This is a genomic window from Agrococcus sp. Marseille-Q4369, from assembly GCF_018308945.1.
Taxonomy (GTDB): Bacteria; Actinomycetota; Actinomycetes; order Actinomycetales; family Microbacteriaceae; genus Agrococcus.
Genome location: NZ_CP070501.1, coordinates 1,615,617 through 1,672,101 on the forward strand (window position 1 = coordinate 1,615,617; position 56,485 = coordinate 1,672,101).

Sequence of the window (56,485 nt, forward strand, 5' to 3'; positions counted from 1 at the left end):
GCCGGCATCACGAGCGATGCGAGCGTGAGATCGCCGATCGTGACGGAGAGTGCTGGCTCGTATTGGGGATCGACGCTGTCGGTGGCGTGCACTGCGGTCGGGGTCATTGATACCGCCGGGTCAATCGCCGCTCAATGGCCTCGACGAGGAGGTAGAAGCACAACCCGATCAGCGCCAGGAGCCCGAGCGTGATGAACACGACGCTGATGTCTGCGTTGTCTTGCCCTTGTCGCTCCAGATAGCCGAGGCCTGCAGACGATCCTATGAACTCGCCGACAACCGCAGCGGTCACGCCGCCCAGGAGCCCGAGTTTGAGTCCGAGCGCGAGGCCGGGAAGCGTGAACGGGATCTCGACCTGCAGTGCCGTGCGGATCGGCCCGAAGCCGAGTATGCGCGAAAGGTCGCGCACGGTCGTCGGGATCGAGTCGAGCCGGTTGAGCATGTTGATCATGACTGGGAAGAACACCGCGATCGTGACCAGCGTGATCTTCGACGTGATGCCCAGGCCCATCCACAGCACGAGCAGCGGGGCGATGGATATCTTCGGAGTCACCTGGATCACGAGCAGCACCGGGATGAATGCCTTTCGCAACCAGCTGACCTTGTAAAAGGTGATCGCGACCACGACGCCGATGACGAATCCGATCGCGGCGCCCTGGATAATCTCAGCGAGCGTCTGCGCCGTGTGCAACTGGATCGCACCGGACGACCATAGGCCTGCGAAGCGACGCGTCACCTCATCCGGCGCCGGGAGGATGTAGCTCGGCAGCCCAGCGAAGTTGGCGATGAGCAGCCACGCAAGGAACCCCAGGGCGAGTGAGGCGGCGCCGATGAGCACCGGCCTCACTCGCTCGGAAGCATGCAGCGTCATACTCAACCGATCGTTCCCGGCTCTTCAATCACGAGGTCAGCTGCATCGAACGACTCGGCGATGAGTCCACCTTCGACAAGGACGTCGATCGACTCCTGCCAGCGCGGCAGATTGCCGTAGCCGAAGCCGTGCACCTCGGTGTCCTCGGAGTTCCACAACTGCGCGATGTAGACCTCGTTGATCACCTCGGTGATCGCCTCGTTCTGCCCTTCGAACGTAGGCGCGTACTGCTCGATCGACATGTCGACCGACTCAGCCGGGTTTTCGATCACATACTGGAGACCCTGATCGAGTGCGGCGATGAAGCTCGCGACAACTTCAGGCTGCTGCTCGAGCAGTTCGTTGCCCGCGATGAGCACGTTGCCGTGGCTCGGCAGCGCGGGGTCGGTCAGGAACTGCCCGACGGGGAAGCCCTGCGACTTGAGCGCGTAGTACCGCACCGAGTTGAACGACACCGCGTCAACCTCACCGTTCTGCAGCGCCTGGATGATCGCGCCGACGCCGATCACCTTGATCTCGACTTCCGAGATGTCGACGCCGTTGTCCTGCAGCAGCAGTTGCAGTGCGAGGTACTGCGGACTGCCGAGGTCGGTCACCGCGATGGTGCGACCACGGAGGTCTGCGACGGTCTCGATGCCGGAGGTCTCCTCGTTGAACAGGATGGAACCGATGCCGGTCTGGTAGGTCGTGTGCACGACCCTCGTCTCGACACCGTTCGCGTAGGCAGCGACGACACCCGGGCCGTTCGGGAAACCGAAGTCGACGTTGCCGGCTGCGACGTTCTGCACGACGGTCGCACCCTCCGCGTAGAGCACCTCGACGTTCAAGCCCTCGTCGGCGAAGTAGCCCTGCTCGATGGCCTCGTAGATGGGTGCGTAGTACGGCACCGCCGAGCCCTCGATCTGCAGCGTGACATCGGTCATCTCCGTCGATGACGCCTCGGCGCTGGCGTCCGGCGTGTTCTGCTCTGCCGGCACGTTGCCTGCCGGGTTGCAAGCGGTCAGCGCAGCCATGGCGATGATGCCAATCGCCGCGCCAGCTACACGCAAGCGTGTCCTTGTCGTCTTCATGATCGTTCCTATCGGTGTGGTGTGGTGGATGGGGTGTACCGCGACGCGGTGACGTCTCGGCTTTTGTGAAAGCTCAGGTGGCGCGTCGCCACCGCAGGAAGTAGCGCTCGGCCGCGTAGATCAGGCCAAAGCCGGTGAGGCCGACGATCACCGTCAGAATGACGGCGCCGAAGAGCATCGGTGCGTCGTACGTCGCGGTGCCCAGCACCATGAGGTAGCCGAGACCGAACTGCGCGGTGATGAACTCAGCGAGGAACGCACCTTCGATGGCATCCAGGATTCCGAGCTTCGCGCCCGCGAACAGATCGGGCGTCGCTCCGGGGAGCTGGATCTTCCAGAAGGCCTGGGCACGGCTCAGGCCGAGGATCTGGCCGAGATCGCGGGCTTCTTTGCTCATCGAGGCGAAGCCGAGCTGCGCCGCGATCATGATGGGGAAAAAGGTCAGCAGCAGGGTGAGGGCGAGCTGCGTTCCCAGTCCAAGTCCGAACCACAGCACGAACAGCGGCACCACGGCGATCTTCGGTGCTGCCTGGAAGAGCAGCAAGTACGGCGCCATCGCTTCTCGCAGGATGCGGAAACGCCAGATGCAGTAGCCGACGGCGATGCCCACAACGGTTCCGACGACGAAGCCCAGGGCCACGCTGCGGAACGTGGCCGCGAAGTTCGACCACAGGATGCCTTCGCCCGACATCGCGACGAGCGACTGCCAAACTGCGTCGGGTGTAGGGAGCAGGAACGCGGGCACGTCTGCGCCGACCGCGTAGCCCCACCACAGCCCAATGAAGAGCACCAGATAGATGGCAATTCTGATGAACGAGCGAGAGACGCTGCGCGCTTTCGAATCCGGCCGAGGCAGCGTCGCTGCCGCTGTCACTCGAGCTCACCTCGCAGCATGCCCGTGAACGCCGCGAACTCCGGAGTGTTGCGCACCGAGGCATCGCGATCACGAGGCAGCGGCACGTCGTGCACCGCTTTGATACGACCCGGGCGCGGACTGAGCACGACCACGCGGTCCGCAAGGTACGCGGCCTCTTCGACGCTGTGCGTGACGAGCAGGATGGTCTTCCGCGTCTGCCCCCAAATGCGGAGGAGGTCGTCCTGGAGGCGGTCACGGGTGATGGCGTCGAGCGCACCGAAGGGCTCGTCCATCAGCAACACGCGAGGGTCGTACGCCAACGCCCTCATGATGCCGACACGTTGCTTCATGCCACCGGACAGCTCGGCGGGGTACGACTTCTTGAAGTCGGAGAGCCCGACCATGGCCAGCAGCGTGTCGACTCGCTCAGCGATCTCGGCCTTCGCGCGACCCTTACCCTCCAGGCCGAACGATACGTTGCGGTCGACCGTGCGCCACGGCAACAGTGCCGGCTCCTGGAAGACAAAACCGATATCACGGCCGATCTTCGGCGGCACGACCCACTCGAGCTCGCCTGTGAAGTCTCGATCGAGGCCCGCGACCGCTCGCAACAAAGTCGACTTGCCACATCCGCTCGGCCCGATCAGCGCAACGATCTCGCCGTCGCGGATGCTCAGGTTGACGTCTTGCAGCGCCGTGACGGGCTTGCCACCAGCACCCTGGTACACCTTGCCAAGCCCACGCATGGCCAGTAGCTCGGTCACGAGCTCGCCTGATTCGCTCGAGCTTGATTCCGCTGCATGGAAGTCCTCCGGATCGTCCTTGATCATCGCCCAAGTGTTGCACCGAGAGCGCGTCTTGTAAAGAGAAACCCACTCTATACGTCGAAACATGCGTATCGTTACCTCTAGCGGCTCGTTGGTGCGCAGCAACACGACCACTGACCGACCAGCGCTACACACCAAAACGAGTGGAGATAACTTCCACTACACGGAAAGAGGTAGACACACATGAGTGGTTCCGCTGAAGACCCGTGGTTCAACGGCCAGGCTCCGCACATCCCCGCGAAGATCGGGGACCTGCCACGCATCTGCTTGCTTCCGGGCGACCCCGATCGCGTCTCGATGGCAGCGCACTTCCTCGATGACTTCACCGAACTGGGCTTCAAACGTGAGTTCCGGCTTGCGGTCGGCAAGCATCGTGGCGTACCCGTAGCCATCTGCTCGACCGGCATCGGTGGACCTTCGACCGAGATCGCCGTCGTCGAGTTGAGCCGGCTCGGCGTGGACACCTTCATCCGAGTTGGAGGGATGGGCGCGATGACGGACGCGGTCGCCCCAGGCGACCTGACCGTGGTCACCAGCGCGCTGCGCGATGGAGGTGCCGCGCGCTTCTATGCTGCGGATGATGCTCAGATTGCGGCGCATCCTGACGTCATTGCGGCACTCCACGGCGCCGCGGCGCGCGGTGGCGCCCGTCTCCAGCCAATCCGGGTGTTGTCGTGCGACTCGTATTATGTCGGGGAAGGTCGGTCGCTCCCCGGACTCGAGGACGCGGCAGCTGCCCGACTGAACGAGATCAAGCTACGCCGGCCCGACGCGATGGACATGGAGTGCGAGACGGTCTTTGCAGTGGCGCGCGCGCTCGGGCGAAGGTTCGGTGCAGTGCTAGCTACGCATGGCCACCGTGCCACAAACGCCTGGCTCCAAGACTACGAGCCCGTGCAGAGACAGATGCTCGCCCTCGCAATCGATGCTGCGGCCCAGCTTGCCGTCGACGGCTTTGAGTTGCGCGACCATCGCGACGGTTAGGCGCGAGAGTGGCCACCTGCAGGCCACCCATTGTGCAAGCTCCCGCCTGACAATCGCTCGACCCGGCAAATAAATGCTCGGCCGACAGAAGCATCGACTTCCAGCCGCCAACGAGGCCCCCCTGAAGTGGCGGTCGGGAGCAAGTGACAATATTGCCACTCATCGAGCCGCCCGTGATCGGCAAGTCCAACACCACCTCCGGCGTCCCAGGTGGCGCAGGCGAGACCGAGACGGCGTCTAATCGGCACTACCCCGAACTCGACGTCGCCGTCACCATAAATCTCGTGAGCGCCGGCCTCTACGGCTGGCCGAAGGATGACGCGATCGACGTCGCGGCAACCACGATCACGGCGTCCGCCTCCGGCGTCGCGCACGTGCGCCTCGTCGCCTTCGACGAGGCGACGGCACAACAGATGCGCAGCCGCCTCGAGCGCTGAGAGCCCGACAGCCGCACGCTCAGCTAGGCCAACGGACTCAACGCAGCCGCCCTGCGACGCCGTCAACGCCGCAAGCAACCGGTCAAGCCGCGACGGCGCTACGGCCTCTTCCGCGGATCCCGGAGACGGCCACCGCGACGACCGTGAGTGCTGCACCCAGGAGCGACCACACCGTCACAGGCTGGCCGGCGGGGAACAGCAGGTCGAGGACCACAGAGGCCAGCACCTGACCACAGATGGCCGCGAGGCCGACGGTAAGCACGCCGAGGTGGTGGACAGCGACTGAGGTGAGCGCGACGAAGAGTACGCCGAGCGCTCCCCCGAGGTAGAGCCAAGACTCGGCCGGCAGCGGCTGTGCCGTCACGCCGACGAGCGCCTGCACCAGAACCACGGCGCCGAGTGCGAGCGTGCCGACCGCGAAGGTCTGGGCGGCCTGCGCGATCGCCGAACCCGACTGTCGCTGCACGCGGCCGCCGAGCGCCTGCTGCAGCGACTGCAGCAGGCCCGCGATGAACGGGAGCACGATCAACCACACGCCGTTCAGCTGACCGGTGCCGACCAACGCGAGACCGACTGCGACCATCGCCAGGAAGGCACCGATCATGCGCGGCGCAGTCACCTGCTTGCGTGCCAGGCCACCGAAGCCGATCCGGTCGACGACGAGCCCGCTCAGCGTCTGCCCTGCGACCACACCCACGGTGAACAGCGCCACACCGATCGTGCCGATCACCAGGCCCTGCGTCGCCACGAGGAAGGCACCGATCAGACCCGTCGAGAGGTACCACCACGGCATGCTGCCGTCGCGGATGCTCGCGACCAGTTTCACGACAGCGAGTCGGTCGCGCTTGGAGAAAGCGAGCACGACCGCGAGCAGCACGAAGCCGAGGGCGAAGCTGAGGAACGCCGCGAGCATGCCGTGCTCAAGACGGACACCGAGCTCGCCATTGATCCGGCCCTGCGTCGCGAGTCCCGCGCCGGCGGCGATCGCGATCACCGACCACAACGCGGGTCGGTGATGCCCGAAAGCTTGAACGTGCGGCTGGGGCTCGACGCGCTGCTCGGCAGCGACGACAGGGAGCGCTTCGGTCTGTGTACTCACGCGGCAAGGCTAACCTTGACAGGGCCGAAAAAGCGAATACTATTTGAAGCAAACCTCTTCCCATCCACGCAAAGGAGCACACTGATGAGCAACCCCTACCGCGCCCGATATGACGGAGTCTTCGGCGGCAAGGCCCCCGTCCTCGGCATGGTGCACATGCTCGCCCTCCCCGGCGCCCCCGGCTTCTCGGGCAACCTGAACGACGTCATCGATCGCGCCGTGCAGGACGCGACGACGCTCGTCGAAGGTGGCGTCGACGCGGTGCTCGTGGAGAACTTCCACGACTACCCCTTCTACCCGATGACGACCGAGCCCGAGACGGTCGCCGCTGCCGCCGTCGTCGCTCGCGAGGTCGCCCGCGCGACGGATGTGCCGATGGGCATCAACATCCTGCGCAACTCCTGGAAGGCCTCGCTGGGCATCGCCGCAGCCGTCGACGCCCAGTTCATCCGGCTCAACATCCTCACCGACGCAGCAGTCACGGATCAGGGCATCATCAACAGCGAGGCCTACGCGGTCGCGCGCTACAAGAAGGCCATCGACGGCGAGCACATCCTCACCCTCGCCGACCTGCTGACCAAGCACGCGATGCCGCTCGTCGACCGGCCGGTCACCGTCATCGCCGGCGACATGCTCAAGCGCGGCGGCGCAGACGCCATCGTCCTCGCGGGTCACGACTCGAGCGAGCCCGCAAGCCTCGAGCGCATCAACGAGATCAAGGGCGCCATCCCCGACGCCCCCATCGTGCTCGGCTCGGGTATGACCGCGGAGCACGCAGCCAACTACGGCGCAGTCGCAGACGGCGCCGTGTTCGGCTGGGGCTCGAAGGAGAACCACGACATGGATCTGCCCGTCAGCGGCAAGCTCACCAGTGAGTTCGTCGGCCTCTGGCGCTCCGGCAAGCAGCACCAGCAGGCAGCCTGAGTCAAGGATCGAAGGGCCCGCGCCGATTCTCGGTGCGGGCCCTTCGGCGACTGCAGGAGATCGACGATAGATTCGATGCATCCCGAGGAGTCACGGTGCCCGAGAGCAAAGTTCCCCCATCCCGACGCCGGTCGACGCGCGTCACGCTCGCTGACCGCGCCTACGACGGCCTGCTCCTGAAGATCATCGGCGGTGAGCTCGCGCCTGGCGAGCGCCTGAACATCGGCGGGCTGTCTCGCGAGATGGGCTTGTCGCCCACTCCGATTCGCGAAGCACTCGCCCGGCTCGAGCCGACGGGATTCGTGCGTCGCCACGACGTGCGCGGCTACGCCGTCTCGCCGCTGCTGTCACCCGAGGAGATCTCCAGCCAGATCGACGCGCGCCAGATCTTCGAACCCGCATTCGCGGCGGCCGCTGCCACCCACTGCACTCCCGCGTTCCTCACACGTCTCGACGACACGATCAGCACGATGGAGAGAGCCGGCGAGCTCTCGGACCCGGAGTCGCTCAAAGCCAGCTGGACGGCAGACGAGGCGTTCCACACGCTCGTCAGTGAGCAGGGCGGCAACCCCTTTATGCAGCAGGCATTCCGCGCGCTGGGCAGCCAGCTGCAGCGCTTCCGCCTCAGTGGTCGCGCAGGCCGCACCCACGCGCTCGAGGCCGCGCACGAGCACCGGCTGATCGCGGAAGCGATCCGCGCGGGCGATGCACATGCTGCCGCTGAACTCATGCACGACCACATCGAGCTCGCACGGGAGCGCACCCTGGTCGATGCGCACGCGCTCGAGGAGAGCGTCGTCGACGAAATCGCCGCTCGCTGACCCCGCGGACGAATGAGGAGAGCGCCGACCCTTTCGGGCCGGCGCTCTCCTCATTCGTCATCACATGTCTGCGCGGAAGACACCGTTCTGACGCTTCGCGAGCAGGTAGAAGATCACACTGAGCGCGCACAGCGTTGCGACGTAGATCGGGAACGCCCAGGGCAGGTTGTTGCTCTGCAGGAACACGAACAGGTACGACGCGGTGCCGCCGAACACGGCGACGCCGATGCCGTAGCCGAGGCCGACCGCGGTCCCTCTGCAGAACTTCGGCACCATCAGGTTGGCGACCGTGCTGAAGATGGTCATGTTCAGCACCAGGATGAGCGAGCCACCCAGCATCACCGTCGCGAGCGCGGGGACACCGTTGCCCGAATAGAGGAGCACGAGGAAGATCGACGGGATCGTGAGCAGGCGTCCGATCACGAACCAGCGCGAGAGGTCCCACTTGTCGAGCACGCGGCTGAGGATCCACGCGCTGACGGTGAGCACAACACCGACCGCAGTCGCAACGGCGAATACGCCGGTCGGGTCCTCGTTGTACGTGCCGGTAGCCAGCGACGGCAGGCCCGAGAGCCACGTGTAGTTATATGCCTGAATCGCACCGACGATGAACACGACGGCGAGGATGCTCAGCCAGTACTTCCGCACTCCCCGCCAGACTTCCCGCGAGTCATTGCCAGCAGCAGCGGCTTCTCCCTGCTTCCGCGGCAGCGACTCGGGCAGCGCCCGTCGCAGCCACAGGACGATCACGCCGAGCAGACCACCGGCGATGAAGGGGATGCGCCAGCCGTACTCGCCCATCCCGTCCGCTCCGATCGCTGCCGTGGCGAGGAACGCGGTCAACGGCGCGAGCATGTTGCCGAAGTTGTTGAAGATCGCCATGAAGCCCGCGACATAGCCCGGCCGATCCGGCACGAGCTCAACGCCGTAGGCGGCGCCGAGCGAGCCCTCGATGCCGGCGGAGAAGCCCTGGAGGATGCGCATGAGCAGCACGATCACACCAGCCCAGACGCCGAGCGTCTCATGCGTCGGAAGCACACCGATGACCAGGCTCGCGCCGGCCATGACGCCGACAGCGCCGATCATCACGGGCTTCCGGCCCACACGGTCGGCGACGAAGCCGAGCAGCACACCGCCGATGGGTCGCACGACGAAGCCGACCGCGAACACCGCGAGCGAGTTCAGCGTGGATGCGACCGGATCACCGCCCGGGAAGAAGGCCTGACCGATGTAGACGGACAGGAGTCCGAACATCGCCCAGTCGTACCACTCGAGTGCGTGCCCCGCGCTCAGCGCGAAGAGCTGCTTCGCGTGACCCTGGGGCCGCGGGCGCGCAGCAGCGCCTGGGGCGGCCTGGTCGAGTTTCGTCATGGGAGCTCCTTTGCTCAGCACAGTCTCCGAGGAGGAGAAGGATCCGATTGTAAATAGTATAGCGCGGACTATAGGCGCTTGGAAGCCTGCGGGAGGCTAGGCCGTGGGCTCCGCCGGCCAAGGCAAGGGCCTCCGCAACGTGTCCTCGATGAGCTCGAGCACGCGGGAGAAGTCCATGTCCATGATCACTCGATGGAGGGGACGGGTCTCACCGGGCGAGGGGTGTACGCCAGCGAGATACCGGGTATCGGTCGCTTCGTCCGTGAACGTCTGCAGCGGGCGCTGCACTGAGGCCGCGACCAGGTCGGGCCGCAGGAGGGTGGCGACAGCAAGGCTGTCGTTGATGCCCATGACGCGCGCGTCCTCTCGTCCGTACGAGCGCGAGTAGAAGCCGGCGTAGTCGTGACTGATCTTGGTGATCAGCTCCGCCGGTGCATAGCCGGTCGACCCTGCGATGTCGAGGAAGAATTGCTCAGGTACCAGTGCCTGCCGAGTGACATATGGACCGCACCATGTCACATCGCCTTCGTGACTCGCGACGATCTCCGCCGCGTCGATGTCGAAGGAGACGTTCGGGTCTCGCGAGACTCGGAAACGGCGGTCAGCCCACGGCTCGGTGTCGTTCCAGAGCGCGGGACCGAGCGTCCCGACGATCGTCGTCGAACGCAGTCGTCGCAGCAGATCAGGTTCGAGCTCCAGCGCACGAGCCAGGTTGGTCTGCGGCCCGAGCGCGAGGTAGTCGACCTCGCCCGGATGCTGCCGCACGAGGTCGAGGATGATCGGAATGCCACTGGGCTCCGCGGGCACCGAGGTCTCTGGCCGCAGGCCGGTGTTGCCGAAGCCGTCGTCACCGTGCACCCCGGAGGAGAGCTCGATCGCCTGACGGAGCGGCTCATCCGAGCCGCGGTAGACGGGCACGTCCTGGCGGCCGCAGGTGTCCAGCACGTACCGTGCGTTGTCGGCCGCCCTGTCGCCGTGGCAGTTTCCGAAGACGCTCACGACCGCGAGGATCTCGACGTCAGGGTCGGCGGCCAGGATCATCAACGCCAGCGCGTCATCGACTCCGGTATCGGTATCCACGATCACTTTGCGCATCTGTCAATCCTTTCGTTCCAGTGAGGGTTAGGGGCGGCTGAGGCCGACGGCCTCGAACGCCGCGGTCGCGGCGTCGCTCTGCAGCAGTCGGCGGAAGCGGTCAGCATCGGCCGGTGCATCCGGCCGGCTGCCGATCGCGAAGCGGCCGTACGACTGCAGATCATGAGGAAGGGGCTCGACGATGTGCGGTCCTGTCACGGACCGCAGTTCGCTCATCTGCTGGATCGCCACATCGGCGCGGCCATCGACGACAGCCTCGGCAGTCAACCCCGCGGGGAAGCGGACTGCCCTCTCGTCGATCTTCTCGAGCACACCCCGATCCCCCAGCACCTTCTGGAGATGCAGGCCGCTCGCACCCGAGAGCGAGTAGGCGACAGCAACGTCCCGCAGGTATTCGATGAACGCGTCGGCAGAGGCGTCGGCCGGGCTGGCGGACTCGGGCAGCCGCGCATACCCGACCGCCGACACAGCGAGCTCCTCCACCGACGCGTGGGTCAGGACGCCCTGGTCGGCCAGGTCACGGATGGACTCGGCGACGCCGAGCACGAGATCGGGCCGTTCCCCTGCGGCGACTCGCTCGAGAATGACCGTGGTCGGTTCGAAGACCGTCTCCACCGTTCCTCCGTATGCCTCGAACGCAGGGATGAGGGTCTCGAGCAATGGCTGCTTGACGACGAGGCCGCTGTAGAGGGTGATCATGAGGCTCCTGCTTCCTGGCTAGGCCGAGAGCGCCGCGAGCTGCGCCGCAGTGAGCGGCGCGGTCCGGAGGCCCTGCGTGACGAAGAAGATCTGCGCTGCATGCTCGAGCTCTTCGAGCGCGTCGAGCGCGGCATCGAGGTCGGCACCTGCGACGACGGGACCGTGGTTGCGCAGCAGCAGGGCTTGATGAGTGCGAGCAGCATCGGCGATGGAGTCCGCCGCACTCACATCGCCAGGAGCGATGTAGGGCAGCAGTCGCAACCGGCCTACGCGCATGCCGAAGTAGGCGGTCAGCGGCGGCAGAGGCTCCTCGGGATCGAGACCGTCGAGGCAGGAGACGGCGGCAGAGAATGGGGAATGCGTGTGCACCACGGCGCGCAGCTCCGGACGCGCGCGCAGCATCGCCGCGTGCAGGAACGCCTCCTTCGTCGGTCGCGGACCGTCCACGTGCCGACCATCTGCATCGAGCACGGAGAGCTGCGAAGGATCCACCTCGCGCAGCCGCACGCCGGTCGGCGTCACGAGAGTGCGATCGCCGTCGCGCACAGCGAGGTTCCCCGTGCGGCCGTGCGTCAGCCGCTTCTCATCGATGGTTCGAGCGACTCGGGCCATCGCCGCGCGGGGTGTCTCGGTCATCGCGTCGCCCCCGCCCCTGCCACGTCGACGAATAAGTCCGGGTCGCCGAAGTTGCCCGACTTGAGCACCAGGTGCAGATCCCGCTCACTGTCACGGATCCAGGGCGCACCCGTCGCAGCCTCAGGGCCGACGATCGCGCTCTCCATGCCGAGTGCCTCGACGACGGCGCCCGACGTCTCGCCGCCCGCGATGAGCATCCGCTCGACGCCACGGTCGGCCAGCTCGGCGGCGATGATGCCGGCCGTCTCTTCGTAGAGCGCGCCGGCGTTCGGGATGCGGACGTCACGCTCTGTCGAAGCGCTCGACGAGTAGAGCAGTGCGGATGCGTCCTCAGACTGCCGATCCCACCATGCGATCGCATCCGACGCGAGCGATGCGGCGGTGTCGCCGGGCGCTGCGACGATGCGATGCGCGGGGTGACCCGCGTCGCGGAATCGTGCGATCTGCTCGAGCGTGCGCTCGGAACAGCTACCGGCGATGAGCGCGGTGCGTCCGGCCGGAGGGCCAGCCGGCGTCTCAGAGTCGGCGCCGATGCGACGGGCAAGGGCGCCGACGAGTCCAGCTGACCCGGCCACCAGCGGCGCGCCACCGAGCGCGGCGGCCACGACGTCGAGGTCCCCCTCGCTCGTGGCGTCGACGATCAAGTGACGAGTGCCCGCTGCGGCAGCCTCATCGATCGCCGTGCGCACGGCCGCGTCGCCGTCACGGATCGTCTCGAGCGGCACGACGGCGGTACGGTCCGAGACCTGCGCCCCGAGCAGACGCAGCAGCGACGCGTCCCTCATCGGCGTGATCGGATGGTCACGCATGTGCGTCTCGTGCAGCAGCACGTCGCCGACGAACAGGTATCCGCGATAGACCGTCCGGCCGTGCACGGGAGCCGCGGGAGTCGTCACGACGATGTCTGCGCCCAGCGCCTCGGCCAGCGCCTCCGTGACCTGGCCGATGTTGCCCTCGGCGGTCGAGTCGAAGGTCGAGCAGTACTTGAAGTAGATCCGCGAGGCGCCGAGGCGCTGGAGGGTGCCGAGCGCGACGAGGCTCTGGTCGATCGCCTCTGGTGCGGGGATTGAGCGAGTCTTCAGGCCGATCACCACGGCGTCGGCGTCGACGGATGCTCTGTCGATCTCAGATCGCAGCGCCAGCACCGTGCGGAGCCCAGCCCGACGCAGTGCCGCCGCAACATCGGTCGCGCCGGTGACATCGTCGGCGATGACGCCGATCATGCTTCAGCCTCCAGCGTCGCGCGCAGTCGTCGGGCTGCCGCCGCGGGGCCATCGAGGACGACCCCGAAGCGTTCGGCGAGCGCGGGCGCTGCCGGTGCGAGCGAGTACTGCGCCAGCACGATCGCGTCGTGGTGACCGCCTGCCTCGGCGATGGCGCCCTCGAGGGCCGCGACCAACGCATCCGTCGTCAACGGGTTCGCCGCCGCGGGTACGACGAGCGTCTCGATCTCGGTCGAACCGGCTGCGGCGGCGATCGCTGCGCGCAGACGCTCGCCGCTGTCAGTGGCCGCCGACTCGAGGGAGGCGACGAGCAGCAGGCGGTGGGGAGCGAGGGCGACGACCTCGTCGAAGAGTGGACCGTCAGCGGAGAGCACGGCAACGCCATCGGCGCTCGCATCTCGCACGAGCGCGCGCTGGCCGTACTGCGAGCAGGTCAGGATCACGCCGTCGGCTCCGCCTCCGAGGGCGGATTCGATGAGCTGATCCATACGGGCTGCGAGCGGCTCGGTGATGCTGCCCTCGGCCTGTGCGTCGGCGAGCAGACGGTCGTCGAGCAGGTTCCACACCGTGGCATCCGGAAACGTCTCGGCGATTGCAGCCGCCGCTGGCGCGATGGCGAGCGGTGTGGCGCTGATGAGCGCGAACTTGCGGTCAGTCATGGGTGCAGCCTCTCTGTCCAGCTGAGTCCCGGGACGGTTCCGTCGACCGGGCCGTACTCGCAGCCGACCCAGCCCTCGTAAGAGCTCTCGGCGATGCGCGTCAGGACGCGCTCGTACGCAATCTCGCCGGTGCCGGGCTCGCCGCGGCCCGGGTTGTCCGCGATCTGGACGTGGCCGATCTGCGGCACCAGCCGCTCGAACCGCTCGATGAGGTTCCCGCGGTCGACCTGCGCGTGGTAGCAGTCGAAGAGCACGCCGACGGTGGTCGGGTCGACCGCGCTGGCGACTGCAGCGGCGGCCTCCATCGACTCAAGCCCGTAGTCGGGCTGGTCGCGCTTGTTGATGGCTTCGAGCACGATTCGGACGCCCGACGACCTCGCGCGCTCAGCTGCCCACGCGATGTTGTCGACATAGGTCGCGAAGGAGAGCGCCGCGTCGGTGCCCGCCGGCCGAACGCCCGCCATGACATGGACGCTCGGCGCTTCGAGCACCGTCGCGTACTCGAGGGCTCGCAGCACGCCCTCGCGGAACTCCTCGCGCGCGCCGGGCACAGCCGCCGCGCCGGTCGCGGTCGGCGAGCCGGGTTCACCCGGCGGGGTGTTGATGAGCACCTGCTGCACGCCGGCGGCATCGAGCAGCTCGCGCACGCGCGCGGCGGGGAGCTCGTAGGGCGAAGGCAGCTCCACCCCGATGAACCCGGCCTTCGCCGCCGCGTCGAACCGCTGCTCGAGCGACACCTCGGTGAACAGCCACTTCAGGTTGGCGGCGAGCTTGATCTCGCCTCCGCCCGTCGAGATGATCACGCCGGCACCTTCCGGAAATCGCCGTTGACGACGAACTGCGGCTCGTCGCCGCCGAGCACGGCGATGACGTTCCGGGCTGCCATCCGGCCGGACTCCCCACGTGCCTCGCGAGTCGCTCCCGCGACGTGCGTGGTCGCGAGGATTCCCGGGGTGTGCAGGAGAGCACTGTCGGCGGGGAGGGGCTCGTCGGCGAAGACGTCGAGCGCCGCCCCTCCGATGACGCCGCTACGAACGGCTTCGACCAGCGCTTCCTCGTCGACGATGCCGCCGCGCGCGGTGTTGACGAGCACGGCATCGGACTTCATCAGACGCAGACGCTCCGCATCGATGAGGTTGCGCGTCGACTCATCGAGGAACAGGTGGAGCGTGACGAAATCCGACTGGCGCAGCACCTCATCCAGCTCGGCGCGACGCACGTCGTGGGCTGCGGCGAACTCGCCGTCGAAGTATGGATCGTACGCGACGACGTGCATCCCGAACCCCTTGGCGATGCCCGTCACGGCCTTGCCGATCGAGCCGAGGCCGAGAATCCCGAGCGTCGCGCCGCGGAGCTCCCTGCCTGTGAGCTGCTGCCAGGAGCCGACCGCAAGGTTGGCGATGTTCTCGGGTACGCGGCGGGCGACGGCGAGCATGAGCGCGAAGACGTGCTCGGCGACTGCCTGGCGGTTGGCGCCTGCCGTGACGCAGACAGGGATGCCGCGCGCGCCAGCGGTTTCGACGTCGACGCTGTCGTAGCCGACGCCGGTGCGCACGATGAGCTCGAGCCGCGGCGCGAGCGCGAGTTCCTCCGCCCCGAGCGGCTTGGTCCCCGCGATGATCGCGCGGACTCCACCGAGCAGCTCCGCGCGAGCTTCGGGGGAGAGCTCGGCAATGTTCGGCTCGTGGCGCGTGGTGTAGCCGGCATCGCGCAGCATCTGGTCGACCTCGTCGCCGGGCTGCAGGAACGCGGTGGTGATCAGGACGTCAGCGGTGCTCACCAAATGCCTCCTCGGTAGTCTGCGGCTGCGAATCCGCCGCCGTGCAGCGTCGGTGCCGGTACCGACAGATCCACGTTGTCGGCGTAATCGGCGGCGTCGTCCTTCGGCTCGTAGCCGATGGCTGCCCAGCCGGCCGCGGCGTTCCACCACTGCTCGCTGTTGGCAGAGGTGCCATAGACGACCTGGCAGCCGACAGGACCGCTCTCGATCGAGCAGCGCACGAGCTCGATGCCGTCGGCCCAGCTGAGCCAGAGGGCGAGCTGACGCTGATCCTCCGGCTTCGGACGGAAAGTGCCGATGCGGAGCAGCACCGATTCGACGCCCCACTTGTCGTGGTACAGGCTCGCGAGCGCCTCGCCGAACGCCTTCGAGACTCCGTAGTAGGTGTCCGGGCGCAGCGGCGCCGTCTCGTCGAGCACCTCCGACGAGGGATGGAAGCCGATGATGTGGTTGGAGCTCGCGTAGACGACGCGTCGCACGCCCGCACGCCGAGCAGCCTCGTACACCGAGTACGTGCCGTCGATGTTCGCAGTGCGGATGTCCTCGTAGGAGGCCTCGTCGGCGACCCCGCCGAAGTGCACGATCACATCGACGCCCTGCGCCGCCTCGGTAAGCCGGTCGAGATCAGCGAGATCGCCGAGCACGACCTCTTCGGCAGGGAACAGCTGCTCGGGTGCTCGGCGCGCGAACAGCACGACGCGGTCGTAGCGCCCCTGGAGCCCCTCGCGGATCACGCTTCCCATGCGACCGGTCCCGCCGGTGTACAGCACTGTCGTCATCGTCATTCCTTCCTGGCAGTCGGCTCAGCCGATGCTGCGATCTCGTTCGCCGTGCACGCCGTCGGCGAAGAACCCGATCTCGGCGTGCTGCTCGTGCAGACGTCGCGCCTCACCGTCGGTCAGCGCGAGGCTCACGTCGTGACCGGGCACCAGCGCTGCGGCGGTGTCGGAGAGCAGTGATCGCAACCGGTCGATGGTTCGTTCGCTCTGCTCGGCATCCATCGTGAAGTCAACGCGCTTGGTCGCGAGCTCATAGATGTTCTTCACCGAGTCGCCTGCGAAGACCAAGCCGTCTGCAGCCGCCTCCACGTAGAACGCCAAGTGGTGCGGGGTATGACCGGGGCTGGCGATCGCGTGGATGCCAGGCAGGATCTCCCGTTCGCCCGAGATCTGCTCGACGCCGGCCGTCCGGCGCAGCAGTTCCTGCACGTGCAGATCGGGGATGAACTTCGTGCCTGCCGGCTGATCGGCTGCCCAGGTCAGCTCCTGCTCCCCTACCCACGTCGTCGCCTCAGTGAACATCGTGAAATTCGCGACATGGTCCCAATGCATGTGCGTGAGGACCACGTCGGTGACATCCGACGGCGTGAGCCCGAGTCGCCCCAGCCCCTCGTGAATGAGTGGGATGTACGCGGGTTGACCGGCGTCGACGAGCACCCGACGCTGACCGTCGTCAAGCAGCCAGAGGCTGCTCCAGCCGAACGCGCCGTGCGAGGCCGACTTGCCGGGGAAACCTTGAACCAGCGGATGCGCGGTGTATCGCGGCAGGGAAGGCTGCGGTGCGGTCGGGGTGCGACTCGGCATCTTCGCCTCCTCGTCCTCGCTGTCCAGCAACAATAGTACTGACTATAGTATTTGATTCTCGTCGGCCTGGCAAGGCGCGATCCGCTCAACCGAGCAGGCGCTGGGTCGCTCCCGTGACGTGGGCGCTCATCGCCTCAGCCGCACCGGGGCCGTCGCCAGCTGCGATGGCGGCATAGATGGCCTTGTGCTCAGGGGCTGCGTGCTTCGCACCCGTGCGCCCGAACTTCGAGAACAGTCGGAACCGTTGGATCTGGCCCCCCAGCGCCGCGTACGCCATGGCGAGGAAGCTGTTCCCCGCCTGGTTGGCGATGAGCATGTGGAAGCGGTCGTCCGAGCGCCAGTAGAGGTCGAAGCCTTCGGTCTCGAAATCAGCCTGTTCGGCGGACTCCTCGAAGGCGTCGACCGTCTCCTGCAGCTGCGCGAGGAATTCGGGCGTCGCACGAGCCGCAGCCTGCTCGGCAAGATGAGGCTCGAGCAGCAGCCGGGCTTCCAGCAGTTGCTGGATCTCCAGGCGGGTCATCATCGGTGCCACGCGATAGCCGCGCAATGCTTCGCGCTCCACGAGGCCCGTGTGCTCGAGTCGCGCCAGCGCCTCCCGCAAGGGGGTCTGGCTGACGTCGAGCTCTCGCGAGAGCGCACCGATGTTGAGGCTCTGGCCCGCGCTGCGCTGTCCAGACATGAACTGGTGCAGCAGCACGTCGTACATCTGATCAGCGATCGGCCGCTTCGTAGCAGTCTGGTCGATCATTGCCTCAGTTTATGCACGAGGACTCCCTCGAGAGCCGAACCGAGCCGTGCTGAGCGTGCCGAGCGGCTGAGGAAGTGCGATCGGTCGCTCCCCACGCCTTTCAGCCGCATGATTCGCTTCAGGAAGTCGGCTGCGAACTCTTGCGCCTCTTGTAGCGCGAGAGCGCTGCCACACGCGCCGCCGCTTGGTCGTCGTTGGGACCGGAGCGAACCTGAGACGCGTCTGCCGGCTCTACGTCCGCTGCATTCTGCCACCAGTCAGATCGAACTCATTTGCGAGCGCCAGCGACTCCGGCTCGCGCAGCGACGACTCGCGTTGCAGGAGCGGTCGAGGATCGCGAAGCAGCCCTGCTGCTGCGCCTTGCCGACGAACTCGGGCAGCGGCGACCGACCAGCGCTCACCCTGTCTCAGCCGCGCGCCGTCGAACTGCAGAACTGGCGCGGGCGTCAGCCGATGCTGGGAGAACTCGCTCTCCACTGAACCCGAGTCGTGGCGTTCTTCAGAGCCTTCCCTGGAATCATGCATCGATTACACGATCCGGAAGCTCGAGTTGTCACACCCATTGACCGACGCGATCGGTTACATCAATCGTGATGGTTGTGCGCTTGTTGTGGACGGCACAAACGCCCTAACCGGCATCGTCACCGTCGCCGACTTGGGTGAGAGGCTCGCCGACATCGCCACACCCTTCCTCGAACTCGAACGATGTGAGCAGCTGCTGCGCAAGGCAGTTCACGACGCCGAGGAGCGACTCGGACTGAACCTGGCAGTCACAGCCCAATCGGCCCATCACTCTGAAGGGCGCGAGGTGGCAGTTGCAGATGACCTGACGATGGGCGCGCTTGTTGGCATTCTGGGCGCCGACAACGTTTGGCCAGCAGAGGTGGCCGGCCATCACACCAAGACGCTGCGAACTCGATTGGGTTCGGTCGTCGAGGCGCGGAACGAGGTCATGCACTTTCGCAAACTGGCTCATCGCAATTGAGGGTGTAGCAGTGGCCTGAACCCTCCCGCTTCGAGTAGCGATCGGGCGATGTAGTTCGTCAGGTTCCTGAAGCCGAGGGCGGAGCCGCGGAGGTGCTCGAGGCGGCCGTTGATCGCCTCGGTGGGGCCGTTCGACGTGCCGGGCCGGTCGAAGTAGGCGAGCACGTCGGCGGCCCGCCGCTTGAGCGTGCGGCCGAGCTTGCCGATCTCCTGCAACGCTCTGGGGACGCCGGAGCCGATGCTGTCCATCAGCTGCTGCATCAGCTGCTTGCCCTTGGTCCTGTCGGGCTCGCGGTAGGCGGTCACGAGCCGCTGATAGAACTCCCACGTGACCTCGACCGCGGCATGCCGCTCGTCGGCGAAGAGCGCATCCAGTCGTGCGCCTTGCCGGTCGGTGAGGAAGCGCAGCCCGGTGTGCAGGGTGCGGCGGGCGCCGTAGAGCGGGTCGCCCTTGTGTCCGCGGTGGCCGTGGATCTGCTGTTGCACGCGCCGGCGGCAGTCGTCCAGCGCGTCGCCGGCGAGGCGGACGACGTGGAACGGATCCATGACCGCGACGGCGTCCGGCACCTCTTCGGCGGCGGCGGTCTTGAAGCCCGAGAAGCCGTCCATCGCGACCACCGTCAGGCGATCGCGCCACGTCTCCGGGCGGGCCGCGAGCCAGGTCTTGAACGCCTGCTTCGAGCGGCCCTCGACCATGTCCAGCAGCCGCGCGGGACCGGTCTTCTCGCGGATCGGGGTGAGGTCGATGATGACGGTCACGTATTTGTCGCCGCGACGCGTGTGTCGCCAGACGTGCTCGTCGACGCCGAGCGTGGTGACGCCGTCGAGACGCGCGGGGTCGTCGATCAGCAGCCGCCGGCCCTCGGCCAGCACCGCGCTGTTGGCGGTGTGCCAGGCCACGCCCAGCCCGGACGCGACGCGTGCCATGGAGAGGTGGTCGATGACGATCCCTTCCAGCGCCCAGCGCAGCCCGCCGCGAGAGAGCTTCGCCCGCGCCGGCGCCGCCGCCGTGGTGTCCTGTCGCCATGTCCGGCCGCACGGGACGCACCGGTAGCGGCGAACCCGCACCAGCAGCGTGGCGGGCCGGTGTCCGAACGGCTCGTGCGCCAGCCGACGCGTCACGGTGTCGCGAGGCACGCCCTCCGCGCCACAGGCCCGGCACCACGGATCGGTTTCGACCACGCGACACTCCAGCACTGCCCGATCTGGCTCGAGGCGCTGACCGACGGCCTCCAACCCGAGCTCGTCGAGGCCGCAGAACGCGGTCAGGTCAAGGGACGCGAAGGTAGCGTGGAGCACGTCGAGGTCTCTCTCGGATGGCTGGCGTAGGAACCTCCATCCTGGGAGACCTCGACACCTACCCGCCGACGGCTCGCTCGACCCCGACTACACCGTCATCTGCGAAGAGCCGGATATCTGCACCCATGTCGCACCAGCGATGTCGGGATGCCTGCTGAGATGTAACGGCATCGTTCACGAATTCACCGAGCTGAGAACAGGGTGCGCCAGCCGCCACTCCCGCTACATACTGGTCAGCTCGCGCCGACACCGTCGCCTCGATCGCTTCGGCGCAGACCGCACCGGTGCTCGCCGCCCCATTGGCGTGGCCCCCCGGTCTCAGCGCGCTCAGCAGCGGCGAGTCCATAGGCGCGTTCGCGCTATCGCCCTCAAGCAGCGGCAGCGTCGCCCCCTGCACGCGCGGACAGAAATCCACATCCCTCGCCCGTATTGATGCGACGGATGCCCGTCTGCCGCCGACGGCAGCGCCGAGGGACGAGAGGGCTCGAGCGATAGCGGGCGAAGAAAGTGCGACCCGCGAGGTGAGCACGAAGCGCCCGGTGCGCTCGTCGCTCACCGGACGCTCCGCGCAAGCACCGCTTCAACTCACGTGGACATGCACCTCAGCAGCGTCCGTCGCCCTTTCCCGACGCTGCCGAGCTCCGATGAGCGCCGTGGCGACACCAGCGGCCACCGTCAGCAAGGAGAGGACGGCCATGTAGCCGGCGATCAGGACCGCGAAGCTGTCCGTCGTGAGGAACGACGTCAGGATCAGCGGGGTGAACCCTCCGACGACACCGCCGAACTGGAATGCGAGCGAGACGCCCGTGTAGCGGATGTTGGTCGGGAACAGGTCGCTGAACATCGTCGAGAGCAGGGCGTAGGTGAATGGGTGGATGATCGTCATCGCCCCGATCATGACCAGGATGAGGACGAGGGGACTCCCTGGGTTCGTCACCAGCAGGAAGATGACCGGGAACGCGATGACTAGCAGCGCGGCCGCGCCGACGATAAAGACCCTGTCCCGTCCGTACCTGTCAGCGATCGCACCCGCGATCGGCATCGTGATGATCTCGAGTCCTGCGGCGAGCGCCACGCTCCAGAGCAACAGCTGGCTGTCGAACTGAAGCACGTTCACTCCGAATGTGAGCAGGAATGTCGTGAGGAAGTAGAAGAACACGAACGGCGCCAGAGTGAGACCGATGCCGATGAGCACTCGGAGCGGGGCGGTCTTGATGGTCTCCAGCAGCGGGACCTTGACCTGCTCACCCTGCTCGCGCACCTTGGCGAACTCAGGCGACTCGTGCGTCTTCAAGCGGATGAACAGGCCAACGAACACCAGAACCGCTGAGATCAGGAAGGGGATGCGCCATCCCCACGCCTCGAACGACGCGTCTGGCATCGCGCTGACCAGCGCGACGACGACGGTTGCCAGCACAAGACCGGAGGGCGATCCGACTTGCACAAGTGCGCCAGCCAGGTTCTTGCGCTCCGCGGGTGCGTGCTCGACCGACATGAGCATCGCGCCTCCCCACTCGCCGCCGATTGAGAAGCCCTGGATAAGGCGGCAAAGCACAAGAAGCGCCGGAGCGGCGAACCCGATGGTGGCGTACGTGGGTAGGAGCCCGATGACGAACGTCGCGCCACCCATGCCGTTCAGGCTGTACACGAGCATCCGCTTGCGCCCGATCCGATCGCCGAAGTGCCCGAAGAACGCCGCTCCGATCGGACGAGCGATGAAGCCGACCGCAAAGGCTGCGAATGCCGCAAGCGACTCCACGATCGGGTCACCGGTCGGGAAGAAGAGGCGTCCGAGCACGAGGGCGGCCATGGTGCCGTACACGTAGAACTCGTAACACTCGATCACCGTGCCGATCACACTGGAGCTCGTCACTCGCATGTCGAGCTTCGGCTTCGATCGTGCTGTGGGGGTATTGGTCGTCATCGACCGTTCCTTTCGGATGGTGGGAATTGGTGAGGGGATCAGGCGATTTGCCAGACGCGCGACTCGATGCCGATAGCAGCGCCGACGTCTGGGAATCGGGCGCGCACGCCGGGATCGTGTCCTGGGATGATGAGCCCGACCGAATCCCGGGAGCTCGCCAGCTCTCGACTTCTGTCGAAGGCATCGAACATCCCGGGAGTGCTGTGGGTGATCGAGAACGGCTTGTCGGCCTCGACGTTCTCGTAGAAGTGGGAGGCGTCCGAGGCCAGCACGATCAGCTGCCCTTCAACGTCGACGCGCACGACCTGCATGCCGGCAGTGTGCCCGCCGACGAGGTGAACGCTCACTCCTGGCGCGATATCAGCGTCGCCGTCGATGAGGTCGACAGAGCCTGCAAAATTGCGTCGCACGAGCTCGAGCACGTCACCTTGATCCACGATCGAGCGGTACATCGCCCGGTGCGCGTGCCGTCCGGTCCAGAAAGCCAGTTCGCGCTCTTGAAGGTGGATGCGCGCGCTAGGCAACTCATGTAGATATCCGGTGTGATCGTAGTGAGCGTGCGTGATGACGAGGCTCTTTATGGACTTCGGCGGATACCCCAGCGCAGCGCACGCCTCGATCGGCGACCCCAGATGGATCCGATTTCCGCGCTGCTCTGCCACCTCAGGCGTGTATCCGGCATCGACGAGGATTGCCTCCGAACCGCCCGCGATCAGCCAGACGAAGTAGTCGATCGGCATCGAGGCATCACCGCATTCGACGTGGCCGTAGAAGTGCTCGTGCCGCAAGGCTGTCGGTCGCGTCGCGTACCGGATCGCATAGACCCGTTCGGGCCGCCACCCTGGGCGCATCGTGGCTCGCCCGGGCGTCAGGGAACGATGCTTCATGCGCGAGTCCCCACGTGCGTGACGATCGTCTTCACCTGCGTGTAGCCGTAGAGCGCTTCGAAACCCTTCTCGCGCCCGAATCCGGAATGCTTGATGCCGCCAAACGGGATCTCCATACCGGCTCCGACGAATCCGTTGATCTGCACCTGACCCGCACGCAACGATCGTGAGAGGCGCGCGACGACGTCGACGTCCCTCGTGAACACAGCTGCCGTCAGGCCATAGCTCGTGCCGTTGGCGATCGCGACGGCCTGCGCTTCCTCGTCAAATCGGAGAACAGTCTGCACCGGACCGAATACCTCGGTCGTCGCGACCTCCATCTCGGGCGTGACATGCGTCAGCACCGTCGGCGAGACGAACCAGCCATCGCGTAACTCGGGCGCAGTGGGCACGAGCTCGCTGTGCGTCACGACGGCCGCTCCGCTTGCTGCGGCTCGCTGAACAAGGCCAACCACCCGATCGCGCTGCGCCTCCGATACTAGGGGCCCGAGCTGGAAGTCGTCGATGCCGGGACCCATGACCATCGACGATGTCGCGTCGACCAACAGGCGCTCGAACTCGTCGGCGACCGAACTGTGCACGATGAATCGGGTTAGTGCACTGCACGATTGGCCGGTGTTCCGTACCAGCGCGTTCGCGGCTGCAGCGGCCGCACTCTGGAGATCCGCGTCGGGGAAGACGATCGCGGCCGACTTCCCTCCAAGCTCGAGGTTCGCCGCCACGACGTTGGCGGCAGCCATCTGCGCGACTCGGATCCCGGTCGCGACCGATCCTGTGAAGGTCAGGTGATCGATCCCCGGGCTTGATGCGAGTGCGGCGCCAGTAACTGACCCGTCGCCCGGGACGACGTTCATGATCCCCGCTGGAAGCACGTCCTTGAGCAGATCAGCGACGAGGAGCGTCGAGAGCGGTGCGAGCTCGGACGGCTTGACCACGACCGTGTTGCCGACGGCGAGTGACGGCGCGACGCCCCTGCTCCACTGGCTGAGCGGCGCGTTCCAGGGCGTGATGTGCGCCACGACGCCATGCGGCTCACGCTCCGTACGCACCTGCATCGACGAGGCGGACGGGATCGTCTCTCCGAAGAAGTGCCGACTCGCGTGGGCGTAGAACCTGAAGTACTGCTCCGCGATAGCGACGTCGGTCTGCGACTGGCTCAAGGGCTTGCCCGTATCGAGGGTCTCGACGCGCGCGAGCAGGTCTGCGTTCTCGTTGATGACCCTCGCCGCGTCGATGAGCAGCGCCTCACGGACGTGGACGGATCTCTCGGCCCAACCGGACTGCGCACGCCTGGCCGAGTCGACCGCGGCAGCGACCTCCTCGGCAGCCGCCTCACGCACTGTCGCCAGACGCTGGCCGGTCGCGGGGTCGAACACATCTCGCCGGTCACCGGTATTGGGCACCCATGCGCCATGGATAAGGCTGCCTTGAGGCAGGTTGCCTCCTCCGGGAAGCGTCACCACGTCGTGATTGCGAGAGTCCGTCATAGTCGGCACTATAGGATGTGTGCATTCTGGATGCAACCTGTATGCAGAACCGGATCTCGAAGCAAGGAGCCGCATCTTGGCCATCTCCTCGTCAGTCCTCGACCGCCCGATCGGTGTCATCGGACTCGGCAACATGGGGCTCGCCCTCGCCCGCCGTCTTGCGGACTCATTCACGGTGCTCGGTTCAGACCCGTCCGGCGAACGACAGGCGCTCGCGGCCGCGGCTGGCATCGAAGTGGTTGACCAGCAGGCCGTCGCGCGCTCCTGCTCAGTCGTCTTGCTGTCCCTGCCGCGGCCGTCGATCTCGCTCGCGGTGACGCGAGCGCTCGCCGCGGGAGACTCGACGCCGTCGGTCATCGTCGAGACCAGCACAGTGAACCCGAGCGACATCGCCGACCTTGTGGGAGCGACGCGCGACGCAGGCATCGCCGTGATCGACTCAGCCATCCTCTCTGGCGTAAAGCAGATGTCCGACGGCACCTCAGGGCTCTTGATCGCCGGCGACCGATCTGTCGCTGAGCAACTCGATCCGCTGTTCGCCGCTGTCACGGACAATCGCAGAATCGTCGGCGAGTCCGGCAGTGCGATGGCGGCGAAGGTCCTCAACAACGCTGTCGCGCACGTCGTCATGGTGCTGCTCGGCGAAGCGTTGGCGCTGAGCAAGACCTCCGGTCTTGATCCGCAGTTGCTGGTCGACATCCTCACCGCGCCCGACGGCGGGCTCATGCGGCCGCTGACCCACCGCATCGCGGAGCGTGCTTTCTCCGGCGACTACGAAGGTGGCATGTCCCTGGAGGCCGCACGCAAGGACTCGACGCTCGTACTCGCCATGGCTCAGGATGCGGGCGTGCCCGTCTTCACCATGCCCGCAGCGCACGGCGTGTACGAGATGGCGATGGCAGCAGGCTTCGAACGGGAGGACTATGCGGCTCTCGTCAAGCTCTGGGAGGCCTGGTGCGCGACGAGCTTCGTCTCGATAGCGACGCCCTAGAGTTGCATGGTGAGCCTTTCGCGCAGTGAAGACGATGCTCTCGCCGATATCGCCGCGTACCTGCGCCTGTCTTCTGCCCCGACGCGCGCCGCGGACCGAGCCGTCTTCGCGGTTCGTGAGGCAATCCTCGACGGAGTCATCGAACCTGGCACCTGGCTGCGGGAAGAGGCTCTGAGCCAGGCTCTCGCGATGTCACGCACGCCGCTGCGAGAGGCCTTGAACCGCCTGCGCCAGGAGGGGCTCGTAGAGAGCCCCACAGGCGCCGGACTCCGCGTCACTGAGCTGCGCCCCGACGACCTCGCCGTGGTCTACCAGGTGCGGGCGGCGCTCGAAGGCTTCGCCGCCGAGTTGGCGGCCTTGCGAGCAACGGATCGAAGCGTCAGAGCACTGCAGTCGGCACAGGAGGAGATGCGGGCAGCCGCGGAGCAGCAGGACCGCCTCCAGTTCGTGCGCGGGAACGCGCGCTTCCACGAGGCGCTCGCCGAGGCAGCCCGCAATGCGTACCTTCAGCGACTGTTGGGGCCCGTGCACGTTGCGATCCGCCGCTTCCAAGCCTCGAACTACCATGAGAGCAGGATGCAGGAGATCGTCACCGAGCACGACGCGATCATCGCCGGCATCGTCTCGGGCTCACCGGAGGCGGCACGGCAGGCATCTGAAGCGCACGCCGACGCAGCTCGCACCGAGACGTTCCACCGAATCGTGCCCTTCGAGCAGGAGTGATCGACCGCCACGTCATCCCGATTCGCAGCCGAGTCCGAGCCGAGCCCCCGGCGCTTCGCTCTCAGTCGGCGCAGCTGGACAGGTGCGGGTGCTCGGCGACGAGCGCGTCGATCGCCTCCGTGATGACGCGCACGCGCAGCAGCTCGGTCAGGTCGCGCGGCACGACGAGCCAGTACGTGCGGCTGATGCTGAGCGCCTCGGGCAGGACGCCGACGAGCTCCGGGTCGGCGCCGCCGATGTAGGTCGGCAGGATCGCGACGCCGAGGCCGGCGCGCGCGGCGCTGTGCTGGCCGGTGATGTTGTTCGTCTGCAACCGGGCGTGGCCGCGCGGCAGCAGCTCGTCGAGGATCCGCAGCGGCGCGACGTCGAGCAGCGCCTCGACGTACCAGATGAGGTCGTGGTCGCGCCGCAGCTCGTCGACCGAGCCAGGCGTGCCGCGCCGCTCGAGGTAGTCGCGCGACGCGTAGGCGCGCAGCTCGTAGTCAGCGAGGTGCCGCACCGCCGCCGCCCGCGGCGAAGGCTTCTCGAGCGTGACGGCGACGTCGAAGTCGCGCGCGGTGATGAGGTCGTGGCTCGTCGCCGTGATGACTTCCAACGAGAGGCCGGGATGCGTGTCGAGCAGCGGCCGCAAGCCCGGCACAAGCACGTTCGCGCCGAAGCCGTCGGGCGCGAGCAGCCGCGCCGTGCCGCTCAGCTCCCCCGGCCGCGAGACGACCGCCTCGAGCGCCCGCGCGACGCTCGACTCGACCGCCTCCGCGTGGGGCAGGATCAGCCGCGCCGAGTCGGTGACGCGCCAGCCCTGCGGCGCGCGGTCGAACATGCGCACGCCGAGCTCCTGCTCGAGCCGGCTGATGCGTCGCGAGACCGTCGTCTCGTCGACCTCGAGGCGCGCGGCCGCGTCGCGCAAGCGCCCCGTTCGCGCGACCTCGAGCAGGAATCGCAGGTTCTCGGCATCCACGCATCCATTCTGCCCGACGCCCTGCACTTCTGCAGTCGCGCCTGCGCGCTTGGTCGTTGACGCCTGCATCCGTGCCAGGCGATGCTGGACGCATCCAGCCCCTCTGACGGGTCCGACCACGAAGGCGTGCAACCGGTGAGCATCGACATCAACACCCCTCCCATCCTCCGATTCGGCGCGGGCAGCGTCGACAGCATCGGCGAGCTGCTCAAGACCCTCGGGGCCGAGCGGCCGATCGTCGTCACCGACGGCTTCCTCGTCTCGACGGGCGTCGCGGCGAGGGTGGCGGATGCGCTCACGGCGGCGGGCCTGCAGGCGTCGGTCTACGACGGCACCATCCCCGACCCGACGACCGCCTCGCTCGAGACCGGGCTCGAGGCGATCCGCGCGCACGAGGCCGACAGCATCGTCGCGCTCGGCGGCGGCAGCCCCATCGACACCGCGAAGGCGCTCTCGGTGCTCGCGGTGCGCGGCGGCCACATGCGCGAGCTGAAGGCTCCGTTCCAGTTCGTCGGGCCGGCGCTGCCGGTCATCGCCGTGCCCACGACGGCCGGCACGGGCTCGGAGGTGACGCAGTTCACGATCATCACCGACAGCGAGACGAACGAGAAGATGCTGTGCGCGGGGCCCGGCTACCTGCCGAAGGCCGCGGTCGTCGACTTCGAGCTCACCGTCTCGATGCCACCGCGCCTCACGGCCGACACCGGCATCGACGCGCTCACGCACGCGATCGAGGCGTACGTGAGCCGCAAGGCCAACCCCATCTCTGACACGTACGCGCTCGCCGCGATCTCGCGCATCGGCCGCTACCTGCGCCGCGCCTACCGCGACGGCAGCGACCGCGAGGCGCGCGAGGAGATGATGACCGCGGCGACGCTCGCCGGCATGGCGTTCTCGAACGCGTCGGTGGCGCTCGTGCACGGCATGAGCCGGCCGCTCGGCGCCCACTTCCACATCGCGCACGGCATGGCCAACGCGATGTTGTTCGCCGAGATCACCGCCTTCTCGGTCGAGCACGCGGTCGAGCGCTACGCGACGTGCGCCCGCACGCTCGGGGTCGCATCCGACGCCGACTCCGACGCCGCGGCCGCCGACGCGCTCGTGCAGGAGCTGCGCACGCTCGCCCGCGAGGTCGAGGTGCCGACCCCCGCGACGCGCGGCATCGACCGCGCCGAGTGGGACGAGCGCGTGCCCGTCATGGCGCAGCAGGCGCTCGCCTCGGGCTCGCCGAACAACAACCCGCGCGTGCCGACGGCCGAGGAGATCGAGCAGCTCTACGCCGCGATCTACGAGTAGACCTCTCCCACCGCTGGCTGAGCCGCTCCGCGCCGAAGGCGCAGAGCGTGTCGAAGCCCGCCCCACAGATCAACCGCAACCAGGAGCATCCATGACCATCACCGAGCAGTCCACCGAGACCGCCACCGTCCACCACTGGATCGGCGGCGCCGCCCACGAGTCGGGCAGCGGCCGCACCGCGCCCGTCTACGACCCCGCCCGCGGGGTCGTGACGAAGCACGTCGCGCTCGCCGACGACGCCGACGTGCGCGCCGCCGTCGACGCCGCCCAGGCCGCCTTCCCCGCCTGGCGCGACCTGTCGATCGCCCGCAAGCAGGCGATCATGTTCCGCTTCCGCGAGCTGCTCAACGAGCGCCGCGGCGAGCTCGCCGAGATCATCACGAGCGAGCACGGCAAGGTGCTCTCGGATGCGGGCGGCGAGATCGCGCGCGGGCTCGAGGTCGTCGAGCTCGCGACCGCGTTCCCGAACCTGCTGAAGGGCGCGTACTCGGAGAACGTCTCGACCGGCGTCGACGTCTTCTCGATCAAGCAGCCGCTCGGTGTCGTGGGCATCATCAGCCCCTTCAACTTCCCCGCGATGGTGCCGCTGTGGTTCTTCCCGGTCGCGATCGCGGCGGGCAACACCGTCGTGCTGAAGCCGTCCGAGAAGGACCCGTCGGCCGCGATGTGGATGGCCGAGCTGCTCAAGGAGGCGGGCCTCCCCGACGGCGTCTTCAACGTGCTGCACGGTGACAAGGTCGCCGTCGACGGTCTGCTGACGGCGCCCGAGGTGCAGGCGCTCTCGTTCGTCGGTTCGACGCCGATCGCGCAGTACATCTACGAGACCGCGGCGAAGCACGGCAAGCGCGTGCAGGCGCTCGGCGGCGCGAAGAACCACATGCTGGTGCTCCCCGACGCCGACCTCGACCTCGTCGCCGACGCGGCCGTGAACGCCGGCTTCGGCTCGGCGGGCGAGCGCTGCATGGCCGTCTCGGTCGTGCTCGCGATCGACTCGATCGCGGACGCGCTCATCGAGAAGGTGCAGGAGCGCGTCGCGACCCTGCGCATCGGCGACGGCCGCCGCGGCACCGACATGGGCCCGCTCATCACCGGCCAGCACCGCGACAAGGTCGCCGGCTACATCGACATCGCCGAGGCCGACGGCGCGAAGGTCGTCATCGACGGCCGCGGCATCGAGGTCGACGGCGACGCCGACGGCTTCTGGCTCGGCCCGACCCTGCTCGACAACGTGCCGACCTCGTCGAAGGCCTACCAGGAGGAGATCTTCGGGCCGGTCCTCTCGGTCGTGCGCATCAAGTCGTTCGAGGAGGGCGTCGACCTCATCAACACCGGCGTCTTCGGCAACGGCACTGCGATCTTCACGAACGACGGCGGCGCGGCCCGCAAGTTCCAGAACGAGATCCAGGTCGGCATGGTCGGGGTGAACGTGCCGATCCCCGTGCCCGTCGCCTACCACTCGTTCGGCGGCTGGAAGCAGTCGCTGTTCGGCTCCGCCAAGGCCTACGGCGCCGCCGGCTTCGACTTCTTCACGCGCGAGAAGGCGATCACGCAGCGCTGGCTCGACCCGAGCCACGGCGGCCTGAATCTCGGCTTCCCCGAGAACTGAGATAGCGGATGCGTAGGGAAGACCTGCGCGGGCGGGGTGCCGTCGTCACCGGTGGTGGCGGCGGCATCGGCCGTTCGATCGCTCTCGCGCTCGCTGGAGCCGAGATGGACGTCGTCGTGGCCGACATCGAACTCGAGGCAGCCGAACGCGTGCGCGACGAGCTGCACGCGCTCGGCCGTCGCGCGATCGCCGTGCGGACGGACGTCTCGCAGGCCGCGGAGGTCGAGGCGCTCGCCGACGCCGCCTACGCGGAGCTCGGCGACATCGCCGTACTCGCGAACAACGCGGGCGTCACCTGGCGCCCGTACCGGGCGAGCTGGGATGCGTCGGTCGGCGACTTCGAGTGGATCATGGGCGTGAACTTCTGGGGCGCCTTCCACGGGCACCGGGCGTTTGTGCCGCGCATGGCCGCGTCGCCGCTCCCCGCGCACATCGTGAACACCTCGTCGATCGCGACGCTGAAGCCGACGCCCGGCCACGCGGCGTACACGGCGTCGAAGGCGGCGATCGACGGCTTCTCGCTCGCCACCCGCGCAGAGTATGCGGCGGCCGGGCTCGGCATCGGCGTCACGGTGCTCTACCCCGGCCCGGTGCAGACGGGCTTCGCGACGAGCGAGCGGCTGCGCCCCGCCAGCGATCGCGCGGATGCGCGCAGCGTCGTGCCGTGGGAGACGCACACCGACGGCGAACCGCTGCAGACGGGCGCCGAGGCACCGGGCGCGATCGACCCGGCCGTCGTCGGCCCGATCGTGCTCGACGCGATCGAGCACGACCGCCCATATGCCATGACGCATCCGCTGCCGCCGTACGTGCTGGAGCGCACCCGCCTGCTCACCGAGCTCTCGCCCAGCGCCTCGCTGGTCGAGTAGCCGCCACTCCACCCTCTCCCGCGCTGGTCGAGTAGCCGACGAAGTCGGCGTATCGAGACCACTCCTTGTGGGCGGCCGCCCGCAGACTGAGCTCGTGGAGCCACACCGCGCAGCAGTACCGGCCTTCGCCCGAGACCTCGACCGCGAGGTCGCGGAGGCACTCGGCCCCAGCCGAGAGACCGAGCTCGACCTCCGCTGGAACCCGCGCGGCCATCGCGAGCTCGCGTCGTCGATCCTGACCGGCCAGCAGCTCGCCCTCTGGATCGTGCTGCTCGAGCCCGGCGAGTGGGCCGTGCTCGAACTCCCCGGCGGCGAGGAGAGCCACTGGGCGCAGGTGATGCGCGTCGACGAGGACTGCATCGTCGAGGTGCACGACGGCACTCCCGGCGACTGGGCAAGCCGAGTGCTGCGCGAGCGCGACGGCCGCGCTGACTCCGACGAGGCAGCCGACCTCTGGCACGAGTTCGACGCCGCCGAGATCCTCTGGGCGTGGTTGCACGGTGCGCTCCCGAGCGGCTGCCGGCGCGAGCGCCTCGTGCGCCGCCGCGCCGGCTCAGTCGGCGATGTCGTCTGGTGCACCGCCGACCTGCCGCACGGCTCTCGCTAGCGCCTCACTCGCCGAGGTAGCTCGCCGGTGTCATGCCGAGCTCGCGCAGTGCCTGCAGCTCCCGGCCGAACACGCTCACCGCCCACGACGCATCCGCTCGCCGAACGCGCCGCGACAGCTCGACGAGCGCCAGCACGCCCGGCATCGTCGGCGGCCGCCGGTGGAAGGCGACGGCCCAGGCGAGATCGTCGGATGCGTCGTGCAGGTCGACGTCGGGCAGCGGGCTGAGCGGCAGCACGAGCGCGCACAGCTCGCACACGTCGCGATCGGAGTAGGGGTCAGCGGGGCGGCGGACGCCGTCGTGCGGGCAGTCGCGCTGCGCTCGCGCGATCGCCTTGAGCATCGAGATGCCGTAGCCGCGTGCCGGGTCGGGCCAGGCCGGCGGCCGCTGGCACCGCTTGGAGTGCTCGCCTCCGGCGAGCGGTGGTTGCACGTGCATGGGGAGCTCCGTTCCCTCGGCGGGCACGGCGCGCCGCTCCCGCTGACTTGCCCCGCGCGACTGCGCCGGGCCGGCTCTTCCCCTGGGGCACCCCGCTCAGCGGAGGGGGTTGCCGTGCAGCCGGCCAGGTACCGATGGCTGCAGCTCTTGAGCCTGCCACGACGATAGCGCGCCCCACCGACACCGGCCGTCGGTCGAGTAGTCGCCCCTCCCCCTTGGTTCGGGTGATCGCCCCTCCCCGTGGGTCGAGTAGCCGACGAAGTCGGCGTATCGAGACCCATCCGTCGATAGTCTCGCCCCATGCCCGAGCGCACCACCTACCTGCTGATCGACGGCGAGAACATCGACGCCACGCTCGGCGTCTCGATCCTCGACCGCCGCCCAGAGCCGCAGGAGCGCCCGCGCTGGAACAAGGTGCTCGACTTCGCCGAGCGCGCGTGGCAGCAGCCGGTGAAGGGTCTGTTCTTCCTCGCGGTCAGCCACGAGCTGCCGGCCTCGTTCGTGCAGGCGCTCATCGCGATGGGCTACCGGCCGGTGCCGCTGAGCGGCGAGGGCAAGGTCGTCGACATCGCGATCCAGAAGACGGCGGATGCGCTGGCGGCGCGGTCGGACGACGTCATGCTCGTGAGCCACGACCGGGACTTCGCGCTGCAGATGCAACGCCTCGCCGAGGATGGCGCGCGCCGCGTTGGCATCATTGGATTCGGCGAATTCATGGCCGGCGATCTCCGCGACGTCGACGGCGTGGAGTTCTTCGACTTGGAGTACGACGTCGCGGCGTTCACGAGCCGCCTGCCGCGCGTGCGCATCATCCCGATCGACGAGTTCGATCCGCTCGAGTTCCTCTGAGCGTCAGCGTCGGCAACGGGCCGCACGCCCGGCGTCACGGCCTCCGCTCTTCGCCAAGTTCGGACGAGCGCTGGATCGCTCGGCCACGGGCGAACGATTTTGCGGTCGTAAGCAGCTACTGCGACCCGGTGGTGGGGGACTGATCCTCTCGTAGCCGCAGTCGACTTCGTGATGCCGTTAGTCACTCTCCGGAGCCGCATCAGCCGCCTGGGCGTCGTACACGCCGTAGTCGCCGAACGGAGTCCAGGAGCCCGCCGCGCGAGGGGCGAGCCCCGCTCGCTCGAGACGGGCGATACCCTCGTCACGCTCGTTGCCCACCAGCGCTTGCCATGCCTCGACCAGCGCTGGCTCCGCCTTCGCGCCGTGCTCAACCAACACGTCGATCGATACCCCGAGAGCGGCGGCGAGGGCCTCCGTGAATCGCCCCGGGTTCAGTGGAGGGCGAGTTCTCCCAGCATCGGCTGAGGCTGGGAGTTGATCTCACGGTAGTACGCGTTCTCCGCCTCGATCGGCGTGAGATATCCGATCGAGGAGTGGAGCCGGTTCTCGTTGAACCAGTGGACCCAGGACAGCGTCGCGAGCTCGAGCTCGTCGACGGTCCGGAACGGGCCGTCGAGCTTGACGCACTCGGTCTTGTAGAGGCCGACGACCGACTCGGCCAGAGCGTTGTCGTACGAGTCGCCAACGGTGCCGATGGAGGCGATCGCGCCGGCGTCGGCGAGCCGCTCGGCGTAGCGAATCGCTGTGTATTGACTGCCTGCATCGCTGTGATGGATGAGCCCGTCGACCGGCTCGCCAGCCCGCTCGCGCACCCAGAGCGCCATCTCCAGCGCGTCCAGCGGCAGCTCCGTCGGCATCCGGTTCGTGGTGCGCCAGCCGACGAGCTTGCGGGAGAACACGTCGGTGACGAAGGCCGTGAAGCCCATGCCTGACCAGGTCGGCACGTACGTGAAGTCGACGACCCAGAGCTGGTTCGGACGCTCCGCGGTGAAGCAGCGCTGCACGTGATCCGGTGGCCGCACGGCCGACTCGTCGGGGCGGGTAGTGACGAACCGCTTGCCGCGGCGCACGCCCTGCAGGCCCGCTTGGCGCATGAGCCGCTCGACCGTGCAGCGCGCGACCTCAATGCCCTCGCGGCGCAGCAGCCGCCAGATCTTCCGGGCGCCGGAGATGCCGCGGCCGAGCTTCCGGTCCCAGAAGATCCGATCGATCTCCACCAGCAGCTCCGCATCGCGCAGCGACCGCTGGGAGGGCGGGCGCTGCTTGAAGGCGTAGTAGCCGGACGGCGCGATCGGCACGCCGTGCTCGGTGAGCACGCGGCAGATCGGCGCGACGCCGAACTGGTCTCGGTGGTCGTCCACGAACGCGACTACCAGGGCAAACGCGGGTCGAGCTCCCGCGCGAAGAAACTCGAGGCCGCCAACAAGATCTCGTTCGCGCGCTTGAGCTCACGAACCTCGGCCTCGAGATCCTTGATGCGCTTCGCATCCGAGGCGGTCACGCCGGGACGTTCGCCTGAATCGATCGCGGCCTGCTTCATCCATCCGCGGAGCGTGTCGGCGTTCACGCCCGTGCGCTGTCCGATCCGCACGACCGCCGCGTTCAGCGATAGCTCCGGATCCTCCTTGCGCGCCTCCTGCACGAGCCGCATGGCCCGCTCCCGCAACTCCTGCGGGTACTTCTTTGGTGCTGGCATGGCCATCATCCTCTCGGGGAATCAGACCCTCCACCAGAACCGGGGCGATTCACCGTTCGGTCGACAGGGATCACGTAGAGGTCCATCGCCTCGGACTCACGCGTGAACGAGAAACTCCACGAGCCGTTGTCTTCGCGGCTCATCTTAGGAACGCTCCACGGACTCCACTGACGGCTCATTGCTCGACTTTTGGCGACCCCGCGACGATGGCCAAAGCGCCGTCGCGCGCAGGCAGCCGCTCACTTCAGGGATCGGCGTTCAGCGGCGTCCTCGACTTGCTCGATGACAAACGCCTCGATGATCTCCTTCCGAAGAGCGAAGACCTGCTCGCGCAGTTCCTTAACCTCGTGCTTGCTCGCCTCGTTAACAAGGAGCTTTGCCACTCGTTCGAGGTGGTCCAGTCGCCGGGACCAGGCCTCGGCTTGCACTACCTCTCCATCGTCGTCGGCGCTATCGAGCAGATACACAACCTGCTCTCGCAACGCGGCGATGGTCTTCAGCAGCTCGCCGGGATCTGCTGCGCGTCGAACGATCACCTTCTTCAAAGCGTCGACAATGTCCTGCCAGATCTCGGGATGGTTCTTCAGATACTTCAAGATCATCGGCCCGAGCGTCACGGCGAGGGCCTTGAGTAGGTTGATTAGAGCACGAGGCATTGTCGTATCGACCTTCCGTGTTGTCTTCGGAGCAACATATCGCGCCGCGAACGAGCGGCCGCACGCACCGCGACCACTCAGGCGATGGGGACGAGCGATGCTGTGCGCTCAGCGGCGCCGCGCCTCAAGCAGTGTGGCTTCGAGCAGACGGGCCTCGTTGTTTGAGAGGCGATATTGTCCGGCTGGCGCGTCAAGCGTGAACATCGGTTCGCCGAGCACAGCATCACTCGTCGAGTCGGGAGCCGGCTCCGCGAATCGCACAGTCGATCGCGGAGCTTGCCTCAGCGCCCTCGGACGTGAAGCATGCGTGGGAGCTGGCGGGGCAACGATGTATCCAGACGCGATGTCGCCGTAGACGCCGAGGCGCTCGTCGCTCGTCGCCCACAGGTATGCCAGCCATGCGCACACGATGCCGTCAACCTCATCCTCAATGCGGTCGAGCGCGCTGTGACCAGTGGCCGCCTCGGCGATCGAGCGCAGTTCGCTCCACCGCAGGAGCGCGCTCACCTGCAGCGTCTGCTCCGCCTCGAGCAGCTCGAGCAAGCGGTCGAACTCCCGCTTGCGGAAGGCGAACTCGTACTTCGCCTTGTGCTTGTACTTCAAGATCAGGTCGAGCTCCCAGAGACCGACCATGGCTGGATGCGGATACACCTCGATGGCGACGCGGTCACGCAGGGCCGGGCCTACGGGGAAACCGAGCCGCTCGGCGATGACGGCTCCTCGCGGCGGATTCATCTCTGGCTTGCCGAGGTTCGTGGAGTGCGGGCTCGCGTCGAAGCGACCGAATGCGGCGTGGATCGCCGACTCGCAGGCTCGCCGCCCGGTTCGGTTCGTGACGATGAGCGGCGCATCGATCGCAATCACGCCCCGTCGTGGAGCGTGCGCATCGATCCAGTCGACGATCTCGTCGTCCGAGCCGGCGCTGCTCGATGCGAGCAGGCGACCGTCGGCGCCGACCGCCGCGAGACCGGTGCGGTTCTTCGGACCCCACGCCAGATCCACTCCGATGTGCACGGTCGAGGTGACCGTCAAGGCTTCCACCCGCACCAGTCGCAGCCGGCGAGCGACATGATCTCGCCGCACTGCGGGCACGCCTCGTTGGAGACCTGGCGGGGGCTGCTGCTCCGCTCGCCACCTGCCGACTGCGCCGATACGGGATGACGCACGCCCCAGCGACCCGGCAGCCACTCACTCGGGAAGGGCTTGACGTCACCGACGAGCTCCTGCACCTCGTCCTCAGAGCGGAACCCGATGGTCGAACCGTGGTGCACCTGGAGTGCCGGCTCCCCCGAGCGCCGCTCGACGCGGAAGTGGTCGCTGTACCGCAACAGCGCGGCGGCGTCGACCTTCGCCACGAAGTCGGCGATGAAGCGCTGGTTCTCGAAGGGTGTCCGGTACTCGCGGAACGCGTCCCCGAGCGTGTCGATCGTGCGATCAGTCATGCCGCCATCCTGCCCCGGAGTTCACGCGACGGTCAGCAGGTAGTCGCCGAGCCGCTCACTTCTCGCGCCCGGAAGCTCCGTCGCCGCCGCCCTCGACGCATCCGCCCAGTCAGGCAAGTGCGTCTCGGCGAAGAAGTCGCGCTCGGGTCGACCGAGGTGGTGCATCAGGACGAGCCGCTCCGATCGAGCATGCAACCAGCGGATGCGTTCTGGTCGCAGGTAGGACGCGGCACCGAAGAGCGAGACCACTGTCTCGAAGCGGCGGTCGCCCCTCCCGGGGAGGAACTCTTCGACCGGGCTGACGTGCACGTCGCGGACCCACTGGTGCTTGAAGAGCAGCGAGTGCATGAGCCCGCGACTGCTCTCCACGGCGGTGTACCCGTGCTGCTGGCCGGCGAGGCCGAGGTCGAGCGCGGCGCCCGCGCGCGAGCCGAGATCCGTCACGTGTCGGTCCGCGAGCCCGAGCTGGCGCAGCCGCTCGCCCAGTGCGAGCGCTCCGCTCGCCTCGAATGCGTCGTCGAAGTCGAGGGCGGCGAGATCCCAGGGCGAGTCGAAGTCGGTCGCGGTCGCGGGCGCGTCCTGGCGGCCGTACTCGGCGGTGACGGGAGCGATGTTGAGGGCCTTGCTGACGCTCGTGCGGTGTGACATGAGCCACAGCTTGACGCCGCGCCGGACAGGGCGTTGACCGAGCGGCTCCCGGCCGAAGGGCACTTCGACCTGCGGCAGGTGCAGCTCGATGTTCAGGCGCCGGTAGAACTTCCGCGGCGTCCCCGCGCCGTGGATGATGCGAGCCGCCCGCTCGTAGGTCGTCGCGTCGACGTGACGACCCTTGATGACGTACGAGTGCTCTGCGCCGCCCTCGAACGTCGACGCCCATTTCCACCGCCAAACCGGGATTGTGGACCCCAGCCAGGAGAGTTCGCTGAGGAGATGCTCGCGCGCGCGAGCCCCTGCTAGTAAGCATTGAGCATCAGTGGTCATCGGCCGATTCTTTCTGCCACCATCCACACTGCGGGGCACTGCGATCCCGCAATGCGGATCTCGAGATGGCCGCGGCGAGACCCAGGGGAGGATCATCCATGACGCAAGGCGCGCTGCTTGGCATCGTGGAAGCACCCCCCTAGGGTGAGCGTGACCCCACGTCACCAGACAAGGATCTCAGTTCAATGCCCGAACTCGGCGAACCGCTCAAGCGAGTGCTTCAAGACAGACTTCTCGATGTTGCGGACTATCAGCGTCCGTATGCCTGGGAAGAGAAGCAGTTGCTCGACCTCTGGACCGACATCGACCTGCTTGGCGACCACTTCCATTACACCGGAACGCTGGTGCTTCAGGACACGGGCGCTACCAGCACGACCCGCTCGGGCGAAGTGCTCCCGGTCTATGAAGTGGTGGACGGGCAGCAACGGCTGACCACCTGCTTGATCCTCTTGGAGAGCTTGCGTCGTCACCTGCTCGAGGTCGCTGCGGGCGATGCTGACGCCGAGGAAGCAGCGAGCGACCTTGAGCGCTTGCTGTTCGTCAATGTCGAAGGCGTGAGACGCCCGCGGCTACAGCTCGCCGGCCCCCTTCGCAATGTGTTCGATGAGACGATTCTCGGTCGCAGGGCCCCCGAGGGCACACACTTGTCACTCGGTGCTCGAAGACTGCTTGACGCGCGCGGGTTCTTCGACGAGCGGTTGAACGAGTTGACCGTGGGCGCATCGAAAGCAACGGCTCTCGAGAGGCTGCTTGCATTGCGAAAGCGCGCAAGCTACCAGCTCAAATTCCTCGTGTATAGCGTGGCTAGGTCCGACGAAGTGGGCGTTCTTTTCGAGACTGTCAACGGACGAGGCAAACCGCTCAGTGAGTTGGAGAGGGTCAAGAACTACCTCTTGTATCTCTCTCGCCAGCTTGGAGCAGTTCAACGCGACGACATCGCACGCCGGATTAATGACTCTTGGGCCGCGATCTTCGTGAGTTTGGCGCGGGTCGGACTGAGGGATGATGCTCTTCTACGCGCACACTGGCTGGTGACACAGGACGCAAACACGAGAAACTGGCACGGTGCCGATTCGGTCAAGCTGAAGTTCCCGCGCTCAGAATTTGTTGCCGACAGCAGCCGCCTGGCGAGTTCCACTAAGAATCGCGAGGATCCGGACGAGCATAATGATCGACTGTACTCGGCTCTCGTTGATTATGTCGACTCCTTGCGCAGGAGCGCTCAAGTGCTCGCCGACGTCTACGACTACGGTGCAGAGTACCCCTCGTTCCCGACGACGGCATCGCGAATCGGCCAAAAGACAGCCGCGCTGCGCCGCAGCGGATCCATTGCGCCCTTCCACACCTTGATCCTTGCTACGCGACTGCTCCACCCCGAAGACGGCCAGTTGTACTACCGCGTGATTGACTTTTGCGAGAGGTTTTCGGCGCGGGTGTGGGCCATCCGTGGCCTGCGATCCAACGCAGGCGAGTCTTCGCTCCGTTGGGCGGCGCGCGATCTTTTCGAGGGGAAGCCGGCTGCCGAAATCCTTGACCGGCTGGAGCGCCGTTTGTGGGAACTTGCGCCCGACGACCAGATCCGTGCCAGCTTCGCGGTGGACGTGCAGTGGTTCCCACGCGCTACAGCGCACAAGTTCGTGCTCTACGAGTACGAGCTCGACAAGCAGCGCGAAGCTAGCGACGTGCCCCAATTCGGGGAGATGTCCGCTCGGGGCAGCAAGACCACCGAGCACATCCTTCCTCAAAACCCCGAGCAGGGATCCGCGTGGTGGGACGACTTCACCCCCGAACAGCACTCCACGCTCGTGCACGGCATCGGTAATCTAGTGCTAACCCGCGACAACTCCCGCTACGGTCGTCGGCCATATCTGGACAGCCCCGACGGACGGGAGCGCGGCAAGCGTGGCAGCGAGGGGCAGAGCGAGCCTTGGTGCTACTACAGTGAATCGAACCTTGCACGAGAGCGCGAAGTCGCTCTTCTCTACTCTGAGTGGACGCCGACCTCGATTGAGCACCGAGCGGCGGCGATCGCCGAATGGGCGTTGCAGCGCTGGCCCGCCCACCAACCACGGGCCGCTTCCGTCGAACGCGCGGCCGATGAGGACGAGGAACGGCTCGTGGAGGATGAAGCGTCAGAGCCGGTTCTCGAGACGGCGGATCTAGTCGTCTAATCCTGCGATAGGAACCGTCACTTTGTTGCGCCCGGAGGCGCCGGCTGGCGGTTCCGCGACGACTGGTCGGTCACCGCGAGCAGCTCACCCAGAGCGCGTCGTCGGGCGGGACGTTGCTGCTCAAGGCGGACGTGTCCAACGGCGAGGCGCGTGCAGGGTTACCGGAGAGCGTGGAGTCTGGTCGATCATCGTCGGCTCACTGAGCGGAGCGGACTGCGTGACGCGGTCAACGCGCAGATTTGGGAACGCGGGTCCTCGTCCTACTGGGGATGAGTCGCAGCCGCGCCACCGGTTCGCCGTGCTTCGCAACGTTCACAAGGAGGGTGACCAGCTTCTGCTCGTCGAGTCGCATGTCGACGCAGGCATCGCGCACACGCGACCAAGCGTGACGACGAAACGCTCGCCGTCAGGAGCCTCCAGTCGCACGAGGTCGAACCTCCGCTCGCCGTGCACGCGATCCGCGCCAAGCAGCGATGGACGGCGTAAAGGGGCTCATCGCATTTGAGGGTGTAGCAGCGGCCTGAAGCCGCCGGCCTCGAGCAACGATCTCGCGACGTAGTTGGTGAGGTTGCGGAAGCCGAGCGCGGAGCCGCGGAGGTGCTCAAGGCGGCCGTTGATCGCCTCCGTCGGACCGTTCGAGGTCCCGGGTCGGTCGAAGTAGGCGAGCACGTCGAGGGCTCGCTGCTTGAGTGTTCGCCCGAGCGTGATCACCTCGCGCAGCGCCGCGGGCACGCCGCTGCTGACCGTGTTGATCAGCTCGGTCATGAGCGTGCGCGCGGCCGCGCGGTCGGGTTCCCGGTAGGCGGCGACCATGCGCTGATAGATGCCCCAGGTGACCTCGACCGCGAGATGCCGCTCGTCAGCGAAGAGCGCGTCGAGCCGTTGCTGCTGCCGCAGCGTGTGGAACGCCGCGCCGGTGTGGAGGGTGCGGCGAGCGGCGTAGAGCGGATCGCCCTTTCTGCCCCGATGCCCGTGGATCTGCTGCTGGATCCGCCGCCGGCAGCTGTCGAGCGCGTTCCCGGCGAGCCGGACGACGTGGAACGGATCCATCACGGCGACCGCCTCGGGCAGCTCCTCGGTGGTGGCGGTCTTGAAGCCGGAGAACCCGTCCATCGCGACGACCTCGACCCGGTCGCGCCAGGCCTGGGATCGGGCGGCGAGCCAGTGCTGGAACGCCTGCTTCGAGCGGCCCTCGACCATGTCCAGCAGCCGCGCCGGCCCCGTCCCGTCGCGGATCGGCGTGAGGTCGATGATGACGGTCACGTAGCGGTCGCCGTGACGCGTGTGGCGCCAGACGTGCTCGTCCACGCCCAGCACCGCCACGCCGTCGAAGCGGGCAGGATCATCGAGCAGGCGCCGCCTGCCCTCCTCGAGCACGGCGGTGTTGGCGGTGTGCCAGGCGACGCCGAGCCCGGCCGCGACGCGCGAGACCGTGAGGTGGTCGAGCACCAGCGCGTCCAGCGCCCACCGCAGACCGGTGCGAGAGATCTTCGACCGCGGCTCCGCCGCCCGCGTGGTGTCCTGCCGCCAGATGCGGCCGCAGCCGGTGCAGCGGTAGCGGCGGACGCGGACCAGCAGCGCGGTGGGCCGGTGCCCGAACGGCGCGTGCGCCAGCCGCCGCGTGACCGTATCGCGCGGCACCCCTTGGCAGCCGCAGTCGCGGCACCACTCGTCAGCCTGCACGACCCGGCAGAAGAGCACCGCGCGGTCGGGCTCGAGGCGTTGGCCGATGGCTTCTAAGCCGAGCTCGTCGAGTCGGCAGAACGTGGTCAGGCAGGGCGCGTCAAAGGTAACGTCGGACACGTCGAGGTCTTTCGGACGGTGAGCGTAGGAACTTCCATCCTGGAAGACCTCGACCCCTACCCGGCCAGCGACGCACCTCGACCGTCTACACCGTCAACTGCGATGAGCCCGTAAAGGCTGGACCGCGTTGGCTTGCCCCGCGGCCGCAGCACTTCGACGCCAGTCCGCGGCTTGCCCGCCAGCTTGGACGGCAAGTCCGCCGTGTGGCCGCCGTCGAGCGGGCCCCCGTATAACCGGCCGACATGCGGGGATCGATCTCGATTCGACCGTTCTTGGGTGCATCCGTCCTCACCACTTCGGCAGCGGATGCGACGCCTCCACCGACCTGCCCGCCGCGGCTGCGGCGTGCAGGCTCTTCTGCTGGCGCACCCTGCGCAGTGGGAAGGGTTGCCGGGCGCCAGGCTCGACCCGAGCCACAGCGGCCTCAACCTCGGCTTTCCCGAGAACTGAGGTCGCGAGCGAGGCGGCCGTCCGATGTGTCGGGCGGCCGCCTCGCTGTTGGTCGAGCAGCCACGACTCCGGACTGCTCCCGTGGGCGGCCGGCCGGCCGGAAACTGTGCTCGTGGACATGGATCGCCCAGCACCGCCAGGAAGCGTCCCGGCCTTCGCTAGTGAGCTGGACCCCGAGATCGCGGAGTCGCTCGGCGTCACTCGAGGGACCGAGCTCGACATCCGCTGGAATCCGCGCGGCCACCGCGAGCTCTCGACGCGGATCCTCACCGGCGACCAGCGAACAGTCTGGATCGCCCTGCTCGCAGAGGGCGAGTGGGCTGTGCTCGATGCCCGAGCGCACCACCTACCTGCTGATCGACGGCGAGAACATCGACGCCACGCTCGGCGTCTCGATCCTCGACCGCCGCCCCGAGCCACAGGAGCGCCCGCGCTGGAACAAGGTCCTCGACTTCGCCGAGCGCGCCTGGCAGCAGCCGGTGAAGGGCCTGTTCTTCCTCGCGGTCAGCCATGAGCTGCCGGCGTCGTTCGTGCAGGCACTCATCGCCATGGGCTACCGGCCGGTGCCGCTGAGCGGCGAGGGCAAGGTCGTCGACATCGCGATCCAGAAGACGGCGGATGCGTTGGCCGAGCGGGCAGACGACGTCATGCTCGTGAGCCACGACCGCGATTTCGCGCTGCAGATGCAGCGCCTGGCAGAGGACGGCGCGCGCCGCGTCAGCATCGTCGGCTTCGGCGAGTTCATGGCCGGCGACCTGCGCGACGTCGAGGGCGTCGAGTTCTTCGACCTCGAGTACGACGTCGCCGCCTTCACGAGCCGCCTGCCGCGCGTGCGCATCATCCCGATCGACGAGTTCGACCCGCTCGAGTTCCTCTGAACTTGTTGCTGTCGATCGGCAACATCCCGCTCGCGGAGCGCCTCCACCCTTCCCGCGTCAGACGAGCTTCTCAACACAGTGCTCGCGGTCACGGCCTGTCACCGCGCCGCCTTAAGATCAGCGGACACCGCTGCCGCACGGAAGGCTGATCTATGGCGAAGCGCATGCCCACCGGGCGCAACGAAGTCGGGATGCTCAGTGACATCAAGGTGATCGCTGAATCCGTCGGAACTAGGGTCATGGGCTTTCCCGTCGAGTGGCGGGTAGAGACTGAGCTGACCAAGAGCGCCCAGCGCCCGGATGTCGAGATTCGTAGAGCGGATGGAAGCCACGAGCTGCTCGCCTCGGGGGAGGCTAAGAAGCCTGAGACGCCTGGGGGCCTTCACCCGTTCGTCGCATCTGAAGTGAATGGCGCAATCGGCAAAGCGAAAGCGTTGGGAGGCACTTACGCTTTCACCACAAACTTCCTACAGGTCGCACTGTTCGACGTCGAGAAGCATGACGAGCATGACTACCTTCGCGCACTCCTCGGAGATCGCATTGACCTGATCGGTGAGTCGGAGACCAGAGTCGCGAACTGGTGGGTCACGCTCACACCGACGAGACGCGAGGCTCTGGTCCAAGAAGGACTCGAGAGCTTCTTCAACCAGCTGCGCCGATTGCGACTCAAGCAGGAACTTGAGTCACAAATCAGCAAGGACGAGGTCTACCTAACGATCTTCAAGCAGTCGGCTGACTCCATCATTGCCGAAGCGCTTCCGGTCTTCATTGATTCGTACGGCAACGGCAGCCTTCCTGAACCAGTAGTGCAGGAGGCGACAGAACGCGGCTTCGACCTCTCGAAGGGCGACATCGCCCGCTACTTCGTCGCACAAGCCGTAGCGGAGGTTCTGACGTCCGGCCTCTTCTATGAAACTGTCCGGCCCAGCTTCTCGCTCGGCCCAATTCTTTCCGGCCTGAAGCCAGCCACCAGCGCACTCATGACCGCAACGCTGACCGCGAACCTGACAGAAGCAACGCGCTTCACTGGCGACTACGAGACGATCTTCGGGCTCTCTCAGGGTGCGCGGTGGGCGCTGGAGGTCGAGAATGGTTCGCTTCGGGCGTTCTGGCTCGAACTATTCGAGGCACTCGACGGCATAAAGTTCGAGGAAGTCAACAGCGAGATACTCGGGGTGATCTTCGAGCGGCTCATCTCCGCAGAGCGCCGCCAAGACATGGGACAGCACTACACCCAAACACGGCTTGCGCGGGCGATGACCGATTGGGCAGTGAACGACCCCGGCGACACCGTCGTCGACTTCTGCGCAGGCGGCGGGACGTTCCTGGTGGAGGCTTACACCAAGCTGAGGAAGGAACGAGGGCACACAGACGTTCTGGAGCAGATCTTCGGCAATGACCTCGATTCCTTCGCCGTTCATCTTTCGACAGTGAATCTCGCAACACGGTCCCTGTATAAGGGGCGGAACTTCCCGGCTGTCTCGAACCGAGACGCTTTGGCACTTCGCCCGGGCGACGCAGCCGTAGAGGTGACTCCCGATCATGGCGAGCCGTATCGGCTCGACTATCCAGACAGTTTTTCGGTTGTGCTTGGCAACCCGCCGTATGACGAGTCTGCGACTGACCCAGCTCGCTACCGCGCTGACCTAGCCGCACTCACTAAGCCGACTGCTGAGCCCGTGCTGCCCACCGGAATGCCAGACCACATCAATCTGGCGGGCTGGTTTGTATTGCTAGCGGCAGCTTGGCTCCGCCCTGGCGGCAGAATCGCATTGGTGCTCCCCGCCGCTATTCTGCAGAACGAGAAGCACGCGACCCTCGTCGCCTGGCTACGGCGCCGCTTCGACATGAGTGTCTGGCATACGGAGTCTGACGTCTGGTTTTCTGATGCGCGCGTAGCACCGGTCGTAATCTTCATGCGGGCGCGTACGACAAGCGAGACGGACTTCGGTCGCCTAAATTTCGTGAACGTGTTGGAACCACTTAGCGGGGGCGTCGACGCCGTGAATGGCTTCCCGCGGCCGGTTGAGCGTCACCTTGCGCGGGACCTCGGCGACTTGCCTGCGGGTGAGGACGCACTCATCGCTGGCACGATGCCAGATGAGCTGGTTTTGTTCGAAAGCTTGCCCGGTGCGGTCCGGATTGGCAGCATTCAAGATGCATCTGTGTACCGTGGCAATAAGTTGGGACACGCCTTCTTCAAGCTTCAGGATCGGGAACCAACCAGTGACAAGAAGGTGAGAAGCTTGCTAGGGCACGGTATGCCAATCCGCCTCAATCGCGACTACCTGTCGCCCCTCTTCCGGTCACCGAAGGACGAATCGACCGGTGAGTTTAACTCGGCGCTTGCGAACTGGTGGATTCTCAGCGCTCCGGCTCAGCTCCCAAAGGGCGGCGACCTCGAGAAGTACGTACGAGCCGGCGAGCGACTGGGCGTGGCTGACAAGCCAAGCGTGAAGGCGAAAGGCCAAACCTGGTGGAGCGCAAAGTGGAGATCGTCGCGCATCGCGGTTGGTGCACATCCGCAGTTTCAGCCGCAAGTCTGGTGGTCGAATAAGCCCTTCGTCACCACCGACAACTTTCAGGCAATCACGCTGTCGGATTCGGTCGCGCGCGACGATCAGGAACTTGTCGCGGCGACGCTAGCCAGCGCGTTCGGAGCGCTGTCGGCCCTCTATCGCAGCAACGAGGTCGGATGTGAGGGAGTGCGATGGGTTTCGACGTCTAATCTCGAGGCCTGGTTCTCCCTCGACTGGACAAAGGTAGAGTCTGGCGACAAGACCGCAGTGTTGAGCGCCTACCGCACCTTCAGAACGCTCAAAGCGTCAAAATTGTACGAGATGCCTGGCTCGACTTCAGCAGCATGGGCCGAGTTGACCGTCGCGGTCGCAAGGGCAGCCGGATCGACGAACCCTGAAACGCTCGGCGCGGATGCGGTCGAGGAGGCCATCGCAACAACCCTTAGACGTCGCGAGCGTGAGGTGCGTGCCACGAGCGGAAGGACCAGAGCGGGCTCGACAGGGGCAGCGAAGCTGATCCGTGACGTGCGCGCGTTCACCGAGACGATGGTTTCGTTCCGGGACGTCGTCGAAGCGCTATCCGGTGGAGACTCGACGCTCAAACTCAAGAGCCAAGAGGTTGAAGCCACCCTATTCGACGTACTGAACGAATCCGAGCGGGTTCAAATAGGCAATCAGCTGGTCACGCATCTGGGTGAAGGATTTGAGGCGGCACCTGTCTGGGAGGAGAGTACCGTAACTCTTGTTGAGGCCCTGTACAGCGCGGTAGTGGAGCAGTTCGTGCACCCCGATGCCGATGGGTCTCATACCGGCGCATTCGGGTACGTGGCTCAAATTGTCCGCGATCAGGTCACCAAGTCGCTGAGCGCGGCCGTCCGGAAGCGGTTGACATGAGGGCTCGCTCGGGGGCGCGATGGTACATCGGTACGCGCTCGCCGCTAGGAATCATCGATTGTCCCTCACGAGACGACGAAGGTCCTCGGTCGAGCACATGGCTCGCAGGACGCGCAAGTACCGCGACGAGCCGGCGGACGGTGTAGGAGAGGTAGCGCTCGCGGGCGGACTCGTGGAGGACTGTCGGGCCCCGCTGCTTTGTGAAGCACAATTCCTGATCAGGTTGCTACGAGCACGCCCGCGGCATCGCGGGTCGAGTACGCAGCAATGGTCGACGCGGCAGCGCTGGTTCCGCAGTCCACGCGAGCTCCCCGCTGCTGCAGCGGCGCTCTGCGGGCACGAGTTCGGCGAGGTAAGCCGCGGCGAGGTGAAACGACGACCCATCCGTCGGGTGCCGGCGCCGGCCCCCAATGATGACCATGGTAGCGCGGGCGGCGAAGAGTGCTCTTGAAACCGCCTGGCCGCGATCATTCGGCAGGCTAACGCTCAGACGATCGCGCCATGACCGGAGCGGCCTACGGCGCCGGCTCTCTGACGTTGAGACAACGTGCGTCCCGATTGAAGCGAGGCGCGCTCTAGCGGCGCGCTGCGAACGCATCTGCGGTGTCGTAGACCTGGACGATCGCGAAGACGTGTGGGCGCTCGGCGTCACGGGCGATCAAGGAGGCGATGCGTGCCGATTCTCGTCAGCCCGACGAACCGCGAGCTTCATCGCACCGGCGGCGCCACCGACTGTCGCTCGATGAGGTGCTGCTTCAGCACGCGCGTCACGGGCGGGCGGCCGTCGCCGCGCACGCGACGGATCAGCAGCTCCGCAGCCTCCGCGCCGATCTCATGGATCGGCTGCGCCATCACCGTGATGCCGGGCGTCGCGACGCCCGTCCAGTCCGCGTCGTCGAACGCGACGAGCGAGAGGTCGCGCGGGATCAGCAGGCCGAGCTCGCGCGCCGCCCGGAAGACGCCGAGCGCGATGAGGCTGTCGGAGGCGACGATCGCGGTCACCGGGCCGGCGGCGGTGAGCAGGCGAGTCGCCATCCGCTCGACGCCCTCGCGACGCGCGTTGAGGTGCACGTGCCGCTCGGGGTGCTCGACGCCGCCCGCGGTCAGCGCATCGAGGAAGCCCTCGATGCGCTCGGCGACCGACGACGTCGCTACCACGGCGGACCGGTCGAAGTCGGTCGGGTGCGTCATGGTCGAGATGAAGGCGATCCGCCGGTGTCCGGCGTCGACGAGCAGCGAGGTCAGCTCGCGCGCGCCGCTGCGGTTCGCGGCGATGACGCTGTCCACTTCGACGCCCTGCGCCGTGCGGTCGAAGAGCACGAGCGGCCGCCCCGCGTCGACGACGGAGCGCAGGTTCTCGGTCTCGACCGAGGAGGCCGAGGCGACGAGCAGCCCGTCGACGCGCTTGGCGAGCTGGACGCCGATCGCCTTCGCCTCGGTCTCGAGGTCTTCGTCGGAGTTCGAGAGGATCAGGTCGAAGCCTGCTGCTGCGGCCACGTCGGCAGCGCCACGCGTCGCCTGCGCGAAGAACGGGTTCTCGATGTCGCCGACCACAATGCCGAGCGTGTTGGAGCGGCCGGTGCTCATCGTGCGAGCGAGGGCGTTCGGCCGGTAGCCGAGCCGGTCCGCGGCGCCGAGCACGCGATCGCGGACGGCGTCACTCACGGCGCCGTAGTCGCCGAGCGCCCGCGCGGCGGTCGCCTTCGACACCCCGGCCGCAGCAGCGACATCGCTCACCGTGACCTCGCGCCGTCCGCTGCCCGTGGCTGCCGATTCGCTCACCGCTCCTCCGATTCGAGTGTTGACGTCTCACCGCGTCGTGCCGTACTGTCCCAGCAAACGGGTTGAGACCGGTCTCAACATAACCGAGTGAGACCGGTCTCAGCAACGGGACCAACAGCATCCGATGCAGCACCACCGGCGTTGCACCATCGAGAGGACCACCATGAAGCTCCGCCCCAACCACCGCCGCACGGCGATCGCCGCCGTCGCGGCGGCCGCAGCCCTCGCGCTCGCGGCCTGCTCGGGAGGCTCGCCGAGCGCCTCCGAGTCGGCGACCGAGGACAACCCCTACGGCCTCATCACGCCCGGCCAGATCCGCGTCGCGAGCCTCGGCGACGCCCGGCCCTACACGTTCACCGACGAGTCGGGCGAGTTCACCGGCTTCGACGTCGAGCTCTTCACCGACGTCGCCGAGCGCATCGGCGTCGAGGACGTCGTCTTCACCGGCCAGGACTTCTCGGGCCTGCTCGCCGCCGTCGCGAACGGGCAGTTCGACGTCGGCGTCGCCGCGATCGGCATCACCGAGGAGCGCCAGCAGACCGTCGACTTCAGCGACGGCTACCTCGCCGGCTACCTGACCGTCATGGCGAACCCCGACGCGGGCATCGCCGACGAGGCCGACCTCGCCGGCACGCGCCTCGGCGTCGTGCAGGGCACGCTGCAGGAGGCCTACGCGGTCAAGAACTTCACCGACACCGAGCTCGTGCGCTTCCCCGACAACAACGCGGCGATCTCTGCCGTCAACAGCGGCTCGATCGACGCGCACTTCCTCGACTACGAGGCGGCGAAGGAGTACGCCGAGCAGTACGGGCTCGAGAACGCGATCGACATCCCGTCGTTCGACGCCCCCGCCGGCTTCGCGATCGCGAAGGGCAAGCCCGAGTTCCAGGCCGCGCTCAACGAGGCGCTCGCCGCCGCGATGGAGGACGGCACCTGGAAGGAGCTCTACGAGAAGTGGTTCCCGGGCTCGCCGATGCCCGAGCAGTACCTCCCGTCGAGCGAGCAGTCCGAGTAATCGAACCCTCGGTGTCCGGTGCGGCGTGACCGCGCCGCACCGGACACCTCAACTGCAACGGAGCACACCATGGACTGGCTCGACAACCTCATCAAGACCTTCCTCGACTTCGAGGCCATGTGGCTGGTCCTCCCCCAGCTGCTGGGCGTCGGACTCGTCAACACCCTCGTCATCTCGATCGCCGCGACCGCCATCGGCGTCGTGCTCGGCATGGTCGTGGCGATCATGGGCATCTCGCCGTCGAAGTGGTTGCGGGTCCCCGCCCGCGTCTACACCGACATCTTCCGCGGCCTGCCCGCGATCCTGACGATCCTGCTGATCGGCCAGGGCTTCGCCCGCATCAGCCAGCAGATCTTCGGCCCCTCGCCCTACCCGCTCGGCATCCTGGCCCTCAGCCTCATCGCGAGCGCCTACATCGGCGAGATCTTCCGCGCCGGCATCCAGAGCGTCGACCGCGGTCAGCTCGAGGCCTGCCGGGCGCTGGGCATGAGCTACGGGCGCGCGATGCGCCTCGTGGTCGTGCCCCAGGGCATCCGCCGTGTCCTGCCCGCGCTCGTGAACCAGTTCATCGCGATCGTGAAGGACTCGAGCCTCGTCTACTTCCTCGGCCTGCTCGTCACCGAGCGCGAGCTGTTCCGCGTCGGCCAGGACGCTGCAGTGCTGACGGGCAACCTGTCGCCGCTCGTGCTCGCGGGCGTGTTCTACCTCGTGATCACGGTGCCGCTGACGCACCTCGTGAACTACTTCGACGACCGCTTCCGCACGGGCCGCCGCAAGCCCGCACCGCCCAAGAGCGGACTCGATGAGCTCGAGGAGCTCACCCCCACGCCGGCCCTCACCTACGGGAGCAACACGTGACCTACACCACCCCCGTCCCCATCACCGACGGGCACCTCTACGCCGGCTCGAGCCTCGAGCTGCGCGACCTGACCATGGCCTACGGCGACATCGAGGTGCTCCGCGAGGTGAGCCTCGAGGTCGCGCCCGGCACGACGACGTGCATCATCGGCCCCTCCGGCTCGGGCAAGTCGACGCTGCTGCGCGGCGTCAACCGGCTGCACGAGCCGAAGTCGGGCGACGTGCTGCTCGCGGGCGAGAGCGTGCTGACCCAGAAGCCGGATGCGGTGCGCAAGCGCATCGGCCTCGTCTTCCAGCACTTCAACCTCTTCCCCGACCACACCGCGCTCGAGAACGTCGCGCTCGCCGTGCGGCACGTCAAGGGCCTCTCGAAGCCCGAGGCGCGGCGCGTCGCCGAGGCGCGGCTCGAGAAGGTCGGGCTCGCCGAGCGCGCCGACCACCGGCCGCGCGACCTCTCCGGCGGGCAGCAGCAGCGCGTCGCGATCGCCCGCGCGCTCGCGATGGAGCCCGAGGTCATGCTCTTCGACGAGGCCACGAGCGCGCTCGACCCCGAGCTCGTCAAGGGGGTGCTCAACCTCATGGCGCAGCTCGCGCAGCGCGGCATGACCATGCTCGTCGTGACGCACGAGATGGGCTTCGCCCGCAAGGTCGCCGACCAGGTCGTCTTCATGGACGAGGGCCGCGTCGTCGAGGCAGGCGCCCCGAGCGACCTCTTCGAGCAGCCCAAGAGCCCGCGCCTGCAGCGCTTCCTCTCCGAGGTGCTGTGATGCCGTCGACCTCTCAGGCGCCGATCCGCACCGCGGTCATCGGTTACGGCACCTCGGGCCGCATCTTCCACGCGCCGTTCCTCGCGGCCGACCCCGACTACTCGCTCGACGTCATCGTGACGGCGAACGACGAGCGGCGGGCGACGGCGGAGGCGCAGCACCCCGGGGCGCGCGTCGTGCCGACTCCGGATGCGCTGTGGGCGCAGGCGGGCGAGCTCGACCTCGTCGTGATCGGCTCCCCGAGCGGCACGCACGCCTCGCTCGCGTCGGCCGCGCTCGACGCCGGGCTCGACGTCGTCGTCGACAAGCCGTTCGCGGCGACCGCCGAGGAGGGCGAGGCGCTCATCGCGCAGGCCGAGCGCCTCGGGCGGCGCATCACCGTCTACCAGAACCGCCGCTGGGACGGCGACTTCCAGACGCTCCGGCAGCTCATCGCGCAGGGCGCGCTCGGCAAGGTGCGACGCTTCGAGTCGCGCTTCGAGTGGTGGCAGCCCGAGCCGCGCGCCGGCTGGAAGTCGGAGGCGACCGCAGCTGAGGCTGGCGGCATCCTCTACGATCTCGGCACGCACCTCATCGATCAGGCGATGCAGCTCTTCGGCGCCGTCGACGAGGTGCACGCTGAGGTCTTCCGCCGCCGCCCGGGCGCCGCCGCCGACGACGACGTGTTCCTCGCGCTGCAGCACGAGTCGGGAGTCGTGTCGCACCTGTCGATGAGCGCCGTCGCGCCGGCGTTCGGCCCGCGCTTCCACGTGCTCGGCAGCCGCGCCGCCTACACCTCGTGGGGCCTCGACGGCCAGGAGCCCGCGCTCCTCGCCGGCGCGCTGCCTGGCGACGCCGGCTTCGGCGAGACCCCCGAGGAGCGCTGGGGCGTCGTCGGCGCCGGCGACGACACCCGCCGCGTGCCGACGCTGCGCGGCGACTACGGCGCCTTCTACCGCGGCCTCGCCGAGGCGCTCCGCACCGGCGGGCCACCGCCCGTCGACCCCGCCGACGCCGTCGCCACCCTCCGCATCATCGAGCGGGCGCACGCCACCTCGGCAGCCCTGCACTGAGCCCGTACCGACCAGAAAGCATCCGCATGACCACCTCCTCGCCCCTCCACGTCGCCGTCCTCGGCGGCGGCATCCTCGGCGCCTCGACCGCCGCCCACCTCGCGCGAGCCGGCGCATCCGTCACTCTCGTCACCTCGGGTGCCCTCGCTGACGGCGCATCCGGCCGCTCGATCGCGTGGCTCAACTCCTCCGGCGACCGCTCGGCCGCCTACCACTACCTGCGCCTCATCGCCCTCGACCGCTACCGCACCTGGAGCGCGCGGCACCCCGAGAGCAGCTCGTACCTGCGCTTCGACGGCGCGCTCAAGTGGGGCAGCGCCGACGAGAGCTTCGCCCAGACGTTCGCGTTCGAGCGGGCGGGCGGCTACGACGCGGTCTGGGTCGACCGCGACGACGTCGCGGCGATCGCCCCCGACGTCGACCCGGATGCGGTGGCCGACGAAGGCGCGATCTTCAACCCGGGCGAGGGCTGGGTGAACCTGCCCGACCTCATCGCCGCGCTCGTGAGCGAGGCCGTCGCGAACGGCGCCCAGGTCATCGAACAGGCGGGCGACGCGCGGGTCGACGTGCAGGACGGCGCGGCCGTCGGCGTCGTCCTCGGCGACGGGACCCGCATCGCTGCCGACCGCGTCGTGCTCGCGACCGGCGGCTCGGTGCCCGCGCACCTCGCGGCGTTCGGCGTGGACGTGCCGGACGCGACGCCCACCGCGTTCGTGCTCATCACCGAGCCGATCGAGCAGGAGGTGCGGACGGTGCTCAACACGCCGCGCGTCGCGGTGCGGCCGATGCCTGACGGCCGCCTCGTGCTCGACGCCGACTGGGCCGAGCAGTCGATCGTCGTCGGCGACGACGGCGAGATCACGGTGCCCGACGCATCCGTCGAGGGCCTGCTCGATGAGGCGTCGAAGGTGCTCGCCGGCAACCCGAAGCTCACCGCGCAGCGCGTCGCGGCGGGGCTCAAGCCGATCCCGGGCGACGGCGAGCCGGTCGCGGGGCGCGTGCCGTCGATCGACGGGCTCTACACGCTCTTCACGCACTCGGGCGCGACGCTCGGCCTCATCCTCGGTGAGCTGCTCGCCGAGGAGATCGTGACCGGCAAGCCGTCGCCGGTGCTCGCGCCGTTCACGCTCGACCGCTTCAGCGACGAGCAGGAGCGCGACGAGGTCGGCACCGGAGCTTGGGCGCCGGTGCGCTGAGCCGCGTTGCACAACGCTTCGAGGGGCGCGCCGCGCCGCGCGCTCCTCGAAGCCGGCGCTCAGAAGCGCAGCCTCGGGCGACGCGACCAATCGGCGCCTGGAGCCTCACGATCGCGCCGCTCGCTTCGGCTCCCGAGCTCGTGGACGCCGGCACGGGGGATGCGGTGTTCCTGTACGGCGGGGATGCGGCCGCGCTCGCGGCCACGCACGACGGCGGCAGCAACTTCGCGGTCATCGAGGAGACTGACGCGTTCCTCTCGATGGGATTGCTCATCAACGAGATCGGCGCCTACAGCGGCACGGTGCCCATCAGCTCCGGACCGTCGGTGCTGATGGTGACAGCCGACGGGAACTGGACTCTGCAGGTGCAGTAGCCACGCGGCCAGCGGGCGTCGTGCACTCCGGTGCGCGGCGCCCGCTCGCTACCCGCCGACGACGCGCGGCGCGACGCGCGGCGCGTCCTGTCGGCGCCGCGCCATCGCGATCATCCACTCGACGACGAGCGCGAGCCAGCCGCCGAGCCAGGCGATCGCGGCGAAAGCGGCGATCGCGTTCGAGATGTCGTTGATCGGCGACCCGCTGCCGGTCTGCCCGACGACGAGGCCGAGCGTCGACGCGACCGACTCGCTCGTGTCGCCGCCGTCGACGACCGTGAAGCCGACGACCATCACGCCGATCGACGTGAGCCACGCCCAGATGACCGCCCGCGTGCGGTGCCCCGGCGCCCGCAGCGCGCCGCGGCGTCGCAGCATGCTCACCGCGGCGGTGATCACCGCCGCGTAGCCGAGCAGCCAGATCGGGAAGGAGAAGAACATCCCGACGAGCAGCCAGCCGCCGGTCGGCAGCTTGAGCGCGATCGCGAGGAGCGGCGCGATGATCGCGACCCAGCCGGCTGCGACGAGCGCCGCATCGGAGCGAGTGGATGCGTGGGCGTCGTCGTGCATGCCGCCAGCGTGCCGCATCGATGCTCGAAGGCCGCCGATGCCGCGCGGACGCTTCTCCTCCGGACGGCGGCCCTCAGCCGCCCGCCAGCCGCTCTCGATACGGTTTCATCCCGCACCGCGAACCGGAGGCGACCATGAACGACGCAGCGCGACCCGACGCATCCGCCGACGCCCACGGCAACCTCTCGACGTACTTGAACGAGCACCTGCTCGCCTCGGAGGGCGGGGTGAAGGCGTTCCGCGCGGCGGCGAAGACGTTCGAGGGTTCCCCGCACGAGCGGACGCTCAGCGAGCTGGCCGACGAGGTGGATCGCGATCGGCGCGACCTGGCGAAGATCATCCAGCAGCTCGGCTACCGGCCGAAGGGCTGGAAGCGCGCGCTCACGCTGCTGCTGCGCGCCGGCGGGAGCGTCAACCCCATCAACCTGCTGCGCATGCGGCGCAGCTCGATGACGCAGCTCGAGCTCGACTTCCTCACCGGCGCGGTGCGCGGCAAGCTCTCGATGTGGCAGGCGCTCATCGAGCTGTCGACCACGGACTCGCGGTTCGATCGGGCGCTGCTCGACGACCTCGTGCGACGCTCGGAGCACCAGATCGCCGAGGTGCAGCGCATCAGCCACGAGACGGTGCGGGAGCGGTTCGCGTAGGGCTCAGCAGCCACAGTTCGCACGGCAGAGGCGCTGGCGGAGGTGCCGGCCTGGTCACCCCTCGTGCATACGATGGCGAGGACGGGCAGCCCCAGCGGTCGTGAGCCGCCCAGGGGCTCGACGGTGATCCAGCCACCGCGCCATCGCCCTCGGACGGAGATCGCCATGCCGCCAGCGCCCCGGCTCGTGCGCGCGCGGTCGGCTCGGGCGCAGGTCGGTGCGGCTGCGGCGATCATCGGCGCGGTGCTGCTGAGCGGGTGCAGCGCCGCGGGTGCGATCACTGCGGACCCGCACGTTCGAGAGACTGCGCAACCGGCGCCCAGGCTCTCGCCGAGTGCTGCTCCGGCGCCGATCGCGCCGACGACAGCGCCGGCGTCCGGCCACGAACAGCTGCAGTCGATCGCGTCCGCGCTCGAGCTGATCGACGAGTCGGCTGCGATTCCGCCGTATCGGCGCGCCGACTTCGGCGACGGATGGGTCGACGTCGACCGCAACGGATGCTCGACCAGGCAGGACATCCTGCAGCGCGATCTCGAGGGCGAGACCGTCGCCGACGACGGCTGCACGGTGCTCACCGGCACGCTCGCGATCGACCCGTACACCGGCCAGAGGATCGACTTCGCCCACGATCGCGTCGGGGGCGACAGCCAAGCGGTGCAGATCGACCACATCATCAGTCTCTCGTCCGCGCACCGCGGGGGCGCGTGGGCGTGGAGCTTCGACGAGCGGGTCGCATTCGCGAACGACCCGGCGACGCTGCTCGCCGTCGATGGTCCGACGAACTCAGCCAAGAGTGATCGCGGGCCAGGCGACTGGATGCCCGAGGATCCGGGCTACTGGTGCGAGTATGCGGCTCGCTACGCGAGAATCGCGCACGGCTACGGGCTCGCCGTCTCGAGCGAGGACAAGCGGATGCTCGTGGACGTGCTGGAGGCGTGCGGCTGAGGCCGGTCGCGAACGATCCGATCGGGCGCAAGGTGGTGACTCGGGCTCCGCATGTCACACTTTAGGCACGTAAAGTATCGTTAGTGATACACCGAGCACCACTTAGGGGGCGCCGTGGGACGCTGGGAAGCGCAGGCGTGGTCGGGAAGGGATGACCCAGGCCTGACCCGCGACGCGCGGCGCGGTGGCGAGTTCCGATCCTTTGTCCCCGACCCGATGAGAGGAATGGCGGTCGTCACGACGCCTGAACTCGACGCTTTGTTGAGCCAAGCTGAGCGCGCGGTGGCCGCTCTCGATCACGGTGCGGGCAGCGCCGACCTGGCCGGCATCGCGCGGTTCCTGTTGAGATCCGAGGCTATCGCGTCGTCGCGCATCGAAGGCATCGCGCCATCAGCCCGACAGATCGCGTTCGCCGAGCTGGCCGAGCACGAGGAGATTCGAACCTTCGGCGCTCAGGCGAAGCTCGTTGCGCGGAACATGACGATCGTTCGGGAAGCGACGACCCGGCTCGCCGAAGCAGAGACGATCAGCCTGGAAGCGATCGACAGACTCCACCGGGCGCTATTGGCCGACGAGCCGCGGCATCACGGAGTCCGGGCAGTGCAGAACTGGATCGGAGGTTCCGACTGGCACCCGCTGGACGCCGACTTCGTACCGCCTTCCCCGGAACGCGTCCCGGCACTCCTTGAGGACCTCGTGCACTACCTCTCCGGGGCGACGCACGCCCCCATCGTGCAGGCCGCCCTCGCGCACGCGCAGTTCGAGACCATTCATCCCTTCACAGACGGCAATGGCCGCGTGGGTCGCGCGCTCATCCATACTGTGCTGGCGCGTCGAGGATTGACGGTCAATGCGGTGCTCCCAGTCAGCCTCGTGCTGGCTACGTTCCGCGAGCGATACATCGATGGGCTGACGGCCTACCGCCACAGCGCGGAGGAGGGATCGCCGGACGCACATGCCGCACGCTGCCGATGGCTGGAGGTGTTCGCTACCGCTGTGCTCCAAGCGGCCGGTCAGGCGAGTCTGCTGCGCGACGAGATCGCGGACATGCGATTGAGGTGGGAGCACAGGGTGGAGGCTCATCGCGCGGCGATTGGCAGACAGCGGCAACTGCGCAGCGACTCCGCGGTGGTGCATATCCTCGCCGACCTGCCATCGACGCCGGTGCTCACCGCTAACACCGTGAT

The 56,485-nt window shown here is 67.6% G+C and carries 56 protein-coding genes, 1 riboswitch and 1 other annotated feature (2 of these 58 only partly in view); of the genes, 24 read left to right on the forward strand and 32 right to left on the reverse strand.

The window, feature by feature from the left end:
* The 5 genes from JSQ78_RS08090 to JSQ78_RS08110 all read right to left on the reverse strand — a co-directional run.
* Nucleotides 1–92, reverse strand: the beginning of a protein-coding gene (locus tag JSQ78_RS08090; protein ID WP_211446904.1) for a nitronate monooxygenase. Its footprint begins 859 nt before the window's first position; only the first 92 of its 951 coding nucleotides appear in the window; the start codon lies at nt 90–92; the stop codon falls past the left edge of the window.
* 11 nt (nt 93–103) lie between these two features.
* Nucleotides 104–838, reverse strand: coding sequence for an ABC transporter permease (locus JSQ78_RS08095; RefSeq protein WP_211446905.1), 735 nt, complete (start codon nt 836–838; stop codon nt 104–106).
* Between the two features lie 35 nt (nt 839–873).
* Entirely contained in the window at nt 874–1,941 is a 1,068-nt protein-coding gene (locus JSQ78_RS08100) for an ABC transporter substrate-binding protein (RefSeq protein ID WP_211446906.1), read from the reverse strand.
* A gap of 73 nt (nt 1,942–2,014) precedes the next feature.
* Nucleotides 2,015–2,815 carry an ABC transporter permease gene (locus JSQ78_RS08105; protein ID WP_211446907.1) on the reverse strand — a complete coding sequence of 267 codons (801 nt, stop codon included), beginning with the start codon at nt 2,813–2,815 and terminating at the stop codon, nt 2,015–2,017.
* Entirely contained in the window at nt 2,812–3,627 is an 816-nt protein-coding gene (locus tag JSQ78_RS08110; RefSeq protein ID WP_211446909.1) for an ABC transporter ATP-binding protein, read from the reverse strand. Before JSQ78_RS08110 ends, JSQ78_RS08105 begins: the two co-directional genes overlap by 4 nt.
* Before the next feature lie 180 nt (nt 3,628–3,807).
* Here JSQ78_RS08110 and JSQ78_RS08115 point away from each other — a divergent pair, with 180 nt between their 5' ends.
* Nucleotides 3,808–4,608, forward strand: a complete 801-nt coding sequence (locus JSQ78_RS08115) for a nucleoside phosphorylase (RefSeq protein WP_211446910.1) — start codon at nt 3,808–3,810, stop codon at nt 4,606–4,608.
* A gap of 173 nt (nt 4,609–4,781) precedes the next feature.
* A complete protein-coding gene (locus JSQ78_RS08120) occupies nt 4,782–5,045 on the forward strand; it encodes a macro domain-containing protein (protein ID WP_211446911.1) in 264 nt (87 codons plus the stop codon).
* 82 nt (nt 5,046–5,127) lie between these two features.
* Here JSQ78_RS08120 and JSQ78_RS08125 read toward each other — a convergent pair whose 3' ends face one another.
* A complete protein-coding gene (locus tag JSQ78_RS08125) occupies nt 5,128–6,144 on the reverse strand; it encodes a DMT family transporter (protein WP_211446912.1) in 1,017 nt (338 codons plus the stop codon).
* An 84-nt stretch (nt 6,145–6,228) separates the two neighbouring features.
* Here JSQ78_RS08125 and JSQ78_RS08130 point away from each other — a divergent pair, with 84 nt between their 5' ends.
* A complete protein-coding gene (locus JSQ78_RS08130; protein ID WP_211446913.1) occupies nt 6,229–7,068 on the forward strand; it encodes a BtpA/SgcQ family protein in 840 nt (279 codons plus the stop codon).
* Nucleotides 7,069–7,163: 95 nt separating this feature from the next.
* Complete coding sequence (locus JSQ78_RS08135; protein WP_211446914.1) at nt 7,164–7,889, forward strand: GntR family transcriptional regulator; 726 nt, start codon at nt 7,164–7,166, stop codon at nt 7,887–7,889.
* 60 nt (nt 7,890–7,949) lie between these two features.
* On the opposite strand, the gene JSQ78_RS08140 is transcribed toward JSQ78_RS08135, so the two are convergent.
* The 12 genes from JSQ78_RS08140 to JSQ78_RS08195 all read right to left on the reverse strand — a co-directional run bounded on the left by JSQ78_RS08140 (nt 7,950) and on the right by JSQ78_RS08195 (nt 18,208).
* Entirely contained in the window at nt 7,950–9,260 is a 1,311-nt protein-coding gene (locus JSQ78_RS08140; RefSeq protein ID WP_211446915.1) for an MFS transporter, read from the reverse strand.
* Between the two features lie 96 nt (nt 9,261–9,356).
* Complete coding sequence (locus tag JSQ78_RS08145) at nt 9,357–10,355, reverse strand: nucleoside hydrolase (RefSeq protein WP_211446917.1); 999 nt, start codon at nt 10,353–10,355, stop codon at nt 9,357–9,359.
* Between the two features lie 27 nt (nt 10,356–10,382).
* Nucleotides 10,383–11,054: a substrate-binding domain-containing protein gene (locus JSQ78_RS08150; protein ID WP_211446919.1), complete on the reverse strand. Its 672-nt coding sequence runs from the start codon at nt 11,052–11,054 to the stop codon at nt 10,383–10,385.
* An 18-nt stretch (nt 11,055–11,072) separates the two neighbouring features.
* Complete coding sequence (locus tag JSQ78_RS08155) at nt 11,073–11,690, reverse strand: class II aldolase/adducin family protein (RefSeq protein WP_211446920.1); 618 nt, start codon at nt 11,688–11,690, stop codon at nt 11,073–11,075.
* Nucleotides 11,687–12,913, reverse strand: a complete 1,227-nt coding sequence (gene otnK / locus JSQ78_RS08160) for a 3-oxo-tetronate kinase (protein ID WP_211446922.1) — start codon at nt 12,911–12,913, stop codon at nt 11,687–11,689. The genes JSQ78_RS08155 and otnK overlap by 4 nt, the downstream gene beginning before the upstream one ends.
* The gene (locus JSQ78_RS08165; protein ID WP_211446923.1) at nt 12,910–13,572 is read right to left on the reverse strand and encodes a hypothetical protein; all 663 of its coding nucleotides are present in this window, start codon (nt 13,570–13,572) and stop codon (nt 12,910–12,912) included. Before JSQ78_RS08165 ends, otnK begins: the two co-directional genes overlap by 4 nt.
* Nucleotides 13,569–14,375 (reverse strand): hydroxypyruvate isomerase family protein, encoded by an 807-nt coding sequence (locus JSQ78_RS08170; RefSeq protein ID WP_211446924.1) that lies wholly within the window; start codon nt 14,373–14,375, stop codon nt 13,569–13,571. The genes JSQ78_RS08165 and JSQ78_RS08170 overlap by 4 nt, the downstream gene beginning before the upstream one ends.
* Nucleotides 14,372–15,352, reverse strand: a complete 981-nt coding sequence (locus JSQ78_RS08175) for a phosphoglycerate dehydrogenase (RefSeq protein WP_249296022.1) — start codon at nt 15,350–15,352, stop codon at nt 14,372–14,374. Before JSQ78_RS08175 ends, JSQ78_RS08170 begins: the two co-directional genes overlap by 4 nt.
* On the reverse strand, nt 15,349–16,131 hold the full coding sequence (locus JSQ78_RS08180) for an NAD-dependent epimerase/dehydratase family protein (RefSeq protein WP_211446925.1): 783 nt from the start codon (nt 16,129–16,131) through the stop codon (nt 15,349–15,351). The genes JSQ78_RS08175 and JSQ78_RS08180 overlap by 4 nt, the downstream gene beginning before the upstream one ends.
* A gap of 24 nt (nt 16,132–16,155) precedes the next feature.
* Nucleotides 16,156–16,965 carry an MBL fold metallo-hydrolase gene (locus JSQ78_RS08185; RefSeq protein ID WP_249295555.1) on the reverse strand — a complete coding sequence of 270 codons (810 nt, stop codon included), beginning with the start codon at nt 16,963–16,965 and terminating at the stop codon, nt 16,156–16,158.
* Nucleotides 16,966–17,020: 55 nt separating this feature from the next.
* Nucleotides 17,021–17,683, reverse strand: a complete 663-nt coding sequence (locus JSQ78_RS08190) for a GntR family transcriptional regulator (RefSeq protein WP_249295559.1) — start codon at nt 17,681–17,683, stop codon at nt 17,021–17,023.
* 231 nt (nt 17,684–17,914) lie between these two features.
* Complete coding sequence (locus JSQ78_RS08195; protein ID WP_211446926.1) at nt 17,915–18,208, reverse strand: hypothetical protein; 294 nt, start codon at nt 18,206–18,208, stop codon at nt 17,915–17,917.
* A 37-nt stretch (nt 18,209–18,245) separates the two neighbouring features.
* Between JSQ78_RS08195 and JSQ78_RS08200 the strand changes: the two genes are divergently transcribed.
* Nucleotides 18,246–18,668, forward strand: coding sequence for a hypothetical protein (locus JSQ78_RS08200; protein ID WP_211446927.1), 423 nt, complete (start codon nt 18,246–18,248; stop codon nt 18,666–18,668).
* Here JSQ78_RS08200 and JSQ78_RS08205 read toward each other — a convergent pair.
* The 4 genes from JSQ78_RS08205 to JSQ78_RS08220 all read right to left on the reverse strand — a co-directional run bounded on the left by JSQ78_RS08205 (nt 18,656) and on the right by JSQ78_RS08220 (nt 24,264).
* The gene (locus JSQ78_RS08205) at nt 18,656–19,966 is read right to left on the reverse strand and encodes an ISL3 family transposase (protein WP_211446928.1); all 1,311 of its coding nucleotides are present in this window, start codon (nt 19,964–19,966) and stop codon (nt 18,656–18,658) included. The two genes, JSQ78_RS08200 and JSQ78_RS08205, sit on opposite strands and share 13 nt — an antisense overlap.
* Nucleotides 19,967–20,546: 580 nt before the next feature.
* Nucleotides 20,547–21,890, reverse strand: a complete 1,344-nt coding sequence (locus tag JSQ78_RS08210) for an MFS transporter (RefSeq protein ID WP_211446929.1) — start codon at nt 21,888–21,890, stop codon at nt 20,547–20,549.
* 38 nt (nt 21,891–21,928) lie between these two features.
* Nucleotides 21,929–22,630 (reverse strand): N-acyl homoserine lactonase family protein, encoded by a 702-nt coding sequence (locus JSQ78_RS08215; RefSeq protein WP_211446931.1) that lies wholly within the window; start codon nt 22,628–22,630, stop codon nt 21,929–21,931.
* A gap of 143 nt (nt 22,631–22,773) precedes the next feature.
* Entirely contained in the window at nt 22,774–24,264 is a 1,491-nt protein-coding gene (locus JSQ78_RS08220) for an aldehyde dehydrogenase family protein (protein WP_211446932.1), read from the reverse strand.
* A 76-nt stretch (nt 24,265–24,340) separates the two neighbouring features.
* Between JSQ78_RS08220 and JSQ78_RS08225 the strand changes: the two genes are divergently transcribed.
* Both JSQ78_RS08225 and JSQ78_RS08230 read left to right on the forward strand, forming a co-directional pair.
* Nucleotides 24,341–25,255, forward strand: a complete 915-nt coding sequence (locus JSQ78_RS08225) for an NAD(P)-dependent oxidoreductase (RefSeq protein ID WP_211446933.1) — start codon at nt 24,341–24,343, stop codon at nt 25,253–25,255.
* A 9-nt stretch (nt 25,256–25,264) separates the two neighbouring features.
* Nucleotides 25,265–25,978 (forward strand): GntR family transcriptional regulator, encoded by a 714-nt coding sequence (locus JSQ78_RS08230; RefSeq protein WP_211446934.1) that lies wholly within the window; start codon nt 25,265–25,267, stop codon nt 25,976–25,978.
* A gap of 61 nt (nt 25,979–26,039) precedes the next feature.
* Here JSQ78_RS08230 and JSQ78_RS08235 read toward each other — a convergent pair whose 3' ends face one another.
* A complete protein-coding gene (locus JSQ78_RS08235; RefSeq protein ID WP_211446935.1) occupies nt 26,040–26,936 on the reverse strand; it encodes a LysR family transcriptional regulator in 897 nt (298 codons plus the stop codon).
* Nucleotides 26,937–27,071: 135 nt separating this feature from the next.
* On the opposite strand from JSQ78_RS08235, the gene JSQ78_RS08240 reads away from it, so the two are divergent.
* The 4 genes from JSQ78_RS08240 to JSQ78_RS08255 all read left to right on the forward strand — a co-directional run bounded on the left by JSQ78_RS08240 (nt 27,072) and on the right by JSQ78_RS08255 (nt 31,314).
* Nucleotides 27,072–28,232: an iron-containing alcohol dehydrogenase gene (locus JSQ78_RS08240; RefSeq protein WP_249295560.1), complete on the forward strand. Its 1,161-nt coding sequence runs from the start codon at nt 27,072–27,074 to the stop codon at nt 28,230–28,232.
* 91 nt (nt 28,233–28,323) lie between these two features.
* Nucleotides 28,324–29,838, forward strand: a complete 1,515-nt coding sequence (locus JSQ78_RS08245) for a CoA-acylating methylmalonate-semialdehyde dehydrogenase (protein WP_211446937.1) — start codon at nt 28,324–28,326, stop codon at nt 29,836–29,838.
* Between the two features lie 8 nt (nt 29,839–29,846).
* Nucleotides 29,847–30,707 (forward strand): SDR family NAD(P)-dependent oxidoreductase, encoded by an 861-nt coding sequence (locus JSQ78_RS08250; protein WP_211446939.1) that lies wholly within the window; start codon nt 29,847–29,849, stop codon nt 30,705–30,707.
* A gap of 94 nt (nt 30,708–30,801) precedes the next feature.
* Nucleotides 30,802–31,314, forward strand: a complete 513-nt coding sequence (locus tag JSQ78_RS08255) for a hypothetical protein (RefSeq protein ID WP_211446940.1) — start codon at nt 30,802–30,804, stop codon at nt 31,312–31,314.
* 4 nt (nt 31,315–31,318) lie between these two features.
* On the opposite strand, the gene JSQ78_RS08260 is transcribed toward JSQ78_RS08255, so the two are convergent.
* Nucleotides 31,319–31,753, reverse strand: a complete 435-nt coding sequence (locus JSQ78_RS08260; protein ID WP_211446941.1) for a hypothetical protein — start codon at nt 31,751–31,753, stop codon at nt 31,319–31,321.
* A 38-nt stretch (nt 31,754–31,791) separates the two neighbouring features.
* A riboswitch (SAM riboswitch) is annotated at nt 31,792–31,906 on the reverse strand.
* Nucleotides 31,907–32,053: 147 nt separating this feature from the next.
* Between JSQ78_RS08260 and JSQ78_RS08265 the strand changes: the two genes are divergently transcribed.
* On the forward strand, nt 32,054–32,602 hold the full coding sequence (locus JSQ78_RS08265; protein ID WP_211446942.1) for an NYN domain-containing protein: 549 nt from the start codon (nt 32,054–32,056) through the stop codon (nt 32,600–32,602).
* A gap of 431 nt (nt 32,603–33,033) precedes the next feature.
* Here the strand turns inward: JSQ78_RS08265 and JSQ78_RS08270 are convergent.
* From JSQ78_RS08270 to JSQ78_RS08290, 5 genes are all read right to left on the reverse strand, one after another.
* A protein-coding gene (locus JSQ78_RS08270) for an IS3 family transposase (RefSeq protein WP_502756122.1) occupies nt 33,034–34,298 on the reverse strand; the annotation gives its coding sequence in 2 pieces (ribosomal slippage) (nt 33,034–34,013 and nt 34,013–34,298; 1,266 coding nt in all).
* Nucleotides 33,886–34,013 (reverse strand) — a sequence feature (AL1L pseudoknot). (Overlaps the previous gene by 128 nt.)
* Nucleotides 34,299–34,537: 239 nt before the next feature.
* Nucleotides 34,538–34,915: a hypothetical protein gene (locus tag JSQ78_RS08275; protein WP_211446944.1), complete on the reverse strand. Its 378-nt coding sequence runs from the start codon at nt 34,913–34,915 to the stop codon at nt 34,538–34,540.
* Nucleotides 34,916–35,062: 147 nt separating this feature from the next.
* Nucleotides 35,063–35,995, reverse strand: coding sequence for a DUF429 domain-containing protein (locus tag JSQ78_RS08280; protein WP_211446945.1), 933 nt, complete (start codon nt 35,993–35,995; stop codon nt 35,063–35,065).
* Nucleotides 35,983–36,396, reverse strand: a complete 414-nt coding sequence (locus JSQ78_RS08285; RefSeq protein ID WP_211446947.1) for a hypothetical protein — start codon at nt 36,394–36,396, stop codon at nt 35,983–35,985. Before JSQ78_RS08285 ends, JSQ78_RS08280 begins: the two co-directional genes overlap by 13 nt.
* 21 nt (nt 36,397–36,417) lie before the next feature.
* Nucleotides 36,418–37,377 (reverse strand): hypothetical protein, encoded by a 960-nt coding sequence (locus tag JSQ78_RS08290; protein WP_211446948.1) that lies wholly within the window; start codon nt 37,375–37,377, stop codon nt 36,418–36,420.
* A 185-nt stretch (nt 37,378–37,562) separates the two neighbouring features.
* Here JSQ78_RS08290 and JSQ78_RS08295 point away from each other — a divergent pair, with 185 nt between their 5' ends.
* Nucleotides 37,563–39,548, forward strand: coding sequence for a DUF262 domain-containing protein (locus tag JSQ78_RS08295; RefSeq protein ID WP_211446950.1), 1,986 nt, complete (start codon nt 37,563–37,565; stop codon nt 39,546–39,548).
* Between the two features lie 492 nt (nt 39,549–40,040).
* Here JSQ78_RS08295 and JSQ78_RS08300 read toward each other — a convergent pair whose 3' ends face one another.
* Nucleotides 40,041–41,351: an ISL3 family transposase gene (locus JSQ78_RS08300; protein ID WP_211446952.1), complete on the reverse strand. Its 1,311-nt coding sequence runs from the start codon at nt 41,349–41,351 to the stop codon at nt 40,041–40,043.
* Nucleotides 41,352–42,130: 779 nt separating this feature from the next.
* On the opposite strand from JSQ78_RS08300, the gene JSQ78_RS08305 reads away from it, so the two are divergent.
* Both JSQ78_RS08305 and JSQ78_RS08310 read left to right on the forward strand, forming a co-directional pair.
* Nucleotides 42,131–42,679, forward strand: a complete 549-nt coding sequence (locus JSQ78_RS08305) for an NYN domain-containing protein (protein WP_211446953.1) — start codon at nt 42,131–42,133, stop codon at nt 42,677–42,679.
* A gap of 152 nt (nt 42,680–42,831) precedes the next feature.
* The gene (locus JSQ78_RS08310; protein WP_211446954.1) at nt 42,832–46,092 is read left to right on the forward strand and encodes an N-6 DNA methylase; all 3,261 of its coding nucleotides are present in this window, start codon (nt 42,832–42,834) and stop codon (nt 46,090–46,092) included.
* Nucleotides 46,093–46,800: 708 nt separating this feature from the next.
* Here JSQ78_RS08310 and JSQ78_RS08315 read toward each other — a convergent pair.
* Nucleotides 46,801–47,874, reverse strand: a complete 1,074-nt coding sequence (locus JSQ78_RS08315; protein WP_211446955.1) for a LacI family DNA-binding transcriptional regulator — start codon at nt 47,872–47,874, stop codon at nt 46,801–46,803.
* A 163-nt stretch (nt 47,875–48,037) separates the two neighbouring features.
* Here JSQ78_RS08315 and JSQ78_RS08320 point away from each other — a divergent pair, with 163 nt between their 5' ends.
* The 6 genes from JSQ78_RS08320 (at nt 48,038) to JSQ78_RS08345 (ending at nt 53,136) form a co-directional block, all read left to right on the forward strand.
* Nucleotides 48,038–48,889, forward strand: coding sequence for an ABC transporter substrate-binding protein (locus JSQ78_RS08320; protein WP_211446956.1), 852 nt, complete (start codon nt 48,038–48,040; stop codon nt 48,887–48,889).
* A 69-nt stretch (nt 48,890–48,958) separates the two neighbouring features.
* On the forward strand, nt 48,959–49,747 hold the full coding sequence (locus JSQ78_RS08325; protein ID WP_211446957.1) for an amino acid ABC transporter permease: 789 nt from the start codon (nt 48,959–48,961) through the stop codon (nt 49,745–49,747).
* Nucleotides 49,744–50,514: an amino acid ABC transporter ATP-binding protein gene (locus JSQ78_RS08330; protein ID WP_283245016.1), complete on the forward strand. Its 771-nt coding sequence runs from the start codon at nt 49,744–49,746 to the stop codon at nt 50,512–50,514. The genes JSQ78_RS08325 and JSQ78_RS08330 overlap by 4 nt, the downstream gene beginning before the upstream one ends.
* Entirely contained in the window at nt 50,514–51,566 is a 1,053-nt protein-coding gene (locus tag JSQ78_RS08335) for a Gfo/Idh/MocA family protein (protein ID WP_211446958.1), read from the forward strand. The genes JSQ78_RS08330 and JSQ78_RS08335 overlap by 1 nt, the downstream gene beginning before the upstream one ends.
* A gap of 26 nt (nt 51,567–51,592) precedes the next feature.
* Nucleotides 51,593–52,762 (forward strand): NAD(P)/FAD-dependent oxidoreductase, encoded by a 1,170-nt coding sequence (locus tag JSQ78_RS08340; protein WP_211446959.1) that lies wholly within the window; start codon nt 51,593–51,595, stop codon nt 52,760–52,762.
* A 140-nt stretch (nt 52,763–52,902) separates the two neighbouring features.
* Nucleotides 52,903–53,136, forward strand: a complete 234-nt coding sequence (locus JSQ78_RS08345) for a hypothetical protein (RefSeq protein ID WP_211446961.1) — start codon at nt 52,903–52,905, stop codon at nt 53,134–53,136.
* Nucleotides 53,137–53,184: 48 nt separating this feature from the next.
* On the opposite strand, the gene JSQ78_RS08350 is transcribed toward JSQ78_RS08345, so the two are convergent.
* The gene (locus JSQ78_RS08350) at nt 53,185–53,706 is read right to left on the reverse strand and encodes a hypothetical protein (RefSeq protein WP_211446962.1); all 522 of its coding nucleotides are present in this window, start codon (nt 53,704–53,706) and stop codon (nt 53,185–53,187) included.
* 134 nt (nt 53,707–53,840) lie between these two features.
* On the opposite strand from JSQ78_RS08350, the gene JSQ78_RS08355 reads away from it, so the two are divergent.
* The 3 genes from JSQ78_RS08355 to JSQ78_RS08365 form a co-directional block, all read left to right on the forward strand.
* Complete coding sequence (locus JSQ78_RS08355; RefSeq protein ID WP_211446964.1) at nt 53,841–54,353, forward strand: hypothetical protein; 513 nt, start codon at nt 53,841–53,843, stop codon at nt 54,351–54,353.
* 165 nt (nt 54,354–54,518) lie between these two features.
* Nucleotides 54,519–55,298: an HNH endonuclease family protein gene (locus tag JSQ78_RS08360; protein ID WP_211446965.1), complete on the forward strand. Its 780-nt coding sequence runs from the start codon at nt 54,519–54,521 to the stop codon at nt 55,296–55,298.
* A gap of 225 nt (nt 55,299–55,523) precedes the next feature.
* Nucleotides 55,524–56,485, forward strand: the 5' portion of a protein-coding gene (locus JSQ78_RS08365; protein WP_249295562.1) for a Fic family protein. The gene runs 229 nt beyond the window's last position; only the first 962 of its 1,191 coding nucleotides appear in the window; its start codon is at nt 55,524–55,526; the stop codon falls past the right edge of the window.

What these genes read in the sequence shown, in the direction of transcription:
- JSQ78_RS08165 (WP_211446923.1), bottom strand. Translation starts at nt 13,572, where the DNA reads ATGACTGACCGCAAGTTCGCGCTCATCAGCGCCACACCGCTCGCCATC.
- JSQ78_RS08150 (WP_211446919.1), bottom strand. Translation starts at nt 11,054, where the DNA reads ATGATCACCCTCTACAGCGGCCTCGTCGTCAAGCAGCCATTGCTCGAG.
- JSQ78_RS08290 (WP_211446948.1), bottom strand. Translation starts at nt 37,377, where the DNA reads ATGACCACTGATGCTCAATGCTTACTAGCAGGGGCTCGCGCGCGCGAG.
- JSQ78_RS08210 (WP_211446929.1), bottom strand. Translation starts at nt 21,890, where the DNA reads ATGACGACCAATACCCCCACAGCACGATCGAAGCCGAAGCTCGACATG.
- JSQ78_RS08360 (WP_211446965.1), top strand. Translation starts at nt 54,519, where the DNA reads ATGCCGCCAGCGCCCCGGCTCGTGCGCGCGCGGTCGGCTCGGGCGCAG.
- JSQ78_RS08195 (WP_211446926.1), bottom strand. Translation starts at nt 18,208, where the DNA reads ATGCATGATTCCAGGGAAGGCTCTGAAGAACGCCACGACTCGGGTTCA.
- JSQ78_RS08260 (WP_211446941.1), bottom strand. Translation starts at nt 31,753, where the DNA reads ATGCACGTGCAACCACCGCTCGCCGGAGGCGAGCACTCCAAGCGGTGC.
- JSQ78_RS08245 (WP_211446937.1), top strand. Translation starts at nt 28,324, where the DNA reads ATGACCATCACCGAGCAGTCCACCGAGACCGCCACCGTCCACCACTGG.
- JSQ78_RS08220 (WP_211446932.1), bottom strand. Translation starts at nt 24,264, where the DNA reads ATGACGGACTCTCGCAATCACGACGTGGTGACGCTTCCCGGAGGAGGC.
- JSQ78_RS08295 (WP_211446950.1), top strand. Translation starts at nt 37,563, where the DNA reads ATGCCCGAACTCGGCGAACCGCTCAAGCGAGTGCTTCAAGACAGACTT.
- JSQ78_RS08325 (WP_211446957.1), top strand. Translation starts at nt 48,959, where the DNA reads ATGGACTGGCTCGACAACCTCATCAAGACCTTCCTCGACTTCGAGGCC.
- JSQ78_RS08285 (WP_211446947.1), bottom strand. Translation starts at nt 36,396, where the DNA reads ATGACTGATCGCACGATCGACACGCTCGGGGACGCGTTCCGCGAGTAC.
- JSQ78_RS08310 (WP_211446954.1), top strand. Translation starts at nt 42,832, where the DNA reads ATGGCGAAGCGCATGCCCACCGGGCGCAACGAAGTCGGGATGCTCAGT.
- JSQ78_RS08190 (WP_249295559.1), bottom strand. Translation starts at nt 17,683, where the DNA reads ATGATCGACCAGACTGCTACGAAGCGGCCGATCGCTGATCAGATGTAC.
- JSQ78_RS08355 (WP_211446964.1), top strand. Translation starts at nt 53,841, where the DNA reads ATGAACGACGCAGCGCGACCCGACGCATCCGCCGACGCCCACGGCAAC.
- JSQ78_RS08180 (WP_211446925.1), bottom strand. Translation starts at nt 16,131, where the DNA reads ATGACGACAGTGCTGTACACCGGCGGGACCGGTCGCATGGGAAGCGTG.
- JSQ78_RS08110 (WP_211446909.1), bottom strand. Translation starts at nt 3,627, where the DNA reads ATGATCAAGGACGATCCGGAGGACTTCCATGCAGCGGAATCAAGCTCG.
- JSQ78_RS08305 (WP_211446953.1), top strand. Translation starts at nt 42,131, where the DNA reads ATGCCCGAGCGCACCACCTACCTGCTGATCGACGGCGAGAACATCGAC.
- JSQ78_RS08215 (WP_211446931.1), bottom strand. Translation starts at nt 22,630, where the DNA reads ATGCCGATCGACTACTTCGTCTGGCTGATCGCGGGCGGTTCGGAGGCA.
- JSQ78_RS08265 (WP_211446942.1), top strand. Translation starts at nt 32,054, where the DNA reads ATGCCCGAGCGCACCACCTACCTGCTGATCGACGGCGAGAACATCGAC.
- otnK (WP_211446922.1), bottom strand. Translation starts at nt 12,913, where the DNA reads ATGATCGGCGTCATCGCCGACGATGTCACCGGCGCGACCGATGTTGCG.
- JSQ78_RS08130 (WP_211446913.1), top strand. Translation starts at nt 6,229, where the DNA reads ATGAGCAACCCCTACCGCGCCCGATATGACGGAGTCTTCGGCGGCAAG.
- JSQ78_RS08115 (WP_211446910.1), top strand. Translation starts at nt 3,808, where the DNA reads ATGAGTGGTTCCGCTGAAGACCCGTGGTTCAACGGCCAGGCTCCGCAC.
- JSQ78_RS08250 (WP_211446939.1), top strand. Translation starts at nt 29,847, where the DNA reads ATGCGTAGGGAAGACCTGCGCGGGCGGGGTGCCGTCGTCACCGGTGGT.
- JSQ78_RS08340 (WP_211446959.1), top strand. Translation starts at nt 51,593, where the DNA reads ATGACCACCTCCTCGCCCCTCCACGTCGCCGTCCTCGGCGGCGGCATC.
- JSQ78_RS08155 (WP_211446920.1), bottom strand. Translation starts at nt 11,690, where the DNA reads ATGACCGAGACACCCCGCGCGGCGATGGCCCGAGTCGCTCGAACCATC.
- JSQ78_RS08320 (WP_211446956.1), top strand. Translation starts at nt 48,038, where the DNA reads ATGAAGCTCCGCCCCAACCACCGCCGCACGGCGATCGCCGCCGTCGCG.
- JSQ78_RS08140 (WP_211446915.1), bottom strand. Translation starts at nt 9,260, where the DNA reads ATGACGAAACTCGACCAGGCCGCCCCAGGCGCTGCTGCGCGCCCGCGG.
- JSQ78_RS08100 (WP_211446906.1), bottom strand. Translation starts at nt 1,941, where the DNA reads ATGAAGACGACAAGGACACGCTTGCGTGTAGCTGGCGCGGCGATTGGC.
- JSQ78_RS08350 (WP_211446962.1), bottom strand. Translation starts at nt 53,706, where the DNA reads ATGCACGACGACGCCCACGCATCCACTCGCTCCGATGCGGCGCTCGTC.
- JSQ78_RS08145 (WP_211446917.1), bottom strand. Translation starts at nt 10,355, where the DNA reads ATGCGCAAAGTGATCGTGGATACCGATACCGGAGTCGATGACGCGCTG.
- JSQ78_RS08335 (WP_211446958.1), top strand. Translation starts at nt 50,514, where the DNA reads ATGCCGTCGACCTCTCAGGCGCCGATCCGCACCGCGGTCATCGGTTAC.